Origin of the sequence: Priestia veravalensis (assembly GCF_001457055.1) — a bacterium.
In the GTDB taxonomy this organism is placed as follows: Bacteria; Bacillota; Bacilli; order Bacillales; family Bacillaceae_H; genus Priestia; species Priestia flexa.
In genome coordinates, this window is record NZ_KQ758655.1 from 1 (window position 1) to 45001 (window position 45001).

A 45001-nucleotide genomic window follows, 5' to 3' on the forward strand; every position below is an offset into this window, starting at 1 on the left:
TTCTAAGAGACGAACAATAGCTGTTCCAATCTCTTTGGTTTGTCTGAACACGTTCGTTCCATTGCGCTACGGCCACTCGCTTTCCGCGGGGAGGAACCTGAGCTTCCTCGCTGCGCTGCGGGATCTCAGTTTTCCCTCTCTTTCCCGCAGGAGTCGAGTGTCCTACGCTCCATTCCACCCTGTTTCCAACATTGTTTTCACAATCAACAAAAAACCTGAACGATTAAAAGTGAGAAACTCTCAATCGTTCAGGTTTATCATTGGCTGAATTACTTATGTCCCAGCCTCCTGTTGTTTATTTTTCAGATAAAAATACTTTTTCAATATCATCTAGCATGATATTCGCAGCTAATACACCACCAGCAGTATTCCAGATTGCATCTTCTACAGGATACACGCTATCTGTTTTTGATACGTTCAAGTTTTTAAACAATGGATCGTTGGTCCACTCTTCAGCTACCTTTGTAGCTTCTCCATCACCAGTTTCGTATGAGAAGTAGAATAATTTATCTCCATCCATCGCTGGAATACGCTCTTTTGTTGCGTTCATTTCAGCTAAGTCGTTCTGCTGTTGTGATTCAGGACGAGCAAAGCCAAGTTGATCTAGAATTACACCAGAAAATGAATCTTTATGATAAATACGTACATCGCCAGCTGTAAAGCGTACAACTGAAATTTCTTCTTTCTTTTGGTCTCCAAGCTTCTCTTTTAAATCAGCCACTCGGTTATCAAAGTCAGCTAATACTTTTTTACCTTCATCTTCTTTATTTACTGCTTTTGAGTAAAGCTTGAAGTTTTCTTTCCAGTCGCCTCTTAGTTCTTCAGCAAAAACAGTTGGTGCGATTTGGCTTAATTGATCATACACTTTTTCTTGACGCATTTTGTTACCAATAATTAAGTCTGGCTTTAAAGATGCAATCGTTTCAAGACTAGGTTCGCTTTCAGTACCTACGCTTTTAACACCTTCCATTTGGTCTTTAATATGGTCATACCAAGGATCTCCTAACCAAGACTCTACTGCTCCGACTGGCTTAACACCCATAGCTAATAGTGCTTCCGTACCTTCATTTGTCAAAATAACAACACGTTTTGGCGTTCCGTCAATTTTTGTTTCACCCATTGCGTGTTTAATTGTATAAGACTGATCTTTTGCTGCGCTGTCGCTGTTTTCTTTTTCACCTTCAGATGATGAATTACCGCAAGCTGCTAAGAAAACAAGAACCATTACAGCCATCAGTGAGAATAAATATTTCACTTTAGACGCTTTCATTTAATGAACCCCCTATGTATGATTGATAATGATTTTCAATTGTAACTATGATAATATTGCAAAAATTAAAGGCTGTCAATAAAAAGTTGAAAATGATTCTCAAAGTCATTGACACTCATTTTAATGTTCCCTAAACTAAAAGAAAGTAATAGTTAAATAGGCTACCTTAGAGGAGCAATGAAGATGATTTTGCAAAATAGAAAAATGAGAGTAACTGGTTTAATTTTAAGTATAATCTTTCTACTAATTTGTATTGGTTTAAGCATTGTCTTAGGCTATACAGATACAAGCATAAAAACAGCTATAAATGCGTTCCAGTCGTTCGATGGTTCAAACGAACATTTAGTTATACAAAATGTTCGATTACCACGTGCTCTAATAGGTGCTGTTGTAGGTGCATGTCTTGGGATTGCAGGCGCAATGATGCAAGCGTTAACGAAAAATCCGCTTGCTTCCCCTGATATTCTTGGTGTGAATGCTGGAGCAGGTTTTTTTATCGTGGTTGCCATCATGATTTTTTCAGTAAACTCTCTGCAAGCCTTTACGTGGATTGCATTTGTTGGAGCGGCTTTAACCGTAGTAGCAGTGTATTTGTTAGGCTCGATTGGTAAAGAAGGACTAACGCCTATAAAAATGACGCTTGCTGGAGCAGCAATTGCTGCGTTTTTTTCTTCTTTAACACAAGGTTTACTCGTATTGGATGAAACAGCACTCGATCAAGTACTGTATTGGCTAGCAGGTTCAGTACAAGGGCGTAAACTAGAAGTGTTGTATGGCGTACTACCTTATATTGCTGTCGCAATTATCGTGTCATTTATTCTGGCAGGGAAAATAAATATTTTAAATATGGGTGAAGATGTGGCGAGAAGTTTAGGGCAGCGAACCGTTGCTGTCAAACTAACAGCAGGTATACTCATTGCCATCTTGGCAGGAGGAGCCGTTGCCATTGCAGGCCCTATTAGCTTTGTAGGTATTATCATTCCTCATATCGTAAGAGCGTTTGTGGGCCACGACTATCGTTGGATTTTCCCTTATAGCGCAGTAGCAGGGGGGATTTTGCTGTTAATTGCAGATATTGCAGCTCGCTATGTTATTATGCCGGAAGAGATTCCTGTTGGCGTTATGACTGCTTTTATTGGAACCCCATTCTTTATTTATTTAGCAAGAAAGGGCGCTAAAGCATGAAGAAATATCAACCGATTCGTTTAAAAAATCTCTCTTTTTTACTAAATATAAAAGCTACAATTATTATTTCAGTTTGTACGTTGTTACTGTTTGCACTCTTTGTATTAAGTGCTGGGATGGGTGAATTGTTCATTGGCCCAAATAAAATTATCGGAATTTTATTTGGGCAGGGCCTTGAGTTTGAAAAATTAGTGGTCACGTCATTTCGGTTACCTCGTATTCTTGTCGCTATTTGTGCAGGCATTTGCTTAGCGGCAGCAGGAGCCATTCTTCAAGGTCTTGTTCGTAATCCTTTGGCATCACCAGACTTAATTGGTTTAACGGGAGGAGCTTCTGTTGGAGTCGTTTTATTTTTAGCATTATTTAGCGACGAGAAAAACTCCCTAACAGTTAGCATTCAATGGCTGCCGCTTAGCGCATTTTTAGGCGCTTTAATTGTAGCAATCTTGCTTTATATTTTCGCTTGGCGAAACGGAGTATCACCGATTACCTTAGTACTGATTGGCATCGGCTTAACCGCTTTGACCAAGGCAATGACAACCTTATTTATGATTATGGGTCCAATTTATCAAGCGAGCCAAGCGAATATTTGGATTACTGGTAGCGTATATGGATCAAACTGGACAAATGTATATACGATTGCTCCAATTACTGTTATTTTAATCATTATTGCATTGGTTATGGTTCGTAACCTGAATATTCAAGAGCTGGGTGAAGAAGTTGCTATTAATGTGGGAAGTCATGTTCAAAAAAACCGCTTAATGCTGCTTGTAATGAGTACGGCACTAACGGGTACCGCCGTCGCGTTTGCTGGAGGTATTAGCTTTGTTGGGCTATTAGCACCTCATATTGCTCGCCGCCTCGTTGGCTCGTCGTTTGGAGTATTGCTTCCATTATCGGCACTGATTGGTGCAATTTTAATTGTGGCTGCAGATTTAGTAGGAAGAACGTTCTTTTTACCGCTTGAAATACCAGCAGGTGTTTTCACAGCAGCAATTGGAGCACCATATTTTATCTACTTGTTATATAAGCAGCGTAACGTCTAAACTTAATCTTTTCAAAAAAGGAGTGAAAGTCATGCATTCATTAGAAACAAAGTCGTTAAGCTTGTCGTATGGAGAAACAATGATTATCAATGAATTAGATTTGAAGATTCCTAAAGGAGAGATTACGGTTTTTATCGGAAGTAACGGCTGTGGGAAGTCAACGCTGTTACGCTCACTTGCTCGGCTTTTAAAGCCGCAAACAGGTTCGGTTCTGTTAGAAGGATCTAAAATATCATCTTTGCCAACAAAAGAAATTGCTAAGCAATTAGCTATCCTACCTCAAGGACCGGTAGCACCTGAGGGTCTTACTGTTTTACAGCTTGTGAAGCAGGGGCGTTACCCTTATCAAAATTGGTTTCGCCAATGGTCGAAAGAAGACGAAGAAAAGGTTCAAAAAGCGCTAGAATCGACAGGGCTAAGTGATTTAGCTGATCGTCAGGTAGACTCTTTATCTGGAGGGCAAAGGCAGCGTGCTTGGATTGCTATGACTCTTGCTCAAGATACGGATATTATCTTGCTTGACGAACCAACAACGTATTTGGATATGACTCATCAAATTGAAATCCTTGATTTGCTGTTTGAATTAAATGAAAAAGAACAGCGAACAATCGTAATGGTTTTACATGATTTAAATTTAGCATGTCGTTATGCTCACCATATTGTAGCACTTCAGGACAAACAAATTTATGCGCAGGGAAAACCTGAAGAAGTGATTACGTGTCAGCTGGTTCGTAATGTGTTTAATATGAATTGTGAAGTAACAGTTGACCCGCTTTTTGGGACACCGCTTTGTATTCCGCACGGCAGAGGAAGATGTGTGGTTCAAAAGGTTGGAGCTGAACTCCAGCATGCTTAATAAAAAAGAACAGCAAGCGTTAGCAGAGAAGTTTAGAGCTACTTTTATACAAACGTCAGCCTATGAGATGAAGATAGCAGATCTTGCTGATGAGCGGAAGATGGAGAGTGCTCTCTCTTTTATTCAAGACAAGATAGAAGCGCCCAACTTAAGAGTGGTCGCTTCTATTTTTGCAAAAAGATTAGGGTTTGTAGCAGCAGGCTGCTTATATGCCTTTTCTGTATGTCAAAAAAGAGTCGACGTGCAGCGCCTTTCTTTACAAGCAGAGTGTGAAGATGATGGGTTATGGTTACCTCAAGTCTATTACCCGGAACAAGCCATTACTCAAGTTGACGTAGCGAATCGAAACGAAGAACGAAAAGAAATAGTGACTGAACTCTTGTCTGAAGGATTTGAGTCAATCTGGAATCCACTTAATCAATATACAGGTATTTCAAAAAGGGTGCTGTGGGAAAATATTGCCGTGTACCTACTTTGGCTATATGACCAATTAAAAAAAGATAATAACGTCAATCAGCTTCAGTTAGAAGATGACTTTACTTATCTTTTCTATGAAGCAGCGGGTAATCAGTTTGGTCAATATGAAGTCAACCCTTTAAGGTGCTATACAAGAGCAAAAAGTCGTCAAACGTGCTGTCTATCCTATCAGCTGGCTGGAAAGAAGAAGTATTGTAAAAGCTGTCCCATTTTATGTCGAGCACAAGACAAGGAGGCGCCAATTTATGGATAAAGAATTTAACGAGAAGTTTGATGCACTTCTAGAAAAATATACGGAGCTCATGGTGGGAGAAACAAATCCAGATTTAAAGGATAAGATTGAGAAGTGGGCTTTGTATACATATATTTCAAAGTCAATGCCACCGTTAATTAAGCATTGGAATCATCAATATCCTGAGGCTAAGCAAGAGATGGTCGAACTAATTAAAGAAATAAAAAGCTTAAACGAAGAGCTTCGTGAAAGCAAAAGCTAAAAGAGGCTGGGACATAAGTAATTCAGTCAATGATAAACCTAAACGATTGAGAGTTCCTCATTTTTAATCGTTTAGGTTTTTTGTTGATTGTGAAAACAATGTTGGAAACAGAGTGGAATAGAACGTTCTTTTTTTGGGAAATTTGTTTTGTTATGTCCCATCCTCTTTTTTGTCTAAATAAATTGCAGAACGGGACAAAAATAAGGTACATATACTAGTAAAGAAAAGACGACAAGTTGCTAGTTGAATGTATCTCTATTTTCAAAAAAATGTTAAAATGTATAATAACTGCTATATTAAACGGTTCGGTGAAGGGTGGAAGCTTTAATATAAGCTCAGAAGATAAAAAATCGGGGGAAATGCTATGGAACAAACGATGCGCAACTTTTTTTTATTTTTATCTCAAAATAAAATGTTAACAAAGTTAGCGAAGCATTATGGCTTACGCTTTGGAGCCGCGCGTTTTGTAGCAGGTGAGACAATTGACGGAGCAGTAGACGTAGTGCGTGAACTAAATGACCAAGGGCTGGATGTTACAATTGATCACTTGGGTGAATTTGTTACAACGGAAGAAGAGGCTGGTTATATGACGGAACATTGTATCCAAGCAATTCGACGCATTCACCAAGAGAAGCTTAGCTCTCAGCTTTCATTAAAGTTAACATCAATGGGCTTAGATATTTCCACAGAGTTAGTGATGAAAAACATGGAATACATCTTGAAGGAAGCAAAACAATATAATGTATTCATTACAATTGATATGGAAGATTACCACCGCTGCGGAAAGACCATTAATATTTTTAAAGAACTTAAAAAGCGCTACGATAATGTTGGTACGGTGCTTCAAGCATACTTATATCGAACAGAGCAGGATATTAAAACCCTGAGTGGATACGCTCCAAACCTAAGACTAGTAAAAGGAGCATATAAGGAATCAGCGGCCGTTGCCTTTCCAGATAAAATTGATGTAGATGATAGTTTTAAGAATCTCATTAAATTACACTTGCTTAATGGTCACTATACAGCAATTGCAACGCATGATGATCAAATTATTGAGTATACAAAGAAGTTAGCAGTCATTCATGATATTCCGCGTGATCAATTTGAGTTTCAAATGTTGTTTGGTATTCGACCCGAGCGTCAAAAGCAGTTAAGGAAAGAAGGATATACGATGCGTGTATATGTACCGTACGGGAAGGATTGGTACGGATATTTTATGAGAAGGCTAGCTGAGCGTCCAGCGAATGTAGCTTTTATTTTAAAGGGCATTGTGAAAAAATAATATTCATGAAAAAGATCGAACAAGACGATACCTCCTTGTTCGATCTATAGCTTAATTATCCTGCATATTTTGTTTTCCATATTGTTGATTTTGAGATGTTTTTTTACCGTGATTATGCACTTCTTGTGTTGGGCCAGCATTTCCTTTAACGCTAGCTGCGCTTACACCTGCTGATGAAGGATCTTTTTTTAAGCGTGACATGGTATCACCTCCTGGGTTTAATATAACCAAAGAAATAAAAAATAGTTGTAAATAATTACGTTCGTATATTGCGAAAATTTAAAAAATGTTTTATAGTAATATCAGAGATTAAAAGTAGCTCTCTTTTTTTTAATTATAAAATGAATGACTATTCATTCAATGTATAGAGGGGGATGTAAGAATGAGCTTTAAAATTAAGAAGGCAGCTGTAATTGGCTCAGGGGTAATGGGATCTGGCATTGCAGCACACTTAGCAAACGCGGGAATCGAAACCTTGCTATTGGATATTGTGCCCAGTGAATTAAATCCGGAAGAAACCAAAAGTGGACTGACGCTAGAAAGTCCACAGGTACGTAATCGAATGAGCTTAACGGCATTAAAAAATTTAGCTAAGCAGAAGCCTGCTCCTTTAATGGCCAAATCACGAGTGGCTTTCATTCAGGCAGGAAATTTAGAAGATGACCTTGAAAAGCTGAGCGATTGTGACTGGATCATTGAAGTGGTGGTTGAAAGATTAGATGTAAAACAACAGCTCTTTGAAAAAGTTGATGCGGTAAGGAAGCCAGGAACTATTATAAGTTCAAACACTTCAGGTATTTCAATTGAAGCAATGGCAAGCGGTCGATCTGATGATTTTAAAACGCACTTCTTAGGAACACATTTCTTTAATCCACCGCGTTATTTAAAGTTATTAGAAGTTATTCCTACTGAAGATACAAAAGAAGAAGTTGTTCAATATATAAAGGATTTTGGTGAAAACATTCTTGGAAAAGGCGTTGTCCTTGCAAAAGATACGCCTAATTTTATTGCAAATCGAATTGGAACCTATGGTTTGCTGGTAACAGTTCAAGAAATGCTTAAAGGTGGCTATAGCGTTGGTGAAGTTGACTCCATTACGGGACCACTCATTGGAAGACCTAAAAGCGCTACGTTCCGAACGCTTGACGTTGTAGGACTTGATACGTTTATTCATGTGGCTAATAACGTCTACGATAAAGTGGATGGAAAAGAAAAAGAGGTTTTTAACATTCCTGCATTTATGAAAATAATGCAGCAAAACGGCTGGCTGGGAAGTAAGTCTGGTCAAGGATTCTTCTTGAAAAAAGGCAAAGAAATTCTAGAGTTAAATCCAGATACTTTACAGTATGAAGAGCGTAAAAAACTTAGAACAGCGTCTGTTGAATTAAGTAAACAAACAAAAGGATTCTCCAATAAAATGAAAGCGCTTCTATATTCGGATGACCGTGCTGGGTCCTTCTTATGGAAAATCATTAGCCCAGTCTTACTTTATTCAGCCCAGTTAAAAGATGAAATTGCAGATGATATTGTGGCTATTGATCAAGCGATGAAGTGGGGATTTGGCTGGGATTATGGTCCATTTGAAACATGGGATGCAATTGGATTCACCTCTGCGATTGAAAAAATGGAGACCGAAGGGTTAGAAATGCCTGACTGGATCAAGGAAATGAAGGAAAGCGGATTTTCTGCATTTTATAAAGAGCTAGATGGACAGAAAATTTATTATGATCGAAACGAATATAAACCAGTTGTGGAAAACAAAAAAATTGTCCATCTATCAGCATTAAAAGCGCAAGATAAAGTCATTAAAAAGAATAGTGGTGCGAGTTTAATTGATTTAGGAGATGATGTGGCGTGCTTGCAGTTCACATCACCAAACAATGCTATTGGTCTAGATATTATTCAGCTGCTAAATGAATCATTAGAGGAAGTGAATCGGAATTACAGAGGTCTAGTGATTGGAAATCAAAGTAAAAACTTCTGCGTGGGTGCGAATCTAGCCATGATTTTAATGGAAGCTCAAGACGATAATTTCTTTGAAATTGAATTTGTTATTCGTCAGTTCCAACAGGCGATGATGAAAGTAAAATATAATGAAAAACCTGTCGTTGCAGCACCGTTTGCGATGACGCTTGGCGGAGGAACAGAGATTTGTTTACCAACTGCTAAAGTTCAGGCATCTGCTGAAACATATATGGGGTTAGTTGAAGTCGGAGTTGGCTTAATTCCAGGTGGAGGTGGAAACAAAGAGCTTTACTTAAAGCAGTTAAAAGGTCTTCCAAATGATGTGACCTTAGATTTGCAGCAAATTGCAAATAAAACGTTTGAAACGATTGCCACAGCTAAAGTCTCTAGTTCTGCTCTTCATGCAAGAGAGCTAAATTTCTTAAATCACCAAGATGGCATCACCTCAAACCAAGACCATTTGCTTCATGAAGCAAAGCAGTCTGTTCTGTCATTATCTCAGGCCGGTTATAAGCCACCGATTCGTGAAAAAGTGCCGGTCGTTGGTGAAACGGGATATGCAACTTTATTGTTAGGAGCTCAATCAATGAAGTATTCAGGCTTCATTTCTGATCATGATTATGAAATTGCGAAGAAATTAGCGTTTGTTATTGCTGGCGGACGCGTACCTTATGGAACAAAAGTAGACGAAGATTATTTACTAGATTTAGAGAGAGAAGCATTCTTGAGCTTAGTGGGAGAGATGAAGTCTCAACAACGTATGCAACATATGCTAGTAAAAGGGAAACCATTGCGTAACTAAGGGGGAGAAGGAATGAGAGAAGCGGTAATTGTAGCCGGTGCTAGAACACCGGTTGGAAAAGCGAAAAAAGGTACGCTTGCTACGGTTCGTCCTGATGATTTAGGTGCAATTACGGTAAAGGAAACGCTGAGAAGAGCAGGAGGCTATGAAGGACCAATTGACGATTTAATTATTGGCTGTGCCATGCCAGAAGCCGAACAAGGCTTGAACATGGCTCGTAATATCGGAGCGTTAGCGGGACTTTCATATACCGTTCCAGCGATTACAATTAATCGTTATTGCTCTTCAGGGTTACAGAGTATTGCCTATGGAGCAGAGCGCATTATGTTAGGGCAGGCCAAGACGGTATTGGCTGGAGGAGCCGAGTCTATGAGCATGGTTCCGATGTTTGGAAATGTGGCTCGCCCGAATGTACAGCTGGTAGAAAATGCACCTGAATATTACATGGGAATGGGGCATACAGCTGAGCAAGTTGCGCTGAAATATGGCATTTCACGTGAAGACCAAGATGCATTTGCTGTAAGAAGTCATCAAAAAGCAGCTAAAGCTCTTCAAGAAGGCAAGTTTAAAGATGAAATTGTACCTGTTGAAGTGACGATGAGAAGGTTAAATAGTCAAAATAAAATGGAAGAAAATAAGGTTGTTTTTTCACAAGATGAAGGAGTGCGTGAAGGGACAACAGCAGCAATTTTAAGCAAGTTACGACCTGCATTTTCTATGACGGGTTCGGTAACGGCAGGGAATTCATCGCAAACAAGTGATGGAGCTGCTACCGTAATGCTAATGGACCGTGAACAAGCAGATGCAGAAGGTTTGCGTCCGCTAGCAAAGTTTCGTTCGTTTGCAGTTGGTGGCGTTCCACCAGAAGTGATGGGAATTGGTCCAATAGCAGCTATTCCAAAAGCATTAAAGCTAGCGGGACTTGAACTTTCAGATATTGGACTATTTGAGTTAAACGAGGCCTTTGCATCTCAAGCGTTAGGGGTTATTCGTGAATTGAACATTGACGAAGATCGTGTGAATGTTAACGGTGGAGCAATTGCTCTGGGCCATCCACTTGGCTGCACCGGCACAAAATTAACGCTCAGTTTATTGCATGAAATGAAGAGAAGAAATGAACAATTTGGCGTTGTAACGATGTGTATTGGTGGCGGGATGGGCGCTGCTGGTGTATTTGAATTATTAGCTTAATGAAATAAGGGGGATATGGAGATGGCAAACCAAACGGAACAAACAATTAAAGGTGGTAGCTTTTTAATTAACGATCTTTCAGCAGAGCGAGTATATACACCAGAGGATTTCACGAGTGAACATAAAATGATTGCCAAAACAACGGATGAATACGTTGAGAACGAAGTAATACCGCAAGTAGAATTTTTAGAAAAGCATGAGTTTGATCGCTCAGTAAAGCTATTAAAGCAAGCCGGTGACCTTGGATTACTAGGAGCTGATGTTCCAGAAGAGTATGGAGGTCTTGGATTAGATAAGATTGCATCGGCATTAATTGCTGAAAAAATGTCGCGTGCAGGCGGATTTTCTATCACACACGGTGCACATGTTGGAATCGGTTCTCTTCCGATTGTGTTGTTCGGAACAGAGGAGCAAAAGCAAAAGTATCTACCAGATTTAGCAACTGGAGGTAAGATTGCCGCGTATGCGTTAACAGAGCCAGGATCAGGTTCAGATGCATTGGGAGCGAAAACAGTCGCTCGTCTAAATGCAGAAGGTACTCACTACGTGTTAAATGGTGAAAAACAATGGATTACAAACGCTGGTTTTGCTGATGTATTTGTTGTGTATGCGAAAATAGATGGAGAGCAGTTCTCAGCGTTTATCGTTGAACGTGACTATGCGGGTGTATCTGTTGGTCCTGAAGAAAAGAAAATGGGTATTAAGAGCTCTTCAACGCGTACCCTTATTTTAGAAGATGCACATGTACCAAAAGAAAACGTACTTGGACAAATTGGAAAAGGTCATATCATCGCGTTTAATATCTTAAATATCGGTCGCTATAAGCTAGGTGTAGGGGCAGTAGGAGCTGGTAAGCGTGCGGTAGAATTAACTTCTGAATACGTGAATCAACGCCAACAGTTTAAGACACCGATTGCAAAATTTTCGTTAACACAAGAAAAGATTGCAACCATGGCATCGAAATTATATGCTTCTGAAAGCTCTGTTTATCGTACGGTTGGTCTCTTTGAAGACAGAATGGGTCAGCTATCGGAAGAGCAACAAAAAGATGGAAAAGAAATTGCTGCCTCAATTGCAGAGTATGCCATTGAGTGTTCGTTAAATAAAGTATTTGCAACGGAAGTGCTAGATTATTTAGTAGACGAGGGAGTTCAGCTTCATGGTGGCTATGGCTTTATGAGCGAATATGAAATTGAGCGCTTGTACCGTGATTCTCGAATCAACCGTATTTTTGAAGGAACAAATGAAATCAATCGTTTATTGGTGCCAGGAACGTACTTACGCAAAGCCTTAAAAGGTGAGCTTCCATTGTTACAAAAAGCTCAGTCACTACAGGAAGAGCTTATGATGCTAATGCCTGAAGAAGCTGGAGAAGGCGCATTAGATCAATCTAAACTATTAGTTCGTAATGGTAAAAAAATTGCGCTATTACTACTTGGTCTAGCAGCTCAAAAGTATGGTAAAAAACTTGAGGGTGAACAAGAGGTGTTAGTTAATATTTCTGACATGATAAGCAACGTATATGCAATGGAATCTGCTGTATTACGTACGGAAAAAGCAATTTTGAAAAATGGAGAAGAAAAAAATCAGCTTAAAGTCAACTATACAAAAGTATTCTGCCAAGAAGCATTTAATAAAATTGAAGCGGATGCAAAAGAAACGCTTATTGCTGTAGAAGAAGGAGATACGCTACGTATGATGCTCTCGTCATTACGAAAGCTAACTCGTCACACGCCGGTCAACGTTATTGTTGTTAAGCGAGAAATTGCAAAGGTTGTATTGGAAGAAGAGCGCTTTATTGTGTAATTTTAAAGTATGTAATAGAGAGCTGTGTAAAGGGAAAGTATGAGTATTCTCCTTTACACAGCTTTTCTTTGTTTAACTGCAAACTAAAATAGGTAAATTAAAGTTGGATGTGTTAAAATACGAAAAAGCGAAGAAAAAGGAGGCGAAATAATGAGCGTATTATTCTATTCATATCCTAAATGTGGTACATGTCGAAAAGCAAAACAATGGCTAGATCAAAATGGTGTGGCGTATGAAGAAATTCATATTATCGAAAATCCACCAACGAAAGAGCAGCTAACGAGCTATTATCAAAATAGTGGCTTGCCGCTAAAGAAATTCTTTAATACAAGCGGAAAGAAGTATCGTGAGCTAGGTCTGAAAGACAAAGTTGCAACAGCAAGTGATGAGGAATTACTTGAAATCCTTTCATCTGACGGGATGTTAATCAAGCGCCCGTTATTAACTGACGGTGATAAAGTAACGGTAGGGTTTAAAGAAGAAGAATTTGACACAACGTGGAAATAAATTTAAAATTCCGTGCGGATTCAAATAGAAAAAACCTGTTGTTTACGTTACACTGATAAGAGGTAGTCGTTGCTATTCATTAGCGGCATACATAATTTATTGGAGGGATTAAGATGAGTACACCAAAAGAGTTGCGTTATTCAGAAGAGCATGAGTGGGTAAAAAGCGAAGGAGAAGTTTGCCGGGTAGGAATTACACACTTTGCACAATCTGAACTTGGTGACATTGTATTTGTTGAGCTTCCAGAAGTTGGCGATAAAGTTGAAGCAGACGAGCCGTTTGGTAGCGTAGAATCTGTGAAAACAGTATCAGAGCTATATGCACCAATTAGCGGTGAGGTTGTAGAAGTAAACGAAGAATTAAGCGATAATCCTGAGTTTGTAAACGAGTCTCCATATGAAAAAGCATGGATGGTTGTAATTAAGCCTGCTGATTCGGCAGATGTTGAGAAGCTTATGACAGCTGAACAATACGATGAAATGATTAACGAAGGTTAATTGACTTCATCTTAAGACATTTCACTTAGTATATCCATAATTTGTCTTCATGGACCTATAACAAAAAGGGCACTCTATTTAGTAAACAAGCTAAAGGGGTGTCTTTTTATGTTCGAACATAAAAAAGTTGACATAACGGATCGAATTACAGCAAAATTTCATGAAAATGGTATGCAATTGTATGTAGATAAACAATCAATTGGCCATGTGAATTATGGTGCAACGGGTAATCAATATAATTTAGAGTCAGGTTACACGCAAGAAAATAACAAGATTTATCAGTATGCTGACGTCCAGGCTGGAGCTACACAAAAGTATACGGACTGCGATTCAGAAGAGGGTTGGTGCTAAATTTAGCATGAAACCTCTGAGTGCAAGACTGATGGCGCCAACCACATAAGGTTTGGCGCCATCAGTCTAAGATGATCGAAAATAGTCTATTTTTTCAATAAAAAACAATTCATATATGTTCTTTTTACAGCAAAATCTTTTAAAAAACAGGGGAACTGTGTTACATTAACGAATATTGTATAGCATAAAGGAATAACGTTACTATACAACTGATAATCATAGGTGATGACGATGCGTTTAATAGAAATTGAAAAAGTAATTATTGTAGAAGGTAAGTCTGACAAAAAGCGAATCGAAAGTATTATTAATGAACCGATTGAGATTATTTGTACAAATGGAACCATCAGCTTGTCAAAGCTAGATGAGATTATCGATTCCACGTATGATAAAGATGTGTATATCTTGGTTGACTCAGATGATTCCGGCAATAAATTACGGAAACAGTTTAAAAAAGAACTTCCGGAAGCGGAGCACCTTTATATCGATAAAATGTATCGTGAGGTAGCGGCGGCCCCAAGAAATCATATTGCTACGGTACTTTTAAGTGCTAATATAGATGTTAACGCAGAATTTTTAATATAGAAGGATGAGTAACATGGAAGAGTGGACAGAGGAACAGCTAGACGAAAAGCTAAATAAAGACGAGCGTACGGTTATTTTTTTCCATACACCCCTTTGTGGAACGTGCCAACTAGCTAAAAAAATGTTAACAGTAGTAGAAGCGATTATTCCAGACTTAACAATCGGAATGAGTAATTTAAACTATATGCCTGCTAAAGCGTCTTTGCTCGAAATTGAAAGTGTTCCATGCCTAATTGAATATAGAAATGGCGAAGTGAAGCAGAAGCTGTATGCTTTTCACTCTGTTGAATATGTAATGGAACGTCTTAGTTAAACAAACATTTGTTTAAGGGTGTGCATGGGATTATTATCCTATGCGCATTTTTTGTTGACACCCTTTCTGACACATGCTAGAATCACAAACATAAATAAATGAATATTTGATGAAAACAAAATAATTTCAATAATTTGTCGTTAACTCTTATCAAGAGAGGTGGAGGGACTGTGCCCTATGAAACCCGGCAACCGTCAGACTAACTGAAATGGTGCCAATTCCTGCAAAGCATAAGCTTTGAAAGATGAGAGAAAGGATTTTATCAAAAACCTTTCTGCTCACGTGTAGAAAGGTTTTTTTATTTTCTAAAAGCAAGGACACACTAAGCAGACAGAGCAAGTCAACAAAGAAGGTGAAGAAGATGATTACGTTACAAGATGTAACGAAAATATATGATGCTAAAAGTGGGAAAGTCACGGCCGTTGATCAGGTTAATTTATCAGTGGCAAAAGGTGAAATCTTCGGCATCATTGGATATAGTGGAGCAGGGAAAAGCTCTCTTATTCGCTTATTAAATGGTTTAGAAACACCTACTTCTGGAACAGTAGAAGTAGCAGGAAATCAAATTGGGAAAATTAAAGGTGCTAAGCTTAGACAAGCTCGCCAAGAAATTAGCATGATTTTTCAGCATTTTAATTTACTTTGGTCTCGTACCGTGCAAGAAAACATTGCGTTTCCACTTGAAATTGCCGGTGTTCCAAAAAACAAACGAGCAGAACGTGTAAACGAGCTCATTAAACTAGTTGGATTAGAAGGTAGAGAAAATGCCTACCCATCTCAGCTGAGCGGCGGGCAAAAACAGCGTGTAGGAATTGCAAGAGCGTTAGCTAATAACCCAAAAGTCTTATTATGTGACGAAGCAACATCGGCACTTGATCCACAAACAACAGATTCGATCTTGGATTTGCTAGTTGATATTAATGAAAAGCTAGGTTTAACGATTGTCTTAATCACGCATGAAATGCACGTAATCCGTAAAATTTGTCATCGTGTAGCTGTGATGGAAAATGGAAAAGTAGTCGAACAAGGAGAAGTACTTGAAGTATTCCGTAAACCACAGCAAAATATTACAAAGCGATTTGTACAGCAAATTTCAGAGCCAGAAGAAACGTTTGAGACAGTGGAGCAGGTGAAGGAACTTTATCCAAGCGGTCGAATTGTTCAGCTCACATTTGTAGGTGGAAAAGCGGAGCAACCGCTCATTACGAGCATTTTAAAAGCATTTGATGTCACGATTAACATCTTACAAGGGAAAGTTTCTTATACACAAACGGGCTCTTATGGAACCTTATTTATTCATTTAGATGGTGAAGAAGCAGAGGTTAATAAAGTAATTGAGTACATCCGTGAACAACAGGTAGAAATTGAGGTGATGACGGATGCTAACTGAATTATTCCCAAACGTAACGTATGATAAATTTAGTGCAGCAACGATTGAAACACTTTATATGACAAGTATCTCAGTTGTTGCCACGTTTATATTAGGAATTGTGCTAGGCTTACTTCTATTTTTAACAGGCAAAGGTCAGCTTTGGGAAAACCGCTTCGTTAATATTATTATAGGAGCTTTTGTAAACATCTTTCGATCCATTCCATTTATCATCTTACTAATTTTGCTCATTCCGTTTACAAAAGCAATTGTGGGAACAATGCTAGGAGCAGAAGCAGCTTTGCCAGCTCTTATTGTTGGAGCCGCACCATTTTACGCGCGTATGGTTGAAATCGGCCTTCGCGAAATTGATAAAGGTGTGATTGAAGCAGCAAAATCGATGGGAGCGAAAACAAGCACAATTATCTTTAAAGTGCTGCTTCCAGAATCAATGCCTGCTTTAATTTCTGGTTTGACGGTTACAGCAATCGCACTCATTGGCTATACAGCAATGGCTGGAGCGGTTGGAGCTGGTGGTTTAGGAAACTTAGCATATTTAGAAGGCTTCCAGCGAAATAATAGTGATGTAACCCTTGTTGCGACAGTTTTAATTTTAGTGATTGTATTTATTATCCAGTTTATTGGTGATTTTATCACGTCTAAAATTGACAAACGATAAGAGGAGGAAATATATTATGAAAAAATGGGTTTCAACATTTGCTTTATCATCTGCTTTAGTTTTAGGTGTAGCTGCTTGTGGTTCATCTGGAGGCAGTGGGTCAGATTCATCAGAAGACGAAAAGAAAATTGTGGTGGGGGCGTCAAACATTCCTCACGCTGAAATTTTAGAAGAAGCAAAGCCATTGTTAGAGGAAAAAGGAATTGAGTTAGACATTAAACCATTCCAAGATTATATTTTACCTAACACAGCACTAGATGGAAAAGAAATTGATGCGAACTACTTCCAACATATTCCTTATCTAGAATCTGTATTAGAAGAAAACCCAAATTATGATTTTGTAAGTGCAGGAGCTATTCATATCGAACCAATCGGTATCTACTCTAAAAAGTACAAGTCATTAAAAGACCTTCCGAAAAACGGTACGGTAATTATGCGTGATGCAGTAGCAGAACAAGGTCGTATTCTTTCAATTTTTGAAAAAGAAGGCGTAATTAAGTTAAAAGAAGGCGTTAAAAAGCAAGATGCAACGCTTGATGATATTGTAGAAAACCCTAAAAACTTAACGTTTAAAGCAGACGTTGAAGGTGGTTTATTACCTCAAGTGTATAACAACAATGAAGGCGATGCGGTTGTTATTAACGCAAACTATGCGTTAGATGCTGGTTTAGACCCTGTTAAAGATCCAATCGCTGTAGAATCAAAAGAAAACAATCCATATGCAAACATTATCACAGTTCGTAAAGGTGATGAAAACAAAGAAGAAGTAAAAGCGTTAGTAGAAGTACTTCACTCAAAAGAAATTCAAGACTTCATCGAAGAGAAGTATAAAGGCGCAGTGCTTCCTGTAAACGAATAAACAGATTAAAATCGACTAGGTTTAGGCTTGGTCGATTTTTTCTATTTTTAGCGTTAAGTATAACTCCGATTTGTATCATCCATACTAATGATGAAAACTATGACGAATGGAGTTGGCAAGAGGGATGCAACAAGAAACAAGTCATTCAACAGAGCAGGCACTTCATAATTATAAGGTAGGAATGGGAACATTCAGTGAAAAGCTTCCACGATTGACTGAAACGTTCAACACTTTCACAGAGGCTTGTTTTGAAGAAGGGTCTGTTTCTAAAAAAGACAAGCAGCTGATTGCATTAGGAATTAGCGTTGTAGCTCAAAATGAATATTGCATGATTTATCATACAAAAGGTTGCTTAGATAACGGAGCAACTGAGCAAGAGATTTTAGAAGCTTGTGGCGTTTCGGCAGCATTTGGTGGCGGAGCAGCGATGAGTCAATCTGTCACGTTAGTGCAGGAATGCGTGCAGGAATTAAAACGTCAAACACACTAAAATAAATGATAAGCAGACGTTGCTTTAAAGGTTGGTTACGCCTATGAAAGCAACGTTTTTTATACGGGTAAAATATGTATACATATAAGAACAAAGCGTTTATCTCAAAAGGTTGCTATAAGTTTTCATTTGTTATAAGATTGTAATGAGAATAAAATGAGAATAATTAAAAAGATATAGGTATATCTGATTTTAGTATATACATCTATAACTGGAGGTTTTAGTATGGCAGGTTCAACTTTAATCATTAAAGATCTTCATGTTTCAATTGAAGGCAAAGAGATTTTAAAAGGTGTTAACTTAGAAGTTAAAGGCGGAGAGATTCATGCAATCATGGGTCCAAACGGTACAGGTAAATCCACTTTATCTTCAGCAATTATGGGGCACCCTAAATATGAAGTAACACAAGGTAGCATTACACTTGATGGTGAAGACGTACTTGAAATGGAAGTGGACGAGCGTGCGCGTGCAGGTCTGTTCCTTGCAATGCAATACCCAAGTGAAATTAGCGGCGTAACAAATGCAGACTTCTTACGTTCATCAATTAATGCGCGTCGTGAAGAAGGCGATGAAATTTCACTAATGAAGTTTATCCGTCAACTAGATAAAAACATGGACTTCTTAGAAATGGATCAAGATATGGCACAACGTTATTTAAATGAAGGTTTCTCTGGTGGAGAGAAAAAGCGTAACGAAATCCTTCAACTAATGATGTTAAAACCTGCTATTGCAATCCTTGATGAGATTGATTCAGGTTTAGATATCGATGCGTTAAAAGTAGTATCAAAAGGAATCAACGAGCTACGTGGTAGCGATTTTGGTTGCTTAATGATTACTCACTACCAACGCCTATTAAACTACATTACACCAGACCATGTTCACGTTATGATGCAAGGTCGCGTTGTGAAATCAGGCGGTCCTGAATTAGCTCAGCGCTTAGAAGCAGAAGGCTATGACTGGATTAAGAAAGAATTAGGTATTGAAGACGAAACTGTAGGGCAAGAAGCATAAGCATTAGGAGGATTTCTATGACTATTGATACAAAATTACCATTTGATCAAGCGTACGTTCGCAGTTTTTCTGAAAAAGCTGCTGAGCCGAAATGGTTGTTAGATCTTCGTTTACAAGCTCTTGCGAAAGCAGAAGATCTTCCACTACCAAAACCAGATAAAACAAATATTACAAAGTGGAACTTTACAGATTTCTCAAAGCATGATGCTGAAGCAAAAGCAATTTCTTCAATTGACGAGCTTCCTGAGTCTGTAAGAGCACTTATTGATACAGAAGCGGTTAAAAACTTATACGTTCAGCGTGACCAAACAGCTGCATATGCAACGTTAACAGATGAGTTAAAAGAGCAAGGAGTTATCTTTACTGATATCCAAACAGCTGCAAAAGACCACGAAGAGCTTGTACAAAAGTACTTCATGAAAGACGGTGTAAAAGTGGATGAGCATCGCTTAACAGCTCTTCACGCTGCACTGCTTAACGGTGGCGTATTTGTTTACGTTCCAAAAAACGTTGAAGTAAAAGAACCACTTCAAGCTGTTTTCGTACGTGAAGATGAAGAAGCAGCACTTTTCAACCATGTTATTGTGGTTGCAGAAGATAATAGCTCTGTTACGTATGTAGAAAACTACATTGCTACTTCTGAAGAGTCAAACGGTGTAGTAAACGTTGTGACAGAAGTATTTGCAAATAACAATGCAAAAGTAACGTTCGGTGCGGTAGACTACCTTGCCAAAGGAACAACTAGCTACGTAAATCGCCGTGGTGTTGCTGGTAAAGACGGTCGCATCGAGTGGGCATTAGGCTTAATGAGTGAAGGAAACACAGTTTCTGAAAACATCACATACCTAATGGGCGATGGTTCATACGGTGATACGAAAACAGTTACAGTAGGTCGCGGTGAGCAAAAGCAAAACTTAACGACGAGTATTATTCACTTCGGTAAGCATTCTGAAGGTTACATCTTAAAACATGGTGTAATGAAAGATAGCGCGTCTTCAATCTTTAACGGAATTGGTAAAATTGAACACGGTGCATCTAAATCAAATGCAGAGCAAGAGTCTCGCGTATTAATGCTAAGCGAAAAAGCTCGTGGAGATGCTAACCCAATCTTATTAATTGATGAAGATGATGTAACGGCAGGACATGCAGCTTCTGTAGGTCGCGTAGATCCATTACAGCTTTATTATTTAATGAGCCGTGGTATTCCACAAGTTGAAGCTGAGCGCTTAGTTATTCATGGGTTCTTAGCTCCAGTTGTAAATGAGCTTCCGGTTGAAACGGTGAAAAAACAGTTAACGGAGTTAATTGAAAGGAAAGTTCGATAATGAACGTTTCTGATATTCGCAAACAGTTTCCGATTTTAGACCAAGAAGTAAATGGACACCCGCTTGTTTACTTAGATAGCGCTGCTACTTCTCAAAAGCCAATCCAAGTGATTGAAGCACTGAATAAGTACTACAGAGAATACAACTCAAACGTACACAGAGGTGTTCATACACTAGGTACAATGGCTACGGATGGCTATGAAGGTGCTCGTGAAAAAGTAAGAAAGTTCATTAATGCGAAATCAACAGAAGAAATTATCTTTACGCGTGGAACAACTACAGCGTTAAATATTGTTGCTGCTAGCTACGGACGTGCCAACTTGCAGCCTGGTGATGAAATTGTGATTACGTATATGGAGCATCACAGTAACATCATTCCATGGCAGCAAGTTGCAAAAGCAACAGGAGCAACATTAAAATATATTGATCTTACAGAAGATCATGCTCTTTCATTAGAAACGGTTAAAGAAACGATTACGCCAGATACAAAAATTGTTTCGGTTATGCACGTTTCTAACGTATTGGGCGCAATCAATCCGGTAAAAGAAATTGCGGAAATTGCTCACCAACACGGAGCAATCATGGTTGTAGATGGTGCACAAAGTACGCCTCATATGAAAGTTGACGTACAGGACTTAGACTGCGACTTCTTTGCGTTTTCTGGTCATAAAATGTGCGGCCCAACAGGTATTGGCGTACTGTATGGAAAAAAAGAATTATTAGAAAAGATGGAGCCGGTTGAATTTGGAGGCGAAATGATTGATTTCGTTAACCTATACGATTCAACGTGGAAAGAGCTTCCTTGGAAATTCGAAGGTGGAACGCCTATTATTGCAGGTGCAATTGGATTAGGTGCCGCTATTGATTTTCTAGAGGAAGTGGGCTTGGATAATATTCTTGCTCATGAGCATAAATTAGCAAATTACGCACTAGACCGTCTTTCAGAAGTAGAAGGCATTACCATCTACGGACCAAAAGAGCGTGCTGGCGTCGTGACGTTTAATCTTGATGATGTTCATCCGCATGACGTAGCGACTGTTCTTGATGCTGAGGGAGTTGCTGTACGCGCAGGGCATCATTGTGCACAGCCGTTAATGAAATATTTAAATGTATCTTCAACTGCACGTGCAAGTTTCTACTTGTATAATACAGAAGAAGAAATCGATCAATTAGTGTCATCACTAATTAAAACGAAGGAGTATTTCACAAATGTCTTTTAACAATTTAGATACTCTTTATCGTCAAGTGATTATGGATCATTATAAAAACCCTCGAAATCGTGGGTCTTTAGAAGAAGATACGGTTCAAATTCAAATGAATAATCCAACGTGTGGTGACCGTATTGAACTATCACTTAAAGTAGAAGATGGCAAAGTAACGGATGCAAAGTTTGAAGGAGAAGGCTGTTCAATCTCTATGTCATCTGCTTCAATGATGACACAGGCAATTAAAGGGCAAGAGATTGAAACAGCTCTTGAACTTGCGAACATCTTCTCAGATATGATGCAAGGAAAAGAGTATGATGATAGTATAGACTTAGGAGACATTGAAGCACTTCAAGGTGTTTCAAAGTTTCCAGCACGTATTAAATGTGCAACATTAGCGTGGAAAGCGATGGAAAAAGGCCTAAAAGAACAGAATTAAGTCCTGTTAGGCCTTTGTTCATTCCCAATCCTATCAAGTAGGGGGTAATAACAAATGGCAAAAAAGATGCCGGAAATCGGCGATTATAAATACGGGTTCTCGGATAAGGACGTTTCTATTTTCCGTTCTGAAAGAGGATTAACAAAAGAAATTGTAGAAGAAATTTCTCGCATGAAAGATGAGCCACAGTGGATGCTTGACTTCCGCTTAAAATCACTTGAGCATTTTTACAGCATGCCAATGCCACAGTGGGGCGGCGATATGTCTAGCCTGAACTTTGATGAAATTACGTACTATGTAAAGCCTTCAGAGAAGTCAGAGCGCTCTTGGGATGAGGTTCCTGAAGAGATTAAACAAACGTTTGATAAGCTTGGTATTCCAGAAGCGGAGCAAAAATACCTAGCTGGTGTATCTGCTCAGTACGAATCTGAAGTTGTATATCACAACATGAAAGAAGACCTTGAAGCACAAGGAATCGTATTTAAAGACACAGATACTGCATTAAAAGAAAACGAAGAGATTTTCCGTGAGCACTGGGCGAAAGTAATTCCGCCAACTGACAACAAATTTGCTGCGTTAAACTCAGCTGTTTGGTCTGGTGGTTCATTTATCTACGTCCCAAAAGGTATCAAAGTAGATACGCCACTTCAAGCATACTTCCGTATTAACTCTGAGAACATGGGTCAATTCGAACGTACGCTAATCATCGTAGATGAAGGTGCACACGTACACTACGTAGAAGGCTGTACAGCGCCGGTTTATACTACAAACTCTCTGCACAGTGCTGTTGTAGAAATCATCATTAAAAAAGACGCATACTGCCGTTATACAACGATTCAAAACTGGGCGAATAACGTATACAACCTAGTAACGAAGCGAGCTGTATGTGAAGCGAATGCAACAATGGAATGGGTTGATGGAAACATCGGTTCTAAATTAACAATGAAATACCCAGCTGTTATCCTAAAAGGTGAAGGCGCACGTGGTATGACATTATCCATTGCATTAGCTGGTAAAGGCCAACACCAAGATGCGGGTGCGAAAATGATTCACTTAGCACCAAATACGTCTTCTACAATTGTTTCGAAATCTATTTCGAAGCAAGGCGGTAAAGTAACGTACCGTGGTATCGTTCACTTTGGTCGCAAAGCTGAAGGTGCTCGTTCAAACATCGAGTGTGATACGTTAATTATGGATAATCAATCAACATCTGATACAATTCCATACAACGAAATTTACAACGATAACATCTCTTTAGAGCACGAAGCGAAAGTTTCAAAAGTATCTGAAGAGCAGTTATTCTATCTAATGAGCCGCGGTATTTCTGAAGAAGAAGCAACAGAAATGATCGTAATGGGCTTCATCGAACCATTTACAAAAGAACTTCCAATGGAGTATGCGGTAGAAATGAACCGTCTAATCAAGTTTGAGATGGAAGGATCTATCGGGTAATAAATGATTTTTTTAAACTCGCTTGTATATACAAGCGAGTTTTTTGATGAGTTTGTATTAAAATAATAGGTGCACAGTTTGATACATATTGGAGGGATTTTGTGATATACGTAGGCGTAACAGGGTGGGGAGATCATTCATCTTTATATGAAACGGGCGTGCCTGCGCGAGATAAGCTCGCTGTATACGCAGGTCACTTTCCAACAGTTGAAGTAGATGCATCTTTTTATGCTATTCAGCCTAAAACAACGGTCGAAAAGTGGGTAGCAGATACCCCCGATTCGTTTCAATTCGTTGTCAAAGCTTATCAGGGTATGACGACAGGGCATATGCGGAATGAAATACCGTTTGATAGCAAAGACGAGATGTTTGATGCATTTATGGATTCTGTGACTCCTTACGTAAAAGCGAATAAACTTGCAATGATTTTGTTCCAAATGCCGCCCTGGTTTAATTGTACGAAAGAAAATGTTAATTATTTGCGATACAGCCGTGAAAAATTCGGTGATTTACCCGTTACGTTAGAGTTTCGTAACCAGTCTTGGTTTACGCCACAGTGGCATGATAAGACACTTATGTTTATGGAAAAAGAGAAATGGATTCACGGCATTTGTGATGAGCCACAAGCAGGTGAAGGGTCTGTGCCGACCGTTTTACATCCTACGAGTGCTGAGAAAACGCTGATTCGATTTCATGGTCGAAACGTTCACGGTTGGAATAAAAGTGGAGACCCTAACTGGCGTAAAATTCGCTTTTTGTATCGTTATAATCACCAAGAATTACTTGAATGGAAGCATCGTATTGAAGAATTAAAGCAGCAGACGAAAGATATTTACATCGTTTTTAACAACAATTCGGGCGGAGACGCGGTTGATAATGCTAAGGAATTAATTCATTTGCTGGACATTCGGTATACCGATTTGGCACCTAAACAGTTAAATTTATTTGATTGACTGCTAAAACAGATTGATGAGCGCATACCGTCTTAAACAATTAAGTTAGAAATAAAGTATGTGCTTTCTTGTATAATTATAAAAAAACGCCCTAAAGCTCACTCTTTTTGAAAATCATCATACCTTGATTAAGAAAGGAGTGGGGAATTTGATTACATTAGAACCTGTTGTTATTAATGGTCATACGTTCAATGCGGTTACCGTACTGCTTCCAAAAACAACGCTTTTAACAGTCTCTTCCGATAAAGGATATATTATGTGTGGAGCATTAGACGTTGGCCTTTTAAATGAAAAGCTGGTCAGTAGACAAATCATTGCCGGAAGAGCAGTTGGCGTTCGAACAATTGAAGATCTTTTAAATGCACCTTTAGAGTCTGTTACTGTGGAAGCAGAAAGTTTAGGCATTCATCCAGGTATGATAGGGCGCGAAGCTTTATTAAAAATGGTATAGTTAGGAATAAAGTCCTTTATATTCAAATTTTGTCTAAAAGGATTCAATGGAGAGGTAGTAAATGCTCTACCTCTTTTATAGCGATTATAAAATAATAGATAGTTAGGGAGTTACTATGAAATTAGTTGCAATTCAATCATTGAGCCCAGGTGCATGTTTAGCAAAACCAATATTAGATGAAGCAGGAAAAACGCTAATTAATACAGGCATACCTTTGACAGAGACTATTATTAATCGTTTACAGCAGCGAGGTGTTACGTTTGTATACATAGGTGATAAACGAACAAATGATATTGTTGTAAATTCTACTTCTACCATCCCATTTTCACTTCGGAAAAAGGCAATGGAATCAGTGGAAGATGTCTTTCACTCTCTTCAAAAAAAGCATGAAAAAACGCGTGTTGCACTTTTAGAACAATCGGTTCGTGAAGTACATAAGGTTGGCAATCAATTAGTAGATGAGATTATGAATAATAATGATGTATTGTCATTGTTAACGGATGTATATATATACGATAACTATGTATTTTCTCATTCTGTGAACGTGACGCTTTATGCCCTTTCACTCGGAAAAGAAATAGGATTAACTCAGCCTGTTCTAGAGAAGCTAGGTGCAGGAGCTATGCTACATGATGTAGGGAAAATGTTAATTCCCCAAGATATTCTAAACAAGCCCGGAAGATTAACGGATGAAGAATTTAAGTTAATGAAAAAGCATACTACATACGGGTACGAATTATTGCGAAGTACTCCTAATGTCTCTGCGCTCTCCGCCTCTTGCGCATATCAGCATCATGAAAGATTGGATGGATCAGGGTATCCATTAGGAATTAAAGAAGAGCGAATTCATTTATTTAGTAAAATTATCGCAATTGCGGATGTGTACGATGCCGTGACGTCAAATCGCGTGTATAGAAGCGCTCTTCTCCCTCACGAGGGGCTAGAGATTTTGTATGCGGGTGCAGGAAGTCAGTTTGATAAAGATATGATTAGCGCTTTCAGAAGGGCAATTGCTGTTTATCCTATTGGTCTTTTTGTAACGCTGAATGACCAAAGAAAAGGCATAGTAAGTAAGCAAAATAAAGGCCTAAGTGATCGACCTTACATTCTTATTCAAGAAGAAGGAGGCAGGGTTTTAGATAAACCTTATGAAATTGATTTAAAAGAAAGTCCTACATTAATAATTATCAGCAACGATTTAAAACAAACATAGAAAACTTTTAGAAAATAGCGTTAGCCCTCCTTGTTTATGCATACATATAGCTTGTAAGGAGGGATTTTTTTGATTAGGGTTCGCCGAAGAGTATTGAAAAAGGGACCTATACCATTTCGCTATGTTGTACTACTAACAATTGTTTTTTTTCTGCTTTCTACTGGAGCGGGAATATGGTTAATTAATAGAGGAATTGAACCAACCTTAATGAAATATGCAGAAGCCCAGACTAAAGAGATTGCAACGCTTGTTATTAATAAGGCCGTTAATAAACAAGTGGTAGACCAACTTGATGTGAACGATATTATTAAGACAGAAAGTACGCCGGATGGGCAGGTAGCCAAGATTGATACGGCAGTCGTAAATCGTATTAGAGCTCAAACGACATCTTTAGTCCAGGCTAATTTACGAGAAGCTGAAAAAGGAAATTTAGAAGAATTAGAGATTCCAACGGATATTAATATTGAACCAGATGAAAAGCTCAGGCAGCGAGGAATTGTCTATCAAGTTCCATTAGGGCAAGCTACAAACAATGCCTTACTAGGAAATCTAGGACCTTTAATCCCGGTTAAATTTCATGCAATTGGTGATGTGCAATCAGACGTTGTACGGAAAATAGAGGAATACGGAATTAACGGTGCTTTTTTAGAAATTTCAATTGAAGTTCAGGTTAACGTTCAGGTGATTATTCCCTTTGCTACAAAACAGACAACCGTTCAAGCGACAGTGCCTGTAGGGATGGCGATGATTCCAGGGAACGTACCGGATTATTTTAACGGTGGCACTAACTCAGCCTCTCCATCTATTGAACTAAAGAAGAAATAGCCGGTTGATAACTTTATACTTTACCGATATAATGTACTAGATATAATTATATACCATCACCTTATCAGATCGATGAGGTAGAGGATGCAAAAAGTATGAGTATACTATGTGAGGATGACAACTGTGATCATAGTAAAAAGGATTTTTTGCCGAAGGAAAGAAAAAGAGTCAGCTTTTCTTTTCTGGGGTTACCTTGAAAAAGGGTAACACTGTCATTATGAAAATACGCTTGTTTTCATGATGGAGGGCTACTGATCGTGATGGAGGATAACATAACATTACAAAGAGTAATGATAGTTATTTTCTATCATTGCTCTTTTTTGCGTTTTTTTCTTTATAAGTAGTCCTCCTAGATTTAAACAGGCTTATATTAGGAGGATATCATGGAAGGAACTATTTTTTCGTTATTACCACCATTGATTGCCATATTAATGGTTGTTTTAACACGTAAAGTACTGCTTTCCCTAGGAGTAGGGATTTTAGCAGGTGGATTAGTGTTAACGGAGTTTTCAGTTGGAGAAACGATTCAAAAGATTTGGGGAAGCTTTGCTACAATTTTCTACGCGGACGGCGCACTTAATACTTCAAATCTATTCATTTTGCTTTTCCTTTTAATTTTAGGTGTTATTACGGCTTTTATCTCAATCATTGGAGGAAGCCGTGCTTTTGGAGAATGGGCTTTACAACGTATTAAAACGCGTCGTGGAGCTCATCTATTAACAGCTGTGTTAGGAATTATTATCTTTATTGATGATTATTTTAATGCACTAGCTGTTGGACAAGTAAGTCGCCCGGTAACAGATCGACAGCGGGTATCAAGAGCGAAGCTTGCTTATTTAATTGATTCAACTTCAGCTCCGGTATGTGTGATTGCACCGTTCTCAAGTTGGGGTGCCTATATTATTACGGTTGTAGGTTCAATTCTAGCTGCACACGGGATGAGTAATGTGTCAGCATTTTCGGCATTTGTACAGATGATACCGATGAATTTTTATGTATTTACCGCATTAATTATGGTATTCGTGGTGAGTGTTTTTGATATTAACATCGGACCAATGAAAAAACACGAAGAGCGTGCGATTCGTACTGGAGAAGTAACGGACCCAGAAAAAGGTGCAGTACCAGGAGAGTTAAAAGAAGATTTACCAGTTAGTGAAAATGGTCGTGTATTCGATTTGATCTTACCAATTATTGTATTGATGATTGGGACAATTGGTGCGATGTTATGGACAGGCTATCAAGCAACTGAAGGTCAAGCTACAATCTTTACAATGTTTGAGAATACGAATGTACCTAATTCATTAATGATTGGTGGTTTATCAGGCCTTGTTGTAACGCTAGTATTATTTATCGCACGTACAAGACAATCGAATGAACTGTCTAATTCGGTGCTTGGTAAGGGCATAGTAGCAGGAATCAAATCGATGCTACCCGCTATTTATATTTTGCTGCTTGCTTGGATGATTGGAGATTTGATTGGTCAGTTGAAATCAGGAGAATTCTTAGCAGGAATTGTGGAGAGTTCTAATTTAAATATTGCCTTCTTACCAGTGGTACTATTTATTATTGCTGGCATCATGGCGTTTTCAACAGGGACATCGTGGGGAACGTTTGGTATTATGCTTCCAATTGCAGGTGACATTGTAGGAAACATTGAACCAGAATTATTATTACCAGCTCTTGCGGCTGTATTAGCTGGTTCAGTTTACGGAGATCACTGTTCACCAATTTCTGATACAACAATCTTGTCATCAACTGGAGCAGGAAGTCATCATATTGATCACGTAATGACACAGCTTCCTTATGCAATTATTTCAGCTGTGATTAGCATCATTGGTTATATTGTACTTGGTTTAACAGAAAGTACAGCTGCAGGACTTGGAACAGTAATGGTTTTATTAGTGGTATTTGTCTTAGTAACTCGTAAAAAGGGGAACATAACAGAGACATCATTAGAAAAATAGAAGAATAAAGATAGAGCAGATGCGCTTCACAACGTCTGCTCTATTTTTAATTATCCAATTATCAAAATTTTCTATAAAAAATATTTTGACATACTATAGCATAATAGCTATAATTCTTCGTAAGATAGTTCTAAAGACAGACTATGCTAAATTGTCAGAAAGTTTAAATAACTTTTTGGGTTATGACAGAGATAAAAGAAAAGAGAGAGTGTAAGGGGGAAACTATGATGGAAAATCGTCCTCAATGGGGTACGAGAGCAGGTTTTATCATGGCAGCAGCAGGTTCTGCAATTGGATTAGGAAATATTTGGAGGTTTCCGGCGACTGCCTATGAAAACGGTGGAGGTGCATTTTTCTTACCATACTTATTTGCGTTATTAACAGCAGGTATTCCAATCTTAATCATGGAGTTTGCAATTGGACATAAGTATAGAGGATCATCGCCATTATCGCTAGCGAGACTAAATAAAAAAGCAGAATGGCTAGGCTGGTGGCAAGTTGGTATTTCATTTATTATTGCAGTTTACTATGCAGCGATTATTGCATGGGCCATGTCTTACTTTGTCTTTTCGCTAAAGCTAAGCTGGGGTCAAGATACTGAAGGGTTTTTATTCGGTGACTATTTGAAATTAGCTGAGGTTCCTGGTCAAACGGGAAGCATTGTACCAGGTGTCCTAATACCGCTTATTTTAGTTTGGGTAATAGCTTTAGGTGTCTTACTAAAAGGTATTAAAAAAGGAATTGAAGCAGCAAACAAAATTTTCTTACCAACATTAATCGTTTTATTCTTTATCATTGTGCTTCGCGCTATTACATTAGATGGTGCAATGGAAGGGTTGAATGCATTCTTTAAGCCAGACTGGAGCGCTATTGCAGATGGAAAAGTTTGGGTGGCAGCTTATGGTCAAATCTTCTTCAGTTTATCTGTTGGTTTTGCCATTATGATTACTTATTCTAGCTATTTACCAAAGAAATCAGATTTAACAAATAATGCTTTTATCACTGGCTTTGGTAACTCAGCATTTGAATTACTAGCCGGTATTGGTGTATTTAGTGCTTTAGGGTTTATGGCAATGCAGCAAGGTGTGAGCATTGATGAAGTAGTAGCAGGTGGAGTAGGGTTAGCATTTGTTGTATTCCCTCAAATTATTAACGAGTTTCCGGCGTTTAATCAGCTGTTCGGATTACTTTTCTTTGGATCGTTAACATTGGCTGGTTTAACATCACTTATTTCCATTATTGAAACATTTGTAGCGGGGGTACAAGATAAATTTAACGTATCTCGTACGAAATCTGTCTTAATGGGTGGGGGCTTAGCTTCTATCATTTCATTATTATTTGCTACTCAAGGAGGGTTATACTTCTTAGATGTAATGGATTATTTTATCAATAACTTTGGTGTTGCTTTAGCCGGTTTAGTTGAAATTATCTTAGTGGCTTGGGTATTCCGTGAACTAAACAATCTACAAAAACATGCAAACAGCGTATCTGACATTATGCTTGGTGCTTGGTGGAAAATTTGCTTAAGCGTAATCACACCAGTTGTTCTTGGATACATGATGTTTGATAATGTGAGAACTAATATTTCAGAAAATTACGAAGGTTATGCGACGAGTTTCATTGTTCCATTTGGTTGGGGAGTTGCAGGTTTGGTGATTGTTGTTGGGATTCTATTATCATTTAAAAGTTGGAAGAAAGAATCATTATCTTCTGTGAAGGAGGATACAACGTATGGAAAGTAATTCAGTAATTATGATGATTGCAGGAATGATTATCATCTGGGGCGGTTTAGCAGCAAGTATTATTCATGCAGTGAAGAAATCAAAGGAAAGTAAAGCGTAAAAAAGAGTGCTTAGAACATTGTTCTAAGCACTCTTTTTATATTAAATAAACGTTTGTTTAAATCGTACATTACTTTTTCTTTTGACGATCAATTCTTTCCCATGACCGAAGCTGCGGATAAGGGTCAAAAGACCATTCGTTTCGACCGTTATCTTTGTACATACCGTAATGTAAATGAGGTGGAAATTTCCCAGATGTACCTGGAGGCCCGTATCCTGAACTACCAACACCACCAATGACCATACCTGGTTCTACAATCTGTCCCGTTTTTAAATCTTTAGCAAATCCACTTAAATGTGCTAGGTAGTGATAATTATTATTCAGGTCTCGAATTCCAATACGCCAGCCACCATATTTATTCCAACCTTTTAGTTCGATTATACCATAGCAAGGAGACTTGACTGGAACGCCATAGTCAGCGAAAATATCAGTTCCTTCATGAATTCTTCTTCCGCCCCATCCACGAGCGTCACCCCAAGTGCTGCGATAGCTATAGTTTGATCGAATCGGCACTGGAAACGAGGTTCCTTTTAAGTCAATACGACCATAGGTCTTAAAGAGCTTGGCGTTCCCAAGGATAATATCAACCGCTTTAGCTCGATGATAATAACTCCATAGCGCAATTTTAATATAATCCTCGCTTGTTCCAAAAGTTTGAATATAATTAGCCATTGTAAAAAGCATGTCTTCATCATTTAACTGATCAGCTTTCCCATCGCCGTTTCCGTCTTTTCCTAAACCACCTAATAACGAAATGGTTAAGGGGTTTTGGTCATTAAGCTTTGGATTTAAAGAACCCGCCCATTTTTCTGGAGAGTAATAAATAGCAATTGCACCTTTTTCTCTTGGAATATCCTTATGAGAGCGACGGACGTTTCGTTCATATTGATCAATTCCAGCAAAGTAATACCAAGGTATTGATGACACAGCCTCCATCTGCTGATATAATCCCATGCGCTTCGTATTTAAAGCTGCTTCATCTTCGGTAGAAAGTGGCGCAGCCTGAGATGAAATCGTACATGAAAAGCATAGTGAAAAAAATAACAGAAAAAGCACATATTTTTTCAATGGGCTTCCTCCTTCCTAATTAAGTTATAGTATTAGTTTGTGAAACGATGAAAAATTTAATAAATAATAATTAATGGAAATAAAATGATGTTAAGGTTATATGAACAATAAATAAAACGCTATCATTTGCGGTTATTAAAGGATAAAGAGTAGAGATAAATAAGTGCCGAGCGCTTGTCGAATCGCTCTTTTGTATGATAAAGTGACATGTAGTGTATTTTTTATTTGACAATTTAACAATCAGCATATAGGTTACAGACATTTTCTAGATTGATGGAGTTGATACTAATGGCAACAAAGGAAGAGTATGTCCGCAAACCCGAGTGGCTAAAAATTAAGCTAAACACAAACGAGAACTACACGGACTTAAAGAAAATGATGCGTGAAAAAAATCTGAATACGGTATGTGAAGAAGCAAAATGCCCTAATATTCATGAGTGTTGGGCAGTTCGTCGTACGGCTACCTTTATGATTTTAGGTCAAGTTTGTACACGTGCGTGTCGCTTCTGTGCTGTGAAAACAGGCTTACCAACAGAGTTAGATTTGGAAGAGCCAGAACGCGTAGCAGATTCAGTTCAGCTAATGAACTTAAAGCACGCTGTTATTACGGTAGTTGCGCGTGACGATCTAAAAGACGGTGGAGCAGGTGTACTAGCAGAGACAATTCGCGCTATTCGCCGTAAAAATCCATTTACGACAATCGAAGTATTACCTTCAGATATGGGTGGAGTAGAAGAGAACCTCCGCATGGTAATGGATGCTCGCCCTGATATTTTAAACCATAACATTGAAACAGTACGCGAATTAACGCCTCGTGTGCGTGCAAGAGCTACATACGAGCGTTCATTAGAATTTTTACGTCGTGCAAAAGAAATGCAGCCAGATATTCCTACAAAATCGAGCATTATGATTGGGCTTGGAGAAACAAAAGAGCAAATCATTGAAACAATGGATGACCTGCGAGCAAATAATGTAGATATCATGACAATCGGTCAATATTTACAGCCTACAAAGAAACATATTAAAGTTCAGAAGTACTATCACCCAAGTGAATTCGAAGAGCTTAGAGAAATTGCTTTAACTAAAGGATTTAGCCACGTTGAAGCTGGTCCACTTGTGCGTTCTTCTTATCATGCGGATGAACAAGTAAATGCTGCTTCAAAGCAAAAGCAAAATAACGGGTAATGAAAAAGGCGATGTTTCCATCGCCTTTTTTATTTCATCTTTTCATCTGTTACATGTTCATTCAATTCGTTTTTTTCCTCGCCGTTTGCATTCTCACCATCGTTCATCTTACGACCTTGAGGAGATTTAAGCATTTCTTTAATGGTTAAATGAATGGACTCTTCCACAGACTCGGCTTTCGTATTTGCTTCACTGAAGCGTTCGATATCTTGAATGTGCTGTGGGTTATCTGATACGTATACGTGATAATAACGGGGCATAATAGACATTGCTGTCCGTTTTACTTGATCAGCGGTAGCATTTCGATCTTTTGTGTCTGTTTTATACGCGATTAGCACGTCTTCATCTGTCACAAGCGTAGCTACGTCATTCACATTTGGAATGGCTGAACTAAGTTTACTAATTGAATCAGCTGCTTCCTCACGGTCAAGTGTAGCAATGTTTTGTGCCTTTTCAGTATCGTTAGCAACAGGTGATTTTTGATAACGTACGTACCCATAATCGGTATCGTTATCCTTTTCTTTGTTATATAAATCGTTATGATCATGATCAGCTACATTAATAGCATTTGGATTATTAGGTGATAGTGCTTCATTATCTGTTTCGCCCCCTGCCTGACAACCTGATAATGCAACCATTGTTAACATGCCGCAATAAATTAAATATTTTTTCACTGTAAACGACCTCCCTATCTATAGGTTGCGGCGATTGGTTAAAAAATTGCCTGTAAATTGCTGGTTTTCATGTTTTTTAATCAAACGATTGTTTAGAAAAAAATTTCAAAATGTGGTATGGTAATTTTGAAGAGAAGAGGTGAAACAATGATTTGTGTTAATAATGTTTGCTATGAAGTAATCAAAGAAGAACGAGAAGGGTTTGATGAGGAAGCTTTTCGAAGTCGATATATTGATGTGCTTAGTCGCTACGACTATATATTAGGCGATTGGGGCTATAATCAGCTGCGTTTAAAAGGTTTTTTTGATGACCGTAATCAAAAAGCTACATATGATACAAAAATAAGTACAATTCAAGATTATTTACACGAATATTGTAATTTTGGCTGTGCGTATTTTGTACTGAAAAAAGTAAATAAATAAAAAAGGTCAGCAGAAGATGTACTTTCTTTCCGCTGCCTTTCTCATTAAATGACCTCGTATAAGAACTCTCTAAGTTCTTGACCATCTTCTTCTGAAAGCTTAAATATGTGCTCTAAATAATTTGGTTCCTCTAAATCATCTGAGCCAATAATAGCAAAGCGTCCCCCTTGAATATCTAAGACAAGATGCTTGCCATAATAGCGATCAGACTGAATGATAGCAAGGTCAAACCGTTGATTTTCACCCATAAAGCTAACAAATCGAGTTTTTGTATTAACTACATCATCATATAAATAAAAGCGTTCGCTCATTCTCTTGCTCCTTCCTTCTTTCCATACTTTTATCATATCAAATGAAAAAAGAAAAGTGGGGAGAAGCCTGCTAGAAAATTTTATAAGCGAAGCGTTAGGAGGAAACATCATGTACTTTGTAGATCGTCAAAAGATTGAACATATACTACGTTTTTATGAGCAGCACCTAGTTGTTTTTTCTGAACAATCTAAGTGGGAAAGTACTATCGAGAAAAAAGCGTTAGAAAGAGTTGTTCACCTCTTAATTGAAAACGTTTTAGATGTCGGTAATGCAATGATTGATGGATTCATTATGAGAGATCCTGGAAGCTATGATGATATCATTGATATTCTTATGGATGAGAAGGTAGTAGAAACTTCGGAAGAACAGGGCTTAAAAGCAGTAATTAATTTGCGAAAAGTCCTTGTACAAGATTATTTAGATGTTAAACATGATGAAGTGATACATGTTGTTCAAGAGAACAAAGAGGTTTTAAGTCAATTCCCAACTCGAATTCGTACATATCTAGAAAATGAATTAGGACCTGTTTCAGCTTTCCGTAATTAGCGTGAAAGAACTGTGAGCTGATTTGTGATTTTAGGAAAAATAAGCTATTATCGCATTGTAACTCTATCTGCTTTCTTATAATAAAGAAGGCGTTTTTATTATCGAATGAATTAGTAGGAGGCAGCTATGAAGCAATATAAAGGCTATTTAATTGATTTAGATGGAACGATGTATAAAGGAACAGAATTAATTGCAGAAGCGCGTGATTTCGTCATTGCATTAAAAGAAAAAGGTATTCCGTATTTATTTGTTACGAATAATTCAACAAAAAGACCTGCTCAAGTAGCAGAAAAGCTTGAAAGCTTCGGAATTCCCACAACAGAAGATCAAGTGTTTACAACAAGCCAAGCAACGGCTAATTATTTGCATGACCGTAAACCCAACGGTACAGTATATGTAATTGGTGCAGAAGGGATTCGCCATGCGCTTACTGAAAAAGGGTTCACAATTCAAGATGAAGATACGGACTTTGTAGTCGTTGGCTTAGATCAAGAAATTACATATGAGAAGCTAGCAAAAGCTTGTTTAAACGTCCGTAACGGTGCATTTTTTGTGTCGACAAATGGCGATATTGCACTTCCAACAGAAAGAGGCTTACTTCCAGGAAACGGTTCTATAACGTCGGTTGTTTCGGTTTCTACTCAAACACAACCAGTCTTCATTGGAAAGCCAGAAAGTATTATTATGGAGCAAGCGTTAGAAGTAATTGGAACACCGAAAGAAGACACTCTTATGGTAGGCGATTATTATGATACAGATATTTTAGCTGGAATGAAAGCAGGATTAGATACTTTATTAGTTCATACTGGGGTAACAACAAAAGAGCTACTTAAGGGGTATGATAAGCAGCCAACTTATGCTGTTGATTCCCTAAAAGAATGGATGGATAAAATATAATGAATGAAAAGAGAGTGATTCAAATTGAACCACTCTCTTTTTTTATTCAACATTTTCAGCTCGATGTGCCAGACGACTCGAGGCAGCTGCAGCAATAGCACCAACAATATCATCAAGGAATGTGTGACATTTTCCAGACGATTTATCGTTTAATTCTTCCAGTATCCCTGGCTTTTGCTTATCAATATATCCATAGTTTGTAAAGCCGATTGAGCCATACACGTTTACGATGGATAAGGCTAAGATTTCATCTATGCCATACAAGCCTTCGTCCTTTTCTAAAATTGATAAGAGCGGCTCTTCAACTTGTTTCTTTTCCGTTAAAATATCCAGTTGAATACCTGTAAGAATTGCATTCTGTACTTCGCGTTTTGAGATGACGCGCTCGACATTGTACTCACATTCTTGAATGTTTAAATTGGGGTGGTATTTCTTTTGTAGATAAAAAACAAGATCAGCAATATCTCTTACTGTGACACCACGTTTTGTTAGCCACGCTCTTGCTGTTTTTTCCATTTCACTTTGCTCGTGTTTTTTCTCCAAGTATCATCACCTAATTTCTTTTTATTTTTTAATGCTTAAAGGAATACAGAAGCATATGTTTAGAAGTAAATCATGTACTTCACGATTTGGTGAGCATATCATTACATCTTCTAGTATGACTCACTCGGAGGAAATCATAATAAATTGTGTAATTCTAATCTATTCGATTGCGCATAAATATTATGACAAGTATTGAATTTCTTTATGGGAAAACTTTGATCAATGAAATGAGGGGATGTACGTGAAGCAAGCAATTTATGAAGGCTATGGTTTACACCCTGATGAATTGTTGACTTTGGGCGCTTATCAAGCCTTCCAATATCGAGACATCTTGTATACGATTATTCATTTAAATCAAGTGGAAGAAGATGAGCTGAACGAGTTGTATCAAATGAGTCAGTTTCTCATGAGCCAAGGTGACCGTTATATCTCTACATTTATGCCAAATCTAGAAGGAAATATGATTACAGAATCAGATGATTTAAAGTTTATGATTTGCCGATCGATAGCCGCACCGCGAAATGAACAGTTTGTCATTGGTTCAGAGCTAGCAGAATTTCATCAGCGCGGTCGAATGTTTCCTTATGAAGTTGAACATTCAAAACGGTTAGGTCAATGGAAATCATTGTGGGAAAAGCGGTTAGATCAAATGGAAGAGTTTTGGTATGGACGATTGAGAGCTTTGCCTAATCAAGAAGTTGAAAAGAAATTTCTCGAAAGCTTTCCATACTATCTAGGGCTAGCAGAGAATGCCATTCAGTATTTAGTGGATACAGAGATTGATGATTTGCCAAGAGCAGTAGACTCAGCTACAATTTGTCATCACCGATTTGGACAGACGACTTGGGGAAGCCAGTATATCTATAAACTCCCAGTGGATTGGGTCTTTGATCATCCCAGCAGAGACTTAGCAGAGTATATTCGTGAACAATATTTATCATCCTATGAGCTAAATCCACATCAGTTGCATTACTTTTTAAGTGAATACGAACGTATTAACCCACTCTCATCATTTTCATGGCGTCTTCTATATGCGAGACTGTTGTTCCCTGTGCATTATTTTGAAGTGGTAGAAGGATATTATAGTGTTCAAAGCGAAGAACAAAAGCAAGGCTATTATAAGCAGCTAGAAGCTGTCTTAGATCACTCATCCCATTATGAGCGATTTTTAAAGCAGTTTTATCAATCCGTTGGAATTTCTACTTCACGGTACCATATACCAGAAGTAGGGTGGTTATCAAGCGGTGTTTAAGTGGTATAAGTAGAGTAAAGACATATAAAGATAATGCGACGTGACGCCTATTGCGGTAAACAATAAGGCGTCATGTTATGTAATTAAAAATCAATGAGGTGATAGATAATGGACAAGCCGTTTATTTTTATTACGAGGAATATACCGGAGAAGTTCGTGGAGCCACTACGCGTAGTGGCTGAAGTAGAGATGTGGCATTCAGAAGAAGACCCGGTACCTCATGATGTACTCACTGAAAAAGCAAAAAAAGCTCATGGGCTTTTAACGGTTTTATCTGATAGAGTAGATGAAGAATTATTAAAGGAAGCCACTAATTTAAAAGTAATTGCGAATCTAGCTGTGGGGTTTGATAATATTGATATCCAAGCAGCGACAAAGCGTCAAATCTATGTTTGTAATACGCCTGATGTGCTTTCAGATACCACAGCAGATTTAGCTATGACGCTCCTTATGACAACGGCTAGAAATATTTTAGAGGCTTCAGCACATATTAAAGAAAATAAGTGGACAAGCTGGAGCCCATATTTGTTAGCTGGTCGAGATATTCATCATAAAACGCTTGGAATTGTTGGGATGGGAAAGATTGGTGAAGTGCTAGCGAAGAGAGCAGCAGGTTTTGATATGAATATCCTTTATCACAATCGTTCTCGAAATGAACAAGCTGAAAGCAAGTTACCTGTTACATATGCATCAATGGATGATGTATTAGAGAAGTCTGACTTTGTTGTGTGCTTAACACCTTTAACAAAACAAACTGAAAATATGTTTAATGAGGAAGCATTCAAAAAGATGAAGAAATCTGCGATGTTTATTAACGTTTCTCGGGGTGATGTAGTGGACGAAGCCGCTTTGTTAAAAGCGTTGAATGAAGAGGAGATTGCAGCAGCAGGACTGGATGTCTTTGTGAATGAACCAATTGATGGTTCACACCCGTTAGCCATGCACCCAAAAGTAGTGGCACTACCTCACATTGGAAGTGCGACGGTAGAAACACGCACAAGTATGATTAAATTAGCGGTACAAAACATAGAAGCTGTTTTAGCAGGGCATTTCCCATCTACCATCATTAATAGAGAGCTTGTGCCTCAAGGTTAAAGAATAAAAGCATTTCTTTTATAGAAATGCTTTTTGTATGTTAAAAAACAAGAAAATACGTGTTATGATAAGGAAATGAAATATTTAAAAAATTTAAATTTGTCTTTTTATTCAACGAATAAAGAGATAAATTTAAAGTAAAGTCTTGTAAAAAAGAAAAATAGGGTCTATAATGTCCACTATAAGAAAACAAATGTATACGTGAAGAGAACATAGAGGTGAATAATATGACAAAAAGTATTTCAGTAGGATTATTAGGGTTGGGAACGGTTGGTAGTGGAGTAGTTAAAATTATTGAAAATCACCAGGATAAGTTAAGTCACCAAGTTGGCTGTCCGGTAACGGTTAAAAAAGTGGTAGTTAAAAATATTGATAAAGTTAGAGATGTAGAGATTAGTAGTGAGAAATTATCAACAAACGTAGAGGATGTCATTCATAACCCAGATGTAGATGTTGTTATTGAGGTTATGGGTGGCGTTGAGGAAACAAGAGACTATATTTTAACGGCTCTTCGTAATAAAAAGCACGTTGTAACAGCAAATAAAGATTTGATGGCAGTTTACGGTTCTGAGTTATTAACGGTTGCATCAGAAAATGGCTGCGATTTATTTTATGAAGCAAGTGTTGCTGGAGGAATTCCGATTCTTCGTGGACTTGCAGATGGTTTAGCTTCAGATCGTATTACAAAAATGATGGGAATTGTAAATGGTACAACAAACTTTATCTTAACAAAGATGACAAAAGAAGGAAGCGCATATGAAGAAGTGCTAAAAGAAGCACAAGAACTAGGTTATGCAGAAGCAGACCCTACTTCTGATGTTGGAGGCTTGGATGCAGCAAGAAAAATGGCGATTCTAGCTACGCTTGGTTTCTCAATGAAAATTGACCTTGATGATGTGCAGGTTCAAGGTATTACGGAAGTAACGGAAGAAGATTTACAATATAGTAAACAATTAGGATATACAGTGAAATTAATTGGATACGCGCATCGAGACGGAGACAACGTCGAAGTAAGTGTTCAGCCAACGTTATTAGCGGATACACATCCATTAGCATCAGTTAGCGATGAGTACAATGCGGTTTATGTGTATGGAGAAGCGGTTGGAGAAACAATGTTTTATGGTCCTGGAGCGGGTAGTTTACCGACAGCAACTGCAGTTGTATCGGATCTTGTGGGCGTGATGAAAAACTTGAGGTTAGGGGTCAATGGAAAGAGTGCCGTAACGCCTCAATTCCCAAAACAGTTGAAAACAGAAGACCAAAAGTTTTCTAAACACTTCTTACGTATTCACGTAAAAGATCAGGTAGGCGCATTTGCCAAATTAACAACATTATTTTCTGAACGCGGCGTAAGCTTTGAAAAAATTATTCAATTACCGGTTACAGGAAGCGAACTTGCAGAGATCGTTGTTGTAACACATAAAACATCTCAAAAAGACTATGAAGAAATTTTACAACAATTAAGAGACTTACCAATCGTTGAAAACGTAAAAAGCAGTTATCGAGTAGAGGGAGTTGGCATCGTATAATGTGGAAAGGTTTATTACACCAATATAAAGAGTTCTTGCCAGTAACAGAAGAAACACCAATGTTAACACTACATGAAGGAAATACGCCGCTTATTCATCTTCCATATTTATCGGAAGAACTTGGCATTAACTTGCATGTAAAAGTAGAAGGTTTAAACCCTACAGGTTCATTTAAAGACCGAGGTATGGTCATGGCCGTTGCAAAAGCAAAAGAAGAAGGAAGTAACACAGTCATTTGTGCATCTACTGGTAATACGTCTGCAGCAGCAGCAGCTTATGCGTCACGTGCAGGCATGCGCTGTATCGTTGTTATTCCAAACGGAAAAATTGCAATGGGTAAGCTCGCTCAAGCTGTTATGTACGGAGCAGAAATTGTAGCAATTGAAGGAAACTTTGATCAAGCACTTTCAATGGTTCGAAAACTTAGTGAAACAGCACCTGTATCTCTTGTAAACTCTGTGAACCCTTACCGAATTGAGGGGCAAAAAACCGCAGCTTTTGAAATCTGTGAACAGTTAGGAAAGGCACCCGACGTTTTAGCAATTCCTGTTGGGAACGCCGGGAATATTACAGCATATTGGAAAGGTTTCAAAGAGTATAATGAGCGTAATCAGAGCGGTCTGCCTCTTATGCACGGTTTTGAAGCTGAAGGAGCAGCAGCAATCGTTCGAAACGAAGTAATTGAAAATCCAGAGACAATTGCAACAGCAATTCGTATCGGTAATCCAGCAAGCTGGGATTATGCGGTAAATGCAGCTAATGAATCAAAAGGCAAAATTGATGAAGTGACGGATGAGCAAATTTTAGATGCATATCGCTTAATTGCTAGAAGAGAAGGTGTTTTTGCAGAGCCTGGGTCTTGTGCATCAATCGCTGGTGTAATAAAAGACGTAAAATCAGGGAAAATTGCCAAAGGTTCAACAGTAGTAGCAGTGCTAACTGGAAATGGATTAAAAGATCCGAACGTAGCAATTGACGCACATGATGTTAAGCCAGTTGTATTGCCAAATGAAGAAGAAAAAGTGTTTGAATATATTGAAGGTGTTGTCGCTTCATGTTAACTTTTGACCGCTTTAAAATCACAGTGCCAGCGAGCTCTGCTAATTTAGGGCCCGGGTTTGATTCCATTGGAATCGCTCTTGGGCGCTACTTGATTTTAACAGTGGAGCCAGCTGAACAGTGGGTATTTGTACCAAAGACAGCTGATGTTGAAGGAATACCAACAGGCAAGGACAACTTAATGTATCAGGTTGCCGAAGATGTAGCAAAGCAATATGAAGTAACTCTTCCAGCAGCAAAAGTGTATGTCTCAAGCGATATACCGTTAGCTAGGGGGCTTGGAAGCAGTGCTTCTGCAATTGTTGCAGGTATTGAACTTGCTAATCAGCTTGCTAAGCTTAATTTATCGCAAAAAGACAAGCTGCGAATTAGCAGCCTAATGGAAGGCCACCCGGATAACGTAAGTCCTTCTATTTATGGAGGCGTCGTGATTGGATATCATCATGAAGATGAAACGTATATCAATCATATTCCCAACTTACAAGCTGAAGTAATAATGATTATTCCGAGATACGAATTAAAAACAGCTGATGCCCGTAATGCTTTGCCGAAGGTAATTGATTATCGAACAGCAGTAGAAGCCGGAGCAATTGGGAATATGCTTGTGTCTGCACTGATGAATCGTGATTTTGAAGCGGTAGGAACATTTATGGAAAAAGATTTATACCATGAGCTTTATCGAACAAAATTGGTACCAGAGCTAGCCATTGCGAGAGTAGAAGCTAAAAGGTTAGGAGCTTACGGAACAGTGCTGAGCGGAGCGGGGCCAAGTGTATTATGCTTAGCACCTATTGGAAAAGGAAAAGACATTGCTAAGCATTTAGCTATAAAATTATCTCATTGTGAAGTTGACGTAGTAGGTATTGATACAAAAGGTGTATATGTAGACGCTTAGGTCGTAACAAACTAAAGCAAAAACCCTCAAGCATCGCTTGAGGGTTTGTTATATAAGGGATCATTAGAAAACTTGTTCAACTTCTACAACACCAGGTACTTCTTCTAAAAGAGCACGTTCAATACCTGCTTTTAGCGTGATTGTTGAACTTGGGCAGCTGCCACAAGCGCCTAGAAGACGTAATTTTACAATGCCATCTTCAACGTCGACTAATTCACAATCTCCACCATCGCGAAGTAAAAATGGACGAAGCTTATCTAATACTTCTTGTACTTGTTCATGCATTTCCATTTCAGCCATGATTATCGACTCCTTTCCTTCTCTAGTTACATTATAAACGCTCTTACATAAAAAATCTATTCAAGAATCTTTGATTACGTTCGTTCAACTTGAAAAACGATGTTCTTTAAATAGTTTTTGTGTACAATAAAGATAAGATAGAGTGGAAGCTTTCTTTATTGAAAGAGCCATAGCATGGGAATAGGGGGAACAAATATGGAAAAAAACAACGTTGAGATTTGTGTATATGGAGCAGAAATTATTTGTGCAAGCTGCGTGAATTTACCATCTTCAAAAGACACACAGGAGTGGCTTGAGGCGGCGCTTAGTCGAAAATACCCGAATGAATCATTTAACATACGTTATATCGATATTTATAACCCACCTGTGGATGAAAAAGAGAAACAGGAGTTCTCGCAAAAAGTAATTGATGAAGATTTGTTTTATCCAGTTATTCTAATTAACAATGAGATTGTTGGAGAAGGGAATCCAAAGCTAAAGCGTATTTTTGAAGAATTAGAGAAATATGGATTTGTGTCTGCATAAAAAAACGCCTTTTAGGCGTTTTTTTATTAACCGTTATGGTATTTATACATCCATAAAATACCTGACTTTAATAAGCGAGCAACTCGACCCGTAATTGCGCGATCGTTTACTAATCCGAATCCGTGTTTTTTTCCTAAAGAGCCTAATACGCCTTTAAGTTTAATCGTTGGTAACTCAGTAGGTAGCTCTTCATTCTTCCATCGTGCTGTTAACACTTGAACAATCTGCTCTGCTTGCCCCTCAGCTAGTTGAGCACTAGGAGCATGTGGTAAGCTAGCACAGTCTCCCAATACATAGACATTCTCATTGTTAGGCAGATTATGATATTTTGTTAAGACTACGCGACCCTGAGTGTCTTTCTCAACGTTTAAATCCCTAACGACCTTGTTTGGTTGAATGCCGGCTGTCCACACAATCGCATCGCTTTTAATTGGTTCATCATGATTGTATAGAGTATTCTGTTCTACTCTCGTGATATTGGCGTTGTTCACAATTTCAATACCGTTAGAAGTGAACCAGTCTTGAACATAATTGCTCAAACGTTCTGGGAATGAAGATAAAATTAATTTTCCTCTATCGAATAGCATGATATTTAAATCAGAACGGCTTTCTTTTAACTCACTAGCTAATTCAACACCGCTAAGACCAGCTCCGACAATCGATACGGTTGCATGAGCAGGTAAATTGTTTAACGCTTGATATGTAGCGCGAGAAGCGTCGATTGTTTGAATGCTGTATGTATGCTCCGGTGCGCCCGGCACGCCGTGATATTTATCTTCACACCCTAGTCCGATAATTAAATCATCATAATGGAGGACTTCGTTGTCTTCAAGGTGAACTTGGTTATTTTCAAGATCAATGTTTGTAATGAAGCCATAGCGAATAGATAAACGAGGATGCTCTGGGAAAGAAACGCGAACGTGCTGATCTGAAATGGTTCCAGCCGCTAACGCGTAGAATTCAGTCTTTAATGAGTGATAAGGTGCTTTATCAACCAATGTTACATGTACATCCTCTGGCAATTGATTTGGAAAAAGTCGCTGTAGGACACGCATACCACCATATCCTCCACCGAGTATCACAAGGTTCTTCATCTGGATTTCCCCTTTACGTTTAGACATTTTATTCTCTCTATACTAATTGAATTGCTTAAAACATATAGGCATACAAAACGAAACCGATACGTCAATCGCATTCGATTTTGCATAGCATATTTTACTTAAATAATAATTTAATATAACCTGTTTTGTTTGTATTCACATAAAAGTATAACTAAATTGAATAAAAACCACAATATATTTCAACATAATTTCCTTATCAGCATGCAGTTTGGATATTTGACGTCTTTTTAAAAACAAGGTAGGATAAACAATTAGTAGAGAGGTGAGAATAGTGATTCAACCAATTATTGAATTTTGTATCAGCAATTTAGCTAGCGGTTCTCAGCTTGCGTTGGAAGAGTTAGAAAAAGATCCGAATTTAGATATTGTTGAGTATGGATGTTTGGGTTATTGTGGAAAGTGTGCACGGTCTCCTTTTGCTTTAGTAAACGGGGATGTTGTAGCTGCTGACACACCAGAAGAATTAGTAGCAGCTATCTACACACATTTGGAAGAGAACCCAATGTTTTAATATAGAGTAAAAGTAGAAGAGGCTGGGACAAAAGGTCTCTATAATCGAAAAAAGGTGAAGTCGCCGGTGCGACTTCGCCTTTTTTCAATTATTTTAAAGATATAAAGGCAAGATCTCACCCCCTTGCCACATATTTTCGTATATTCACGGCCATTAGTGCGAGGCCGGTTTCGTTTTCGACTTTGGATTTCCCACGAACAGAAAATCGTGTGAAACCTAAATTAGCCTTCAAGAATCCAAAAACTGGCTCCACGTCCATTTTACGTTGACGATAAATTTTAGCCGTTTCTTCTTCCGAAAGCTTCGCTTTTATGTATTCTTTTTGTTCTTCCCATTTTTCATTGACCATAAGCTTACGATTGGTT

The 45001-nt window shown here is 38.3% G+C and carries 50 protein-coding genes and 2 riboswitches; of the genes, 41 read left to right on the top strand and 9 right to left on the bottom strand.

The window, feature by feature from the left end:
- Positions 1-295: 295 nt before the first annotated feature.
- Positions 296-1270: an ABC transporter substrate-binding protein gene (locus tag AS180_RS12175; protein ID WP_025909454.1), complete on the bottom strand. Its 975-nt coding sequence runs from the start codon at positions 1268-1270 to the stop codon at positions 296-298.
- A gap of 183 nt (positions 1271-1453) precedes the next feature.
- On the opposite strand from AS180_RS12175, the gene AS180_RS12180 reads away from it, so the two are divergent.
- From AS180_RS12180 to AS180_RS12205, 6 genes are all read left to right on the top strand, one after another.
- On the top strand, positions 1454-2455 hold the full coding sequence (locus AS180_RS12180; protein ID WP_025909453.1) for a FecCD family ABC transporter permease: 1002 nt from the start codon (positions 1454-1456) through the stop codon (positions 2453-2455).
- On the top strand, positions 2452-3501 hold the full coding sequence (locus AS180_RS12185; protein ID WP_025909452.1) for a FecCD family ABC transporter permease: 1050 nt from the start codon (positions 2452-2454) through the stop codon (positions 3499-3501). The genes AS180_RS12180 and AS180_RS12185 overlap by 4 nt, the downstream gene beginning before the upstream one ends.
- Before the next feature lie 31 nt (positions 3502-3532).
- Positions 3533-4357 carry an ABC transporter ATP-binding protein gene (locus tag AS180_RS12190; RefSeq protein WP_025909451.1) on the top strand — a complete coding sequence of 275 codons (825 nt, stop codon included), beginning with the start codon at positions 3533-3535 and terminating at the stop codon, positions 4355-4357.
- The gene (locus AS180_RS12195) at positions 4350-5087 is read left to right on the top strand and encodes an IucA/IucC family C-terminal-domain containing protein (RefSeq protein WP_025909450.1); all 738 of its coding nucleotides are present in this window, start codon (positions 4350-4352) and stop codon (positions 5085-5087) included. The genes AS180_RS12190 and AS180_RS12195 overlap by 8 nt, the downstream gene beginning before the upstream one ends.
- Positions 5080-5328 carry a DUF2573 family protein gene (locus AS180_RS12200; protein WP_025909449.1) on the top strand — a complete coding sequence of 83 codons (249 nt, stop codon included), beginning with the start codon at positions 5080-5082 and terminating at the stop codon, positions 5326-5328. The genes AS180_RS12195 and AS180_RS12200 overlap by 8 nt, the downstream gene beginning before the upstream one ends.
- 364 nt (positions 5329-5692) lie before the next feature.
- A complete protein-coding gene (locus AS180_RS12205; protein WP_025909448.1) occupies positions 5693-6610 on the top strand; it encodes a proline dehydrogenase family protein in 918 nt (305 codons plus the stop codon).
- A 51-nt stretch (positions 6611-6661) separates the two neighbouring features.
- Here the strand turns inward: AS180_RS12205 and AS180_RS21675 are convergent, their stop codons facing one another.
- Positions 6662-6811, bottom strand: coding sequence for a YuzL family protein (locus AS180_RS21675; protein ID WP_076512331.1), 150 nt, complete (start codon positions 6809-6811; stop codon positions 6662-6664).
- A gap of 181 nt (positions 6812-6992) precedes the next feature.
- Here AS180_RS21675 and AS180_RS12210 point away from each other — a divergent pair, with 181 nt between their 5' ends.
- The 24 genes from AS180_RS12210 (at position 6993) to AS180_RS21680 (ending at position 30701) form a co-directional block, all read left to right on the top strand.
- The gene (locus AS180_RS12210; protein ID WP_025909447.1) at positions 6993-9377 is read left to right on the top strand and encodes a 3-hydroxyacyl-CoA dehydrogenase/enoyl-CoA hydratase family protein; all 2385 of its coding nucleotides are present in this window, start codon (positions 6993-6995) and stop codon (positions 9375-9377) included.
- A 12-nt stretch (positions 9378-9389) separates the two neighbouring features.
- Positions 9390-10568, top strand: coding sequence for an acetyl-CoA C-acetyltransferase (locus tag AS180_RS12215; protein WP_025909446.1), 1179 nt, complete (start codon positions 9390-9392; stop codon positions 10566-10568).
- 21 nt (positions 10569-10589) lie between these two features.
- Positions 10590-12374, top strand: a complete 1785-nt coding sequence (locus AS180_RS12220) for an acyl-CoA dehydrogenase family protein (protein WP_025909445.1) — start codon at positions 10590-10592, stop codon at positions 12372-12374.
- Between the two features lie 150 nt (positions 12375-12524).
- The gene (locus AS180_RS12225; RefSeq protein ID WP_025909444.1) at positions 12525-12881 is read left to right on the top strand and encodes an arsenate reductase family protein; all 357 of its coding nucleotides are present in this window, start codon (positions 12525-12527) and stop codon (positions 12879-12881) included.
- A 113-nt stretch (positions 12882-12994) separates the two neighbouring features.
- Positions 12995-13378, top strand: coding sequence for a glycine cleavage system protein GcvH (gcvH, locus tag AS180_RS12230; protein WP_025909443.1), 384 nt, complete (start codon positions 12995-12997; stop codon positions 13376-13378).
- A 108-nt stretch (positions 13379-13486) separates the two neighbouring features.
- Entirely contained in the window at positions 13487-13729 is a 243-nt protein-coding gene (locus AS180_RS12235) for a YusG family protein (protein ID WP_025909442.1), read from the top strand.
- A gap of 231 nt (positions 13730-13960) precedes the next feature.
- On the top strand, positions 13961-14311 hold the full coding sequence (locus AS180_RS12240; protein ID WP_025909441.1) for a toprim domain-containing protein: 351 nt from the start codon (positions 13961-13963) through the stop codon (positions 14309-14311).
- Positions 14312-14324: 13 nt separating this feature from the next.
- Positions 14325-14624 carry a thioredoxin family protein gene (locus AS180_RS12245; protein ID WP_025909440.1) on the top strand — a complete coding sequence of 100 codons (300 nt, stop codon included), beginning with the start codon at positions 14325-14327 and terminating at the stop codon, positions 14622-14624.
- 144 nt (positions 14625-14768) lie between these two features.
- A riboswitch (SAM riboswitch) is annotated at positions 14769-14875 on the top strand.
- A 110-nt stretch (positions 14876-14985) separates the two neighbouring features.
- On the top strand, positions 14986-16014 hold the full coding sequence (locus AS180_RS12250) for a methionine ABC transporter ATP-binding protein (RefSeq protein ID WP_025909439.1): 1029 nt from the start codon (positions 14986-14988) through the stop codon (positions 16012-16014).
- Positions 16004-16672 (top strand): methionine ABC transporter permease, encoded by a 669-nt coding sequence (locus tag AS180_RS12255; RefSeq protein WP_025909438.1) that lies wholly within the window; start codon positions 16004-16006, stop codon positions 16670-16672. The genes AS180_RS12250 and AS180_RS12255 overlap by 11 nt, the downstream gene beginning before the upstream one ends.
- Positions 16673-16688: 16 nt before the next feature.
- Entirely contained in the window at positions 16689-17531 is an 843-nt protein-coding gene (locus AS180_RS12260) for a MetQ/NlpA family ABC transporter substrate-binding protein (protein ID WP_062686870.1), read from the top strand.
- A gap of 124 nt (positions 17532-17655) precedes the next feature.
- Complete coding sequence (locus AS180_RS12265) at positions 17656-18021, top strand: carboxymuconolactone decarboxylase family protein (protein WP_025909436.1); 366 nt, start codon at positions 17656-17658, stop codon at positions 18019-18021.
- 225 nt (positions 18022-18246) lie between these two features.
- Positions 18247-19032, top strand: coding sequence for a Fe-S cluster assembly ATPase SufC (gene sufC / locus AS180_RS12270; protein WP_025909435.1), 786 nt, complete (start codon positions 18247-18249; stop codon positions 19030-19032).
- 17 nt (positions 19033-19049) lie between these two features.
- A complete protein-coding gene (gene sufD / locus AS180_RS12275; RefSeq protein ID WP_025909434.1) occupies positions 19050-20357 on the top strand; it encodes a Fe-S cluster assembly protein SufD in 1308 nt (435 codons plus the stop codon).
- Entirely contained in the window at positions 20357-21577 is a 1221-nt protein-coding gene (locus AS180_RS12280) for a cysteine desulfurase (protein WP_062686871.1), read from the top strand. The genes sufD and AS180_RS12280 overlap by 1 nt, the downstream gene beginning before the upstream one ends.
- A complete protein-coding gene (sufU, locus tag AS180_RS12285; protein WP_061785058.1) occupies positions 21567-22001 on the top strand; it encodes a Fe-S cluster assembly sulfur transfer protein SufU in 435 nt (144 codons plus the stop codon). The genes AS180_RS12280 and sufU overlap by 11 nt, the downstream gene beginning before the upstream one ends.
- A 54-nt stretch (positions 22002-22055) precedes the next feature.
- The gene (sufB, locus tag AS180_RS12290) at positions 22056-23453 is read left to right on the top strand and encodes a Fe-S cluster assembly protein SufB (RefSeq protein WP_025909431.1); all 1398 of its coding nucleotides are present in this window, start codon (positions 22056-22058) and stop codon (positions 23451-23453) included.
- A gap of 101 nt (positions 23454-23554) precedes the next feature.
- Positions 23555-24406 (top strand): DUF72 domain-containing protein, encoded by an 852-nt coding sequence (locus AS180_RS12295; RefSeq protein ID WP_062686872.1) that lies wholly within the window; start codon positions 23555-23557, stop codon positions 24404-24406.
- A 148-nt stretch (positions 24407-24554) separates the two neighbouring features.
- Positions 24555-24857, top strand: a complete 303-nt coding sequence (locus AS180_RS12300) for a YunC family protein (RefSeq protein WP_025909429.1) — start codon at positions 24555-24557, stop codon at positions 24855-24857.
- A 115-nt stretch (positions 24858-24972) separates the two neighbouring features.
- Entirely contained in the window at positions 24973-26070 is a 1098-nt protein-coding gene (locus tag AS180_RS12305; protein ID WP_025909428.1) for an HD-GYP domain-containing protein, read from the top strand.
- Positions 26071-26139: 69 nt separating this feature from the next.
- Positions 26140-26895 carry a sporulation protein YunB gene (yunB, locus tag AS180_RS12310; protein WP_025909427.1) on the top strand — a complete coding sequence of 252 codons (756 nt, stop codon included), beginning with the start codon at positions 26140-26142 and terminating at the stop codon, positions 26893-26895.
- A gap of 70 nt (positions 26896-26965) precedes the next feature.
- A riboswitch (Lysine riboswitch) is annotated at positions 26966-27154 on the top strand.
- A 124-nt stretch (positions 27155-27278) separates the two neighbouring features.
- Positions 27279-28859, top strand: a complete 1581-nt coding sequence (locus tag AS180_RS12315) for a Na+/H+ antiporter NhaC family protein (RefSeq protein ID WP_025909426.1) — start codon at positions 27279-27281, stop codon at positions 28857-28859.
- A 227-nt stretch (positions 28860-29086) separates the two neighbouring features.
- Positions 29087-30601, top strand: coding sequence for a sodium-dependent transporter (locus tag AS180_RS12320; RefSeq protein ID WP_025909425.1), 1515 nt, complete (start codon positions 29087-29089; stop codon positions 30599-30601).
- Positions 30591-30701, top strand: coding sequence for a methionine/alanine import family NSS transporter small subunit (locus AS180_RS21680; protein ID WP_076512338.1), 111 nt, complete (start codon positions 30591-30593; stop codon positions 30699-30701). Before AS180_RS12320 ends, AS180_RS21680 begins: the two co-directional genes overlap by 11 nt.
- A gap of 69 nt (positions 30702-30770) precedes the next feature.
- Here the strand turns inward: AS180_RS21680 and AS180_RS12325 are convergent, their stop codons facing one another.
- A complete protein-coding gene (locus AS180_RS12325; protein ID WP_226372960.1) occupies positions 30771-31715 on the bottom strand; it encodes a M23 family metallopeptidase in 945 nt (314 codons plus the stop codon).
- A 342-nt stretch (positions 31716-32057) separates the two neighbouring features.
- Between AS180_RS12325 and lipA the strand changes: the two genes are divergently transcribed.
- Complete coding sequence (lipA, locus tag AS180_RS12330; protein ID WP_025909423.1) at positions 32058-32954, top strand: lipoyl synthase; 897 nt, start codon at positions 32058-32060, stop codon at positions 32952-32954.
- 29 nt (positions 32955-32983) lie between these two features.
- On the opposite strand, the gene AS180_RS12335 is transcribed toward lipA, so the two are convergent.
- Positions 32984-33628: a YhcN/YlaJ family sporulation lipoprotein gene (locus AS180_RS12335; protein ID WP_025909422.1), complete on the bottom strand. Its 645-nt coding sequence runs from the start codon at positions 33626-33628 to the stop codon at positions 32984-32986.
- Between the two features lie 147 nt (positions 33629-33775).
- Between AS180_RS12335 and AS180_RS12340 the strand changes: the two genes are divergently transcribed.
- Positions 33776-34051 carry a YutD family protein gene (locus tag AS180_RS12340; RefSeq protein ID WP_025909421.1) on the top strand — a complete coding sequence of 92 codons (276 nt, stop codon included), beginning with the start codon at positions 33776-33778 and terminating at the stop codon, positions 34049-34051.
- Between the two features lie 44 nt (positions 34052-34095).
- On the opposite strand, the gene AS180_RS12345 is transcribed toward AS180_RS12340, so the two are convergent.
- The gene (locus AS180_RS12345) at positions 34096-34362 is read right to left on the bottom strand and encodes a DUF3055 domain-containing protein (RefSeq protein WP_025909420.1); all 267 of its coding nucleotides are present in this window, start codon (positions 34360-34362) and stop codon (positions 34096-34098) included.
- 109 nt (positions 34363-34471) lie between these two features.
- Here AS180_RS12345 and AS180_RS12350 point away from each other — a divergent pair, with 109 nt between their 5' ends.
- Together AS180_RS12350 and AS180_RS12355 are read left to right on the top strand one after the other, a co-directional pair.
- A complete protein-coding gene (locus tag AS180_RS12350) occupies positions 34472-34909 on the top strand; it encodes a DUF86 domain-containing protein (protein WP_025909419.1) in 438 nt (145 codons plus the stop codon).
- 126 nt (positions 34910-35035) lie between these two features.
- Positions 35036-35806, top strand: a complete 771-nt coding sequence (locus AS180_RS12355; protein ID WP_025909418.1) for a TIGR01457 family HAD-type hydrolase — start codon at positions 35036-35038, stop codon at positions 35804-35806.
- A gap of 42 nt (positions 35807-35848) precedes the next feature.
- Here AS180_RS12355 and AS180_RS12360 read toward each other — a convergent pair whose 3' ends face one another.
- Positions 35849-36322 (bottom strand): phosphatidylglycerophosphatase A family protein, encoded by a 474-nt coding sequence (locus tag AS180_RS12360; protein WP_076512354.1) that lies wholly within the window; start codon positions 36320-36322, stop codon positions 35849-35851.
- Positions 36323-36590: 268 nt separating this feature from the next.
- Here AS180_RS12360 and yutH point away from each other — a divergent pair, with 268 nt between their 5' ends.
- The 5 genes from yutH (at position 36591) to thrB (ending at position 42179) form a co-directional block, all read left to right on the top strand.
- Entirely contained in the window at positions 36591-37601 is a 1011-nt protein-coding gene (yutH, locus tag AS180_RS12365; protein WP_025909416.1) for a spore coat putative kinase YutH, read from the top strand.
- A gap of 108 nt (positions 37602-37709) precedes the next feature.
- On the top strand, positions 37710-38696 hold the full coding sequence (locus AS180_RS12370) for a 2-hydroxyacid dehydrogenase (RefSeq protein WP_025909415.1): 987 nt from the start codon (positions 37710-37712) through the stop codon (positions 38694-38696).
- A 227-nt stretch (positions 38697-38923) separates the two neighbouring features.
- Positions 38924-40225 carry a homoserine dehydrogenase gene (locus AS180_RS12375; protein ID WP_025909414.1) on the top strand — a complete coding sequence of 434 codons (1302 nt, stop codon included), beginning with the start codon at positions 38924-38926 and terminating at the stop codon, positions 40223-40225.
- Positions 40225-41286, top strand: a complete 1062-nt coding sequence (thrC, locus tag AS180_RS12380; protein WP_025909413.1) for a threonine synthase — start codon at positions 40225-40227, stop codon at positions 41284-41286. Before AS180_RS12375 ends, thrC begins: the two co-directional genes overlap by 1 nt.
- A complete protein-coding gene (gene thrB, locus AS180_RS12385) occupies positions 41280-42179 on the top strand; it encodes a homoserine kinase (protein ID WP_062686873.1) in 900 nt (299 codons plus the stop codon). Before thrC ends, thrB begins: the two co-directional genes overlap by 7 nt.
- Before the next feature lie 63 nt (positions 42180-42242).
- Here the strand turns inward: thrB and AS180_RS12390 are convergent, their stop codons facing one another.
- Positions 42243-42479: a NifU family protein gene (locus AS180_RS12390; RefSeq protein WP_025909412.1), complete on the bottom strand. Its 237-nt coding sequence runs from the start codon at positions 42477-42479 to the stop codon at positions 42243-42245.
- Positions 42480-42674: 195 nt separating this feature from the next.
- Here AS180_RS12390 and AS180_RS12395 point away from each other — a divergent pair, with 195 nt between their 5' ends.
- A complete protein-coding gene (locus tag AS180_RS12395) occupies positions 42675-43004 on the top strand; it encodes a YuzD family protein (protein ID WP_025909411.1) in 330 nt (109 codons plus the stop codon).
- A gap of 26 nt (positions 43005-43030) precedes the next feature.
- On the opposite strand, the gene AS180_RS12400 is transcribed toward AS180_RS12395, so the two are convergent.
- Positions 43031-44098: an NAD(P)/FAD-dependent oxidoreductase gene (locus AS180_RS12400; protein ID WP_025909410.1), complete on the bottom strand. Its 1068-nt coding sequence runs from the start codon at positions 44096-44098 to the stop codon at positions 43031-43033.
- Between the two features lie 298 nt (positions 44099-44396).
- Between AS180_RS12400 and AS180_RS12405 the strand changes: the two genes are divergently transcribed.
- Positions 44397-44636, top strand: coding sequence for a YuzB family protein (locus tag AS180_RS12405; protein WP_025909409.1), 240 nt, complete (start codon positions 44397-44399; stop codon positions 44634-44636).
- 115 nt (positions 44637-44751) lie between these two features.
- Here AS180_RS12405 and AS180_RS12410 read toward each other — a convergent pair.
- On the bottom strand, positions 44752-45001 hold a 250-nt coding region (locus tag AS180_RS12410; RefSeq protein WP_139109193.1), incomplete at its 5' end, for a transposase.

Bases quoted from the DNA above. Each gene is read 5' to 3' on its own strand.
- AS180_RS12175 (WP_025909454.1), bottom strand. From the start codon at position 1,270: ATGAAAGCGTCTAAAGTGAAATATTTATTCTCACTGATGGCTGTAATG.
- AS180_RS12180 (WP_025909453.1), top strand. From the start codon at position 1,454: ATGATTTTGCAAAATAGAAAAATGAGAGTAACTGGTTTAATTTTAAGT.
- AS180_RS12185 (WP_025909452.1), top strand. From the start codon at position 2,452: ATGAAGAAATATCAACCGATTCGTTTAAAAAATCTCTCTTTTTTACTA.
- AS180_RS12190 (WP_025909451.1), top strand. From the start codon at position 3,533: ATGCATTCATTAGAAACAAAGTCGTTAAGCTTGTCGTATGGAGAAACA.
- AS180_RS12195 (WP_025909450.1), top strand. From the start codon at position 4,350: ATGCTTAATAAAAAAGAACAGCAAGCGTTAGCAGAGAAGTTTAGAGCT.
- AS180_RS12200 (WP_025909449.1), top strand. From the start codon at position 5,080: ATGGATAAAGAATTTAACGAGAAGTTTGATGCACTTCTAGAAAAATAT.
- AS180_RS12205 (WP_025909448.1), top strand. From the start codon at position 5,693: ATGGAACAAACGATGCGCAACTTTTTTTTATTTTTATCTCAAAATAAA.
- AS180_RS21675 (WP_076512331.1), bottom strand. From the start codon at position 6,811: ATGTCACGCTTAAAAAAAGATCCTTCATCAGCAGGTGTAAGCGCAGCT.
- AS180_RS12210 (WP_025909447.1), top strand. From the start codon at position 6,993: ATGAGCTTTAAAATTAAGAAGGCAGCTGTAATTGGCTCAGGGGTAATG.
- AS180_RS12215 (WP_025909446.1), top strand. From the start codon at position 9,390: ATGAGAGAAGCGGTAATTGTAGCCGGTGCTAGAACACCGGTTGGAAAA.
- AS180_RS12220 (WP_025909445.1), top strand. From the start codon at position 10,590: ATGGCAAACCAAACGGAACAAACAATTAAAGGTGGTAGCTTTTTAATT.
- AS180_RS12225 (WP_025909444.1), top strand. From the start codon at position 12,525: ATGAGCGTATTATTCTATTCATATCCTAAATGTGGTACATGTCGAAAA.
- gcvH (WP_025909443.1), top strand. From the start codon at position 12,995: ATGAGTACACCAAAAGAGTTGCGTTATTCAGAAGAGCATGAGTGGGTA.
- AS180_RS12235 (WP_025909442.1), top strand. From the start codon at position 13,487: ATGTTCGAACATAAAAAAGTTGACATAACGGATCGAATTACAGCAAAA.
- AS180_RS12240 (WP_025909441.1), top strand. From the start codon at position 13,961: ATGCGTTTAATAGAAATTGAAAAAGTAATTATTGTAGAAGGTAAGTCT.
- AS180_RS12245 (WP_025909440.1), top strand. From the start codon at position 14,325: ATGGAAGAGTGGACAGAGGAACAGCTAGACGAAAAGCTAAATAAAGAC.
- AS180_RS12250 (WP_025909439.1), top strand. From the start codon at position 14,986: ATGATTACGTTACAAGATGTAACGAAAATATATGATGCTAAAAGTGGG.
- AS180_RS12255 (WP_025909438.1), top strand. From the start codon at position 16,004: ATGCTAACTGAATTATTCCCAAACGTAACGTATGATAAATTTAGTGCA.
- AS180_RS12260 (WP_062686870.1), top strand. From the start codon at position 16,689: ATGAAAAAATGGGTTTCAACATTTGCTTTATCATCTGCTTTAGTTTTA.
- AS180_RS12265 (WP_025909436.1), top strand. From the start codon at position 17,656: ATGCAACAAGAAACAAGTCATTCAACAGAGCAGGCACTTCATAATTAT.
- sufC (WP_025909435.1), top strand. From the start codon at position 18,247: ATGGCAGGTTCAACTTTAATCATTAAAGATCTTCATGTTTCAATTGAA.
- sufD (WP_025909434.1), top strand. From the start codon at position 19,050: ATGACTATTGATACAAAATTACCATTTGATCAAGCGTACGTTCGCAGT.
- AS180_RS12280 (WP_062686871.1), top strand. From the start codon at position 20,357: ATGAACGTTTCTGATATTCGCAAACAGTTTCCGATTTTAGACCAAGAA.
- sufU (WP_061785058.1), top strand. From the start codon at position 21,567: ATGTCTTTTAACAATTTAGATACTCTTTATCGTCAAGTGATTATGGAT.
- sufB (WP_025909431.1), top strand. From the start codon at position 22,056: ATGGCAAAAAAGATGCCGGAAATCGGCGATTATAAATACGGGTTCTCG.
- AS180_RS12305 (WP_025909428.1), top strand. From the start codon at position 24,973: ATGAAATTAGTTGCAATTCAATCATTGAGCCCAGGTGCATGTTTAGCA.
- AS180_RS12315 (WP_025909426.1), top strand. From the start codon at position 27,279: ATGGAAGGAACTATTTTTTCGTTATTACCACCATTGATTGCCATATTA.
- AS180_RS12320 (WP_025909425.1), top strand. From the start codon at position 29,087: ATGGAAAATCGTCCTCAATGGGGTACGAGAGCAGGTTTTATCATGGCA.
- AS180_RS21680 (WP_076512338.1), top strand. From the start codon at position 30,591: ATGGAAAGTAATTCAGTAATTATGATGATTGCAGGAATGATTATCATC.
- lipA (WP_025909423.1), top strand. From the start codon at position 32,058: ATGGCAACAAAGGAAGAGTATGTCCGCAAACCCGAGTGGCTAAAAATT.
- AS180_RS12340 (WP_025909421.1), top strand. From the start codon at position 33,776: ATGATTTGTGTTAATAATGTTTGCTATGAAGTAATCAAAGAAGAACGA.
- AS180_RS12345 (WP_025909420.1), bottom strand. From the start codon at position 34,362: ATGAGCGAACGCTTTTATTTATATGATGATGTAGTTAATACAAAAACT.
- AS180_RS12350 (WP_025909419.1), top strand. From the start codon at position 34,472: ATGTACTTTGTAGATCGTCAAAAGATTGAACATATACTACGTTTTTAT.
- AS180_RS12355 (WP_025909418.1), top strand. From the start codon at position 35,036: ATGAAGCAATATAAAGGCTATTTAATTGATTTAGATGGAACGATGTAT.
- AS180_RS12360 (WP_076512354.1), bottom strand. From the start codon at position 36,322: ATGGAAAAAACAGCAAGAGCGTGGCTAACAAAACGTGGTGTCACAGTA.
- AS180_RS12370 (WP_025909415.1), top strand. From the start codon at position 37,710: ATGGACAAGCCGTTTATTTTTATTACGAGGAATATACCGGAGAAGTTC.
- AS180_RS12375 (WP_025909414.1), top strand. From the start codon at position 38,924: ATGACAAAAAGTATTTCAGTAGGATTATTAGGGTTGGGAACGGTTGGT.
- thrC (WP_025909413.1), top strand. From the start codon at position 40,225: ATGTGGAAAGGTTTATTACACCAATATAAAGAGTTCTTGCCAGTAACA.
- thrB (WP_062686873.1), top strand. From the start codon at position 41,280: ATGTTAACTTTTGACCGCTTTAAAATCACAGTGCCAGCGAGCTCTGCT.
- AS180_RS12390 (WP_025909412.1), bottom strand. From the start codon at position 42,479: ATGGCTGAAATGGAAATGCATGAACAAGTACAAGAAGTATTAGATAAG.
- AS180_RS12395 (WP_025909411.1), top strand. From the start codon at position 42,675: ATGGAAAAAAACAACGTTGAGATTTGTGTATATGGAGCAGAAATTATT.
- AS180_RS12400 (WP_025909410.1), bottom strand. From the start codon at position 44,098: ATGAAGAACCTTGTGATACTCGGTGGAGGATATGGTGGTATGCGTGTC.